The sequence below is a fragment of the Streptomyces sp. NPDC058674 genome (assembly GCF_042716505.1).
In the GTDB taxonomy this organism is placed as follows: Bacteria; Actinomycetota; Actinomycetes; order Streptomycetales; family Streptomycetaceae; genus Streptomyces.
This window is the reverse complement of record NZ_JBHXSC010000042.1, coordinates 1-56,195: the sequence shown is the minus strand read 5'-3', so window position 1 is coordinate 56,195 and position 56,195 is coordinate 1. Positions and strand designations below refer to the sequence as shown.

Sequence of the window (56,195 nt, the reverse complement as noted above, 5' to 3'; positions counted from 1 at the left end):
CTGACCGCACTGTTCGTCCACGGCAGCTGGCTGCACCTGCTGGGGAACATGCTCTTCCTCCACGTCTTCGGCGCGATGGCGGAGGAGCGGATGGGACGAGGGCCGTTCCTCGCCTTCTACGTCTGCTCCGGCTACACGGCCCTCGCGGCCTACGCGGCGGCCAACGCCCACTCCGCGCAGACGCTGATCGGCGCGTCCGGGGCCATCTCGGCGGTGCTGGGCGCCTTCCTCTACCTGCTGCCGTGGGCCCGGGTGACGAGCCTGTTCCCGTTCCTCTTCTTCCTGCCCCTGCGGTTCCCGGCGTGGATCGTGCTGGTGTTCTGGTTCGCCCTCCAGTGGGTGGCGGCGAGCCGGGCGGGCAGCGGCCCCGGGGTCGCCTATCTGGCCCATCTGGTGGGCTTCTCGCTGGGCTTCCTCTACGCGTGGGTGCGGTATCGGGGTGCGACTAGAGTGAGGCGACCAGCGACGGCCACCGAGGGAGACAGCCAGCCGTGATCACCGCGATCGTGCTCATCAAGACCAGCGTGGACCGCATCCCCGAGATCGCCGAGTCCATCGCCGCGCTGGACAGCGTCAGCGAGGTCTACTCCGTCACCGGTACGTACGACCTGATCGCGCTGGTCCGCGTGGCGCGCCACGAGAACCTGGCGGACATCATCCCCGGCCGCATCAGCAAGATCCCGGGCGTCGAGGCGACGGACACGCACGTGGCGTTCCGCACGTACTCCCAGCACGACCTGGAAGCGGCCTTCGCCATCGGCCTCGACGCGTAACGCCTCCGGCGCGGTGCGGCGCCGCTCGGCCGGGCCCGTACCCGGGCGGCGGCGGGCGGGCCGGCCCGGTGGGGAGCGGGGTCCCGCCGGGACGTCTCCTCGGCTCGCGCACGGAGGGAGTGCTTCGACGGCACGGGCCGGTTGCGCGCTCGTCCTGCGGGGACGCCCCGGCACGCCCCCACTCCCCACCGGTCCGGCCGGCGCCGTGTGACCGGAGGGCGGCTGCGGGGTGGGGACACTCCGGAGGGTCCCCGCAGGACGAGCGCGCAACCGGGCTTCACCGTCGAAGCACTCCCTCGGTGCGCGAGCCGAGGAGACCCTCCGGAGGGGCACCGCCCCGCAGCCGCCCTCCCGTCACACCGACCCCCGCCGCCGCCCTCCCGTCACGCCGACCCCCGCCGCCCGGCGCCGGTGCGCTCCCGTGCAGCCGGCCGGTCAGACGGCCGGGACGCAGCGGCCCTCTTCCGTGCGGTACTGCCACTTCGCGCCGTCCGCGACCAGTTCCCCCACCGCCCGCACGAAGCGCTCCACGTGCTCGTCCGGGGTGCCGGCCCCGAAGCTGACCCGGATGGCGTTCAGCGAGCGCTCCCCCGGCGCCGCCTCGGGCGCACCGCACTCGCCCGGCTCCTGCGGCTCGCTGCCCAGCAGCGTGCGGACCAGCGGGTGGGCGCAGAAGAGGCCGTCCCGCACGCCGATCCCGTACTCCGCCGACAGTGCGGCGGCGAAGTGCGAGCTGTTCCAGCCGTCCACCACGAAGGAGATGACGCCGACGCGCGGGGCGTCGTCGCCGAAGAGGGACAGCACGCGGACCGCGGGGACCTCGGCCAGGCCCTCGCGCACCGCGGCGATGAGGCGCCGCTCCCGGGCGACGAGGCTGTCGAAGCCCGCCTCGGTCAGGGCGCGGCAGGCGGAGGCGATGGAGTAGACGCCGATGACGTTCGGGGACCCGGCCTCGTGACGGGCGGCCGTGGTGTGCCACTCGACATCCACGCCGCCGTCCTCCCGGCGAGCCACCTTGCGGGAGGCCCCGCCGCCGGCGAGGTACGGCTCGGCCTCCTGGAGCCAGTCCGCGCGGCCGGCGAGCACGCCCGAGCCGAAGGGGGCGTAGAGCTTGTGGCCGGAGAAGGCGACCCAGTCCACGTCCAGCTCCTGCACGGAGACGGGGTGGTGGGGGGCCAGCTGGGCGGCGTCCAGGACGATCCGCGCACCGTGCGCGTGCGCGGCGGCGGCCAGCTCCTTCACCGGCCACAGCTCACCGGTGACGTTGGAGGCACCGGTGACGCAGACCAGCGCCGGGCCGTGGCCCTCCCCGGTCGGCGCAGTGCGGTCGGCCAGGGCCCGCTCCAGCGTGGCGACGGCCTCGGCGGGGGTGCGGGGCGCGTTGAGGTAGGTGACGCGGGCGTCCACCCACGGGAGCAGCGAGGCGTGGTGCTCGGTCTCGAAGACGAAGACCTGGCAGCCGGCGGGGAGCGCCGCGGCCAGCAGGTTGAGCGAATCGGTGGTGGAGCGGGTGAAGACGACCTGGTCGTCGGCGCGGCAGTCGAGGAACCGGGCCACGGTGGCGCGGCTCTGCTCGAAGAGGTCGGTCGAGAGCTGGGAGAGGTAGCCCGCCCCGCGGTGGACGCTGCCGTAGTACGGGGCGTAGGCGGCCACGTCGTCCCAGACCCGCTGGAGGGCGGGGGCGCTGGCCGCGTAGTCGAGGGCCGCGTAGGTGACCTCGCCGCCGGTGACGAGCGGGACGGTGACGTCCCGGCCGAGGACCGCGAGCGGCTCGGCACAGGCGGGGTCCACGGCGGTGGCGGCGACGGCGGTGGCGGCGTTCAGGGATGCGGACATGGCGGTATCTCCCGGCAGGCAGGGGTGAATGGCTTCGGTGTGCCCGTACGGGGGTGCGGCTCGGCGGCCGACCGGGTACGGGAAGGTCCTCGGAGTGGACGGGGGTACGCGGAGGCGACCCTGTTCCGAGGGTTGAAGAAGGGGCGGATTCGCCCTATCGCATTCGCTTGCTCACGGAAAACGCTCCTCGAGAGACCAGGACCCCTGGTGTCGAGGGATCCGCGCTTGCCGTAGACCTCGCTGCCTACGACCTGGTCATCACCCGGGGCACCCCGCCACGGAAGGAGGGTTGCCGGACAGCAAGCCGGGGCCTAAACGCTGTCACTCGTGACCTGGTCAGCATCCTGCCACATGATCCCCCGCGCGCAAGACCCCGGTCCGCATGGTGGACCGGGGTCTTGGCGCGAAACGACCGGCGGGGTTCAGGCGTTGCTGGCCGCCACCCACCGCTCCAGGGCCGCCAGGGCCGCACCCGAGTCGACGGCCTGCGCCGCGCGGGCGATGCCGGCCCGGAGCTGGTCCTCCAGGCTGTCCTTGCCCGGGTCCAGGGCCACCAGGGCGGCCGCCGAGTTCAACAGGACGGCGTCGCGCACCGGGCCCGTCTCGCCGCCCAGCAGGCGGCGGGCGACGTCCGCGTTGTACGAGGCGTCCGCGCCGCGCAGAGCGGAGACGTCCACCAGCGGGATGCCCACGTCGCGGGGGTCGAAGGGCTGCTCCGCGACCTTGCCGTCCCGGACCCACCAGACGCGCGAGGTCGCGGTGGTGGTCAGCTCGTCGAGGCCGTCGTCGCCGCGGAAGACCAGCGCCGAGGAGCCGCGGTCCGCGAGGACGCCCGCCACGATGGGGGCCACCCGGGGGTCGGCGACGCCGGTCGCCTGGGCGCGGACCCGGGCCGGGTTGGTCAGCGGGCCGAGGAAGTTGAACAGGGTCCGGATGCCCAGCTCCCTGCGGGCTCCGGCCACGTGCCGCAGCGCGGGGTGGAACTTCACGGCGAAGCAGAAGGTGATGCCGGCCTCCTCGGCGACCTCGGCCACGCGGGCCGGGGTCAGGTCGAGGTTGACGCCGAGCTTCTCCAGGACGTCGGAGGCGCCGCTGGCGGAGGAGGCGGCCCTGTTGCCGTGCTTGACGACCTTGGCGCCCGTACCGGCCACGACGATCGCCGACATCGTCGAGATGTTCACCGTCTTGGCCCCGTCGCCGCCGGTGCCGACGATGTCCACCGTCCGGCCCGGCACCTCGATCAGGTTGGCGTGCTCGTACATGGTGCGCACGAGCCCGCTGATCTCCTCGACCGTCTCCCCCTTGGCGCGCATCGCGACGACGAAGCCGGCGATCTGGGCGTCGGTGGCCTCCCCGCGCATGATCCGGTCCATGGCCCAGGCGGTGTCGTCGGCGCCGAGGTCGCGGCCGGTCAGCAGGGCGTCGAGGACGCCCGGCCAGCTACGGGCCGCCACGCTGTCGCCGCCTGCCGGGCTTACAACGTCCATGGTCCGCTCCTGCTGCTGGTGGGCGCCCCCGCTTCCGCCGCCCACGTCGAATGGGAAGGGCTTCAGCCTATCCAGCCCCGGGGACGGCAAAGAGCCCCGTCCAGACACTGGACGGGGCTCTCGCCGTGGTGACACCAGGACTGACCGAAACCGGTCCTTCGAGCTGTGGTGCGGTACTGCGGGGGATCAGTGGTGGCCGTGGCCGCTCTGGATCTCCTTGTACTCCTCCACCGTGGGCTTCGGAATCTGGTTGTCCTCGGCGTAGTACCCCTGGCTGAGCTTGACGCGCAGCTTCTCCAGGGCACCCACCTTGCGCTCGACACCGTTCTCGTCGACCGTCGGGCCGATCTCGGCCGGCTTGTACTGCGTGTGCGAGGTGAGCTTGTGCAGCTGACCCTGCGGGAGCGGCTCGTGGATCTCGACGAACTCACCGTGCGGGAGCCGCTTGATGATGCCGGTCTCGCGACCGTGCAGCACCTTGTCGCGGTCGCGGCGCTGGAGGCCGAGGCAGATCCGCTTGGTGATCACGAAGGCGATGACCGGGCCGACGAAGAAGCCGATCCGCGCGAACCAGGTGATCGAGTTGATCGACAGGTGGAAGTACTGCGCGAACATGTCGTTTCCACCGGCGATCAGCAGGATCACGTACCACGTGAGCCAGGCGACACCGAAGGCCGTACGGGTCGGGACGTTGCGCGGGCGGTCCAGGATGTGGTGCTCGCGCGTGTCCTTGGTGACCCAGGACTCGATGAACGGGTACACCGCGATCGCGGCCAGCACCAGCGGGAAGATCACCAGCGGGATGAACACGCCCAGGACGAGCGTGTGGCCCCACAGGTTGACCTCCCAGCCCGGCATGGCTCGGATCAGGCCCTCGGAGAAGCCCATGTACCAGTCGGGCTGCGCGCCGGTGGACACGTGGTCCGGACGGTACGGGCCGAGCGCCCAGATCGGGTTGATCGACGCGATGCCGGAGATGGCCGCGATCACACCGAAGACCAGGAAGAAGAAGCCTCCGGCCTTCGCCATGTAGACGGGCAGCAGCGGCATGCCGACGACGTTGTTGTTCGTCCTGCCGGGGCCCGCGAACTGGGTGTGCTTGTGGTAGAAGACCAGGATCAGGTGGGCCACCAGCAGGCCCATCATGATGCCGGGCAGCAGCAGGATGTGCACCGAGTAGAAGCGCGCGACGAAGTCGCCGCCCGGGAACTCCCCGCCGAACAGGAACATCGACAGGTACGTGCCGACGACCGGGACGGACAGGATGGCGCCCTGCATGAAGCGGACACCGGTACCCGACAGCAGGTCGTCCGGCAGCGAGTAGCCGGTGAACCCGGTGAACATGCCGAGGACCAGCAGCAGGAAGCCGAAGACCCAGTTCACCTCGCGCGGCTTGCGGAACGCGCCGGTGAAGAACACGCGCATCATGTGCACGAGCATCGCCGCGACGAAGATCAGCGCGGCCCAGTGGTGGATCTGGCGGATCAGCAGGCCGCCGCGGACGTCGAAGCTGATGTCCAGCGTCGAGGCGAAGGCCTCGGACATCAGGACGCCCTGCATCGGCACGTACGAGCCGTGGTACTCGACTTCGTTCATGCTCGGGTGGAAGAACAGCGTCAGGTACACACCCGTGAGGATGATGATGATGAAGCTGTAGAGGCAGATCTCACCCAGCATGAAGGACCAGTGGTCCGGGAAGATCTTGCGCATGTTGGCCTTGGCGAGGCCGTAGATGCCCAGGCGGCCGTCCGCCCAGTCGGCCACGCGCTCGCCGGCCGGCGCTTTGCGCCCCGGCTTGCCCGCCGCGCCCGCGGCTGATGAATTCGTAGTGGCAGTGCTCATCCGCGCTCCCAGAATGCAGGCCCGACGGGCTCTTCGAAGTCGCCGAGCGCTTCGAGGAAGCCTTCGTCATTCACGCCGATCCGCAGCTGCGGAAGCGCGTGACCGGCCGGGCCGAAGATGACTCGGGCGCCGTCGGAGAGGTCGAAGGTGGACTGGTGGCACGGGCAGAGCACGTGGTGCGTCTGCTGCTCGTACAGGCTGATCGGGCAGCCGACGTGGGTGCAGATCTTGGAGTAGGCCACGATCCCGTCGTGGGACCACTCCAGCTCCTGCTTGTCCTTGATGTCGTCCGGCTGGATGCGGACGATCATCAGGGCGGCCTTGGCGATCTGCGTCTGGAAGTCGTGCGCGTGCTCGTCCAGGCCTTCCGGCCGGGCGAACGTCAGCGAACCGACCAGGACGTCCTCGGGACGCAGCGGCTCGTCCGTGTTGTCGTTGATCAGCAGCTTGCCCTTGGCCCAGATGGTCTTGCGCAGCTTGTCCTCGGGCAGGGGCCCCAGGTCGCGCATGATCACGAGGGCGGAGAGCGGCAGCATGGCCAGCGCGCCCAGCATCGTGTTGCGGATCAGGGGGCGGCGACCGATCGCGGACTCGCGCGCGCCGTCGGCGAAGTCCTGCAGGACCTGCGCCTTGACCTCCGGCGGGGCGGCGATCTCGTGGCGCTCGGCGGCGACCTCGACGTCGGACATCAGGGTGCGGGCCCAGTGGACCGCGCCCGCGCCGATGCAGAAGAGCGCCGTGCCCAGCGTCATGCCCAGCGAGAAGTTGAGCGCGCTCACCTTCCCGATGGGGAAGATGTAGACGATCTTGTCCACCGGGAAGATCACGTAGGACGCGATGAAGCCGATCGTGGCCAGCATCGACAGCGTGAACAGCATCGCGACGGTGCGCTCGGAGCGCTTCGCCGCCCGCTCGTCGATGTCCTGGATACGGGGCTTGTGGACCGGAAGGCCCGGGTCGGCGAACGGGTCGTCCGCGACCGCGACGCCACCGTGGTGCGCGTCGCCCTGCTCACTCGGCAGGTGCTTGACTTCGGGAATCTCTTGGCTACTCATGACTTCTTGGCCTTAGCGGTGTGGGCCGCGACCCAGACGGCGACAGCGATCAGCGCACCCAGACCGAAGATCCAGCCGAACAGACCCTCGGAGACGGGGCCGAGGCCACCGAGCTTGAGCCCTCCGGGGTTGGTCGACTTGTCACCGTTCACGTTCTGGAGGTACGCGATGATGTCCTTCTTCTGCTTCTCCGGCATGGTGCTGTCCGGGAAGGAGGGCATGTTCTGCGGGCCGGTGAGCATGGCCTCGTAGATGTGCTTCGGCGAGACGTCCTCGAGGTTCGGGGCGTACTTGCCGTTCGTCAGTGCGCCGCCCTCGCCGGTGAAGTTGTGGCACTGCGCGCAGTTGTTGCGGAACAGCACACCACCGTTGGCGATGTCGGCACCGGCCGGGTCGTACTGCTTCTCGGTCGGCGTGATCGGGCCGGCGCCGAGCGAGGAGATGTACGCGGCCAGCTGGTCGATCTGTGCCTGCGTGTAGATCGCGGGCTTCTTCGGCACCTGGGCGCCGGGCTGCTGGGCGGGCATGCGGCCCGTGCTCACCTGGAAGTCGACTGCCGCGGAGCCGACGCCAACCAGGCTCGGGCCGTCAGAGGAACCCTGACCGCCGGTTCCGTGGCAGCTTGCGCAGCCGACGGCGTAGAGCTTCTTGCCCTCCTCGATGGCGAGGGACTGGGCGGTTTCATCGGCCTGCGCCTTGCCCGCGGGGGCGAAGGCGGCGTACAGCCCCCCGGTGGCCGCCAGCGCGAAGAGTAGAACGACGACCGCCGCCAGCGGATGGCGTCGTCGTGCGGAGAGCTTTTTCACGGATTACCCCGGTGTCAGGATCTTCTGCGTCGGTGTGTCTGGATGGAGTGCCGGGTCGGGCCCGGTGACGTGATCGCTACTTGATCAGGTAGATCGTGGCGAAGAGGCCGATCCAGACGACATCGACGAAGTGCCAGTAGTAGGACACGACGATGGCCGACGTGGCCTGTTCGTGGGTGAACCTCTTGGCCGCGTACGTCCGGCCGAGGACCAGCAGGAAGGCGATGAGGCCGCCCGTCACGTGCAGACCGTGGAAGCCCGTGGTCAGGTAGAAGACCGAGCCGTACGGACCGGACGAGAGGCTCATGCCCTCGTGCTTGACCAGCTCGGTGTACTCGAACACCTGGCCGCCAATGAAGATCGCACCCATGACGAACGTGATGATGAACCACGACCGGAGCTTCTTCACGTCACCGCGCTCGGCTGCGAATACGCCGAGCTGGCAGGTGAGCGAGGAGAGCACCAGGATCGTCGTGTTCGTCGCCGAGAAGGGCAGATTCAAGGCCGAAGCCTGCTCTGTCCAGTACTCGGCACCCGTCACTGATCTCAGGGTGAAGTACATCGCGAAGAGGGCCGCGAAGAACATCAGCTCGGAACTCAACCAGATGATGGTTCCCACGCTGACGAGGTTCGGCCGGTTGACCGTCGGGTGCGCGTGCCCGGTATCTACTGTCGTTGCTGTCGCCACGACCGACATTATGTCGGTCGCTTATCCCGCCCTCACCCCGGGGGGTGCCGTTCGGAGTGTCCGGGGCGTGTGCAGGGCCCGAACGGCCCATCAGATCGCCCCCCGCGCGTCAGTGGCGAGCCTGTCCGAACCGATGTTGACAGCGCATCGGGAGGAGTAGCATCCCGCGCAACATCAACGTCATTCACGGGACACGTGGAGGAACGAAATGCGGGCGACTGCGCGGGTTCTGGTCTACAGCGACGACTCGGGCACCCGGGAGCAGGTGCGGCTGGCGGCCGGGCGCAGGCCCGCCGCCGACCTGCCGCCGGTGGAGTTCCTGGAGTGCGCGACGCTGCCCGCGGTCCTGTCCGCGCTGGACGCGGGCGGGATCGACGTCTGCGTGCTGGACGGCGAGGCGGCCCCGGCCGGGGGCATGGGCGTGTGCCGGCAGATCAAGGACGAGATCTTCCGGTGCCCCCCGGTGCTGCTGCTCATGGGGCGTCCCCAGGACGCCTGGCTGGCCACCTGGAGCCGCGCGGACGCGGCGGTGACCCTTCCGGTGGACCCGGTGGCGTTCGCGGACGCCCTGGCGGCCCTCCTGCGGGCCCGACTGGCCTCGTCCGCCGCCTGACCTCCGCGCCGGTCCGCGCCGTCCCCCGTACGGCTGACGTGCCCGCGGGTGGCGCAGGTGCCGTCCCCGGTCGGGGACGGCACGCGGCGGCGCTCCCCGGACCGGGTCCGGGGGCGGGCCGGGACGCGGTCAGACGGTGGGCCGCAGGCGGGTCTGGTCGATCGTGCTGCGGCCCTCCTGGGTGCCCTTGAGGAGGGCGCTGCCCTGGCGCCAGTCCTTCCAGTCCATGTTCCAGTCGCCGAAGCCGTTGCCGAAGATGTCCATGTCGTCGCCGATGCTGTTGACGACCTGGACGATGTCGCCCTCGTTGATGTTCTCGTAGAACCAGGCGGCGTTACCGGTGCTCATGCCGGTGCAGCCGTGGCTGACGTTCGCGTAGCCGTGGGAGCCGACGGACCACGGCGCGGCGTGGACGTATTCACCGCTCCAGGTGACGCGCGTGGCGTAGTAGACGGGCAGGTTGTAGTACTCGCTGCCGCCGATGCCCACGGTGTCGCCGCGCATCTGGACGAAGTACTGCTTGCCGAGGACCACCTTCACGCCGTTGCGCGTGGAGAAGCCGGGCTTCCCCGTGGTCACCGGAATGGTGTTGATCACTTCTCCGTTGCGCTTGAACGTGAGGTAGTGCGAGGAGGCGTCGGTGGTGACCTCCACCCGGTCGCCGATCTCCAGCTTCAGCGGCTTGGCCGCGGCGCCGTAGACGTGGTCGGAGATCCTGACGCCCTCCAGATTGCTCCGTACGGAGACGGTGGTGTGGGCGGGCCAGTACTCCTTGGGGCGGTAGTGGAGCTTCTTGTCGTCGACCCAGTGCCAGGCCCCCTCGACGCCCGGGGGGGTGTCGACGACGAGCCCCCGTTCGACGACGGCGCGGGCGGCCTTCTCCTTGACGGGTTCGCTCAGCTCGGCCGTGATGGGCTGCCCGACGCCGTACTTGCCCTCGTCCGGGCCGAACTCGACCGAGAGGACGCCTTTGGCCGGGGTGGTCTCGAAGACGGCCGTGCGCAGCCCTGGGGCGCCCTTGGCGTTCTCGGTGCTCACGGTGACCGTGTAGCGGACCCCGGCGGCCATGGGGACGGTGTTGTGCCAGCGGTCGCCCTTCGCCGACAGCTCGCCCGCCAGGCGGCGTCCGTGCGTGTCCACGACCAACACGTCGGTGATGCGCGCCTCACCCCCCTTCGTGGTGACCTCGAGGGGCTTGTCGGGGTCCACGGGGCGGCTGCCGGGGGCCTGGTTGAAGGCGATCTGCTCGCCCGCGTCGTACGGGCGGGCGGACAGCGGGTTGTCGTCGTCGCCCGACCCGCATGCGGTGGCGCCGGCCCCGAGGGACGCGACCAGCAGGGAGCAGCCGATTACCGTCCAAAGACGCGGTGAGTGGTTCATGGGAGCAACGCTATGAAGATATGACAATTACGGCGCGCGGGGTGACTGCAAACGAGGGGCCCGGACCCCTCCGAAGAGGTGTCCGGGCCCCAGGTGCCTCACGACGCCGTCGCGAGGGTGCTGCTACTGGTTCTGGTTCTCACCGCGGTAGTACTCGTACACCCAGCCCCACAGGCCGATCAGGATGACCGGGGCCGAGAAGTACATGAGCCACCAGCCGAAGATGACGCCGCAGAAGGCGAGCGCACCACCGATGGCCAGGGAGAGCGGCTGCCAGCTGTGCGGGGCGAAGAACCCCAGCTCGCCCGCCTCGTCGGCGACGTCGGCCTCCAGGTTGTCCTGGGCCATCTCGTCGACGCGCTTGGCCGTGAAGGCCAGGTAGTAGCCGATCATCACGCTCAGGCCGAAGGCCAGGAAGAGCGCGGTGGTGCCGACGGGCTCCTTCGACCACACGCCGTACACGACGGCCATGATCAGGATGAAGAAGGAGAGCCAGAGGAACATCTTGCCCTGGATCTTCACTTGCCGGCCTCCTTGCCGCCGGTGACTGCCTTGGTGCCGGCGTCGTGGTCCGCGAGGTGGTCGAGGGCCGCGATCTCCGGGTGGTGCAGGTCGAACGCCGGCGACTCGGAACGAATCCGCGGCAGGGTGAGGAAGTTGTGCCGCGGGGGCGGGCAGGACGTCGCCCACTCCAGCGAACGGCCGTAGCCCCAGGGGTCGTCGACCTCGATCTTCTTCCCGTACTTCGCCGTCTTCCAGACGTTGTAGAGGAAGGGCAGCATCGACAGGCCGAGCAGGAACGAGCTGATCGTGGAGATCGTGTTCAGCGCGGTGAAGCCGTCGGCGTCCAGGTAGTCCGCGTAACGGCGCGCCATGCCCTCGACGCCCAGCCAGTGCTGCACCAGGAAGGTGCCGTGGAAGCCGACGAACAGCGTCCAGAAGGTGATCTTGCCGAGCCGCTCGTCCAGCATCTTGCCCGTGAACTTCGGCCACCAGAAGTGGAAGCCGGAGAACATCGCGAAGACCACGGTGCCGAAGATGACGTAGTGGAAGTGCGCGACGACGAAGTACGAGTCGGAGACGTGGAAGTCCATCGGGGGCGAGGCCAGGATGACGCCGGTCAGACCACCGAAGGTGAAGGTGATCAGGAAGCCGACGGCCCAGAGCATCGGGGTCTCGAAGGACAGCGAGCCCTTCCACATGGTGCCGATCCAGTTGAAGAACTTCACACCGGTCGGTACCGCGATCAGGAAGGTCATGAAGGAGAAGAACGGCAGCAGCACACCGCCGGTGACGTACATGTGGTGGGCCCACACCGTCACCGAGAGGCCGGCGATCGAGATGGTCGCGGCGATCAGACCGATGTAGCCGAACATCGGCTTGCGGGAGAAGACCGGGATGACCTCGGAGATGATGCCGAAGAACGGCAGCGCGATGATGTACACCTCTGGGTGTCCGAAGAACCAGAAGAGGTGCTGCCACAACAGGGCGCCGCCGTTGGCCGCGTCGAAGACGTGCGCACCGAACTTGCGGTCCGCCTCCAGCGCGAAGAGCGCGGCGGCGAGCACCGGGAAGGCCAGCAGGACCAGGACACCGGTCAGCAGGACGTTCCAGGTGAAGATCGGCATGCGGAACATCGTCATGCCGGGCGCGCGCATGCAGATGATCGTGGTGATGAAGTTGACCGAGCCGAGGATCGTGCCGAAGCCGGAGAAGGCCAGACCCATGATCCACATGTCGGCGCCGATGCCCGGCGAGCGGACCGCGTCCGACAGCGGGGAGTAGGCGAACCAGCCGAAGTCGGCGGCGCCGTTGGGCGTCGCGAAACCGGCCACCGCGATGGTCGAGCCGAAGAGGTACAGCCAGTACGCGAACATGTTCAGCCGCGGGAACGCCACATCGGGCGCACCGATCTGCAGCGGCATGATCCAGTTCGCGAATCCGGCGAACAGCGGCGTCGCGAACATCAGCAGCATGATCGTGCCGTGCATCGTGAACGCCTGGTTGAACTGTTCGTTCGACATGATCTGCGTGCCCGGTCGGGCCAGCTCGGCGCGCATGAAGAGCGCCATGATCCCGCCGATGATGAAGAACACGAACGACGTGACCAGGTACATCGTGCCGATGGTCTTGTGGTCGGTGGTGGTGAGCCACTTGACGACCACGTTGCCCGGCTGCTTGCGCCGTACCGGCAGCTCGTTCTCGTACGAGTCAGCTGCGGCGGCACCCTGGGATTCGTTGAGGATGCTCACAGTTTATTCGTCTCCGCGTTCCGGGCCGGGTCGGTCTGCTTGATGCCGGCCGGGAGGAAACCGGTCTGCCCCTTCTCCGCCAGCTCCTTCAGGTGCGCCCGGTACTTCTCGGGCGAGACCACCTTGACGTTGAAGAGCATCCGGGAGTGGTCGACGCCGCAGAGCTCGGCACACTTGCCCATGAAGGTGCCTTCTTGGGTCGGGGTGACCTCGAAGACGTTGGTGTGGCCCGGGATGACGTCCTGCTTGAACAGGAAGGGGACCACCCAGAAGGAGTGGATGACGTCGTTCGACGACAGGATGAAGCGGACCTTCTCGCCCTTGGGCAGGACGAGGGTCGGCCCCGGGTTCCCCGTCTGCGGGTTGCGGTCGCCGGGGACGCCCTTCTGGTAGACGCCTTCGGCGCCCGCCGGGAAGTCCTTGGTGAAGCGGTCCGGGATGGAGTCGAGCTCCTTGGGGACCTGCGTCATCGTCTGCGGTTCGGCCTCGTTCGCACCCTCCGCCTTGGGCAGCGCCCTCCGCTTGGGGGTGTTGGCGTCGCCGTCGACGTTCTCGACGTAGTTGAAGCCCCAGCTCCACTGGAAGCCGACCACGTTGATCGTGTGCGCCGGCTTGGGGGAGAGGGCGAGCAGCTTCGACTCGTCACGCGCGGTGAAGTAGAAGAGCACGGAGACGATGATCAGCGGGACCACGGTGTACAGCGCCTCGATGGGCATGTTGTACCGGGTCTGCGCGGGAACTTCGATCTTCGTCCGGGTGCGCCGGTGGAAGATGACGCTCCACAAGATCAGGCCCCACACCAGGATGCCCGTGATGAGCGCGGCCGCCCAGGATCCCTGCCACAGGGAGAGGATGCGCGGAGCCTCCTCGGTCACCGGGGTCGGCATTCCGAGGCGGGGGAAGTCTTTCCATGTATACGAGCAACCAGTGGCGGTCGCCAGGACCACGCCCGCAGTCAGCGCCTGCAGCAGCTTCCGCCGCATCGGGCGCCGCGGCGAGCGGTCGGAGCCGTAGGGACTCACGTAGCGCCTTCCCGAGAGTCTCGGCCCGCGCGGCCGGCCGCGGCCGTGTTCGGGTCGGTCGCCGGCCCTGACGCAGGCAGGGGTTTGGATGTTTATGCGGACCAAACCCTACTGGACGCTATTTGGGGTCGCGCGGGGAGGGTGCCCAACGCGCCGCTACTGACCCCGAAGGGGTGGTTCCGCCGTCCGGGGGACCGCGCGAACGGCCCTGAACGGGCGCCTGCGGACGGCAACTGACGGCCCCTGACCCCGGCTCCGGCGAGGCTCCGGTTAGCGTGGCCGGATGCCGTACTTCGACAGCGCGTCCGCCGCTCCCCTGCACCCCGTGGCCCGGCAGGCGCTGCAGGCCTCCCTCGACGAGGGCTGGGCCGATCCGGCCCGGCTGTACCGGGAGGGCAGGCGCGCCCGGCTGCTCCTGGACGCGGCGCGCGAGGCGGCCGCGGAGGCGGTGGGGTGCCGGGCCGACGAGCTCGTGTTCACTCCTTCGGGAACGCACGCGGTTCACACGGGTGTCGCGGGGGCCCTCGCCGGCCGCCGGCGCGTCGGCGGCCATCTGGTCCTGTCCGCGGTCGAACACAGTTCTGTACTGCACGCGGCGGCGGCGCACGCGGCGGCCGGGGGCACGGTCACGGAGGTCGCGGTCGACCGGCTCGGTGCGGTGACGGCGGCGGGCTACCGCGCGGCCCTGGGCGCGTCGACCGCGCTGGCCTGCCTCCAGACGGCCAACCACGAGGTGGGCACCGTCCAGCCGGTGGCGGAGGTGGCCGAGGTCTGCGCGGAGGCCGGGGTGCCGCTGCTGGTCGACGCCGCGCAGTCGCTGGGCTGGGGCCCGGTGGAGGGCGGCTGGTCCGTACTGGCCGCCAGTGCGCACAAGTGGGGCGGACCGCCCGGGGTCGGCCTGCTCGCGGTCCGCAAGGGGGTCCGCTTCGCCCCCCGACACCCGGCGGACGAGCGGGAGTCGGGCCGCTCCCCCGGCTTCGCGAACCTCCCCGCGATCGTGGCGGCGGCGGCCTCGCTGCGGGCCGTCCGGGCGGAGGCGGAGGCGGAGGCCGCCCGGCTGAGGGTCCTGGTGGACCGGATCCGGCGGCGGGTGGTGCGCCTGGTCCCGGACGTGGAGGTGGTCGGCGACGCGGACCGCCGCCTCCCCCACCTGGTCACCTTCTCCTGCCTGTACGTCGACGGGGAGAGCCTGCTGCACGAGCTGGACCGGGCCGGCTTCTCGGTCTCCTCGGGCTCCTCGTGCACCAGCTCCACGCTGACCCCCAGTCACGTACTGCGGGCGATGGGGGTGCTGTCGGAGGGCAACGTACGGGTGTCCCTGCCGCCGGGAACCACGGCGGAGGAGGTCAACGCCTTCCTGGAGGTGCTGCCGGGCGCGGTCGCGGGCGTACGGGAGAGGCTCGGCGCGGGCGGGGAGGCCCCGGCCGCGCCGGAGGCGGACTCCCTGGAGCTGGACGCGCTCGGCCTGCGGTGCCCGCAGCCGGTGATCGAGCTGGCCCGGGCCGTCGGGCGGGTGCCGGTGGGCGGCACCGTGACCGTGGTCTCCGACGACGAGGTGGCCCGGCTGGACGTCCCGGCCTGGTGCGCGATGCGGGGGCACGCCTACCTGGGCGAGGCCGCCCGCCCCGCGGGCACGGCGTACACGGTCCGCCGCCTCCACTGACCGGGCTCCGCGCCCCGGTCGCGGGCGGGGCTCGGACAGTGCGGCGGCGGCCGCGCACGGCGTCCCGGGGCGGCTACGCGGCCAGGTGGGTGCGGACCTCCGCCGCGGCCTCGTCGCCGTACGCCTTGGTGAAGCGCTCCATGAAGTGGGCCCGGGCCAGGGTGTACTCCTGGGTGCCGAGCGTCTCGATGACCAGCGTCGCCAGCATGCAGCCGACCTGCGCCGCGCGCTCCGGGCCGACGCCCCAGCCGAGCCCGGTCAGGAACCCGGCGCGGAAGGCGTCGCCGACGCCCGTCGGGTCGACCTTCGCGGTCTCCTCGGGGCAGCCGACCACGATCGGGGCCTCGCCGGCCCGCTCGATCCGGACGCCGCTGGAGCCGAGGGTGGTGACCCGGGTGCCGACCTTGGCGAGGATCTCCGCGTCCGTCCAGCCCGACTTCGACTCGATGAGGCCCTTCTCGTACTCGTTCGAGAAGAGGAAGGTCGCGCCCTCCATGAGGGTGCGGATGTTGTCGCCGTCCATCCGGGCGATCTGCTGCGAGAAGTCGGCGGCGAAGGGGATGCCCCGCGTCCGGCACTCCTCGGTGTGGCGCAGCATCGCCTCGGGGTCGTCCGCGCCGATCAGGACCAGGTCCAGGCCGCCCACGCGGTCGGCCACGGCCTTGAGCTCGATCAGGCGGGCCTCGCTCATCGCGCCCGTGTAGAAGGAGCCGATCTGGTTGTGGTCGGCGTCCGTGGTGCAGACGAAGCGCGCGGTGTGCAGCACCTCGGAGATGCGGACGGACTCGGTGTCGACGCCGTGCCGGTCCAGCCAGGCCCGGTACTCGTCGAAGTCGTAGCCGGCCGCGCCCACCAGGACCGGGCGGCTGCCGAGCTGACCCATGCCGAAGCAGATGTTCGGGCCGACACCGCCCCGCCGGACGTCGAGGTTGTCGACGAGGAAGGAGAGGGAGACCGTGTGCAGCTGGTCCGCGACCAGCTGGTCGGCGAATCGGCCGGGGAAGGTCATGAGGTGGTCGGTGGCGATGGAGCCGGTGACTGCGATGCGCACGGCGTGGACGCTCCTGCGGAGGACGGCAAGGGACAGTCAAAACTACCCCGTCGACGGCGGCGGGCCGACCGGCCGAAACTACCCCGTAGTAGCTCTTTCTTCCCGTGAGTGGCCGTGCCTACGGTGCCCACATGACCTACACCGACGGTTTCGGCTACACCGAGTACACCGCCGACGCGCGCGTCGCGGAAGGCCCGCGCCAGGCCGGCTTCACCCGCCTGCTGGGCGACTGCGCCCGGATGGCCCCGCACTGGGCGGTCCCGGCGGGCCCCCGGCCGGCCCGGGTGGCGCCCTCGCAGATCCACGGGATCAGCGTGCCCCCGGCGTCGGCGCGGCTGATCGCCTCGACCGCCGCGTACGGGGACCAGTAGCGGGCCGGGGGAACCGCTTGCGCGTCTGTTCCGTCACACCCGCGTCAGTACGACGGACAGGTGAAGGAGCGATGCGGTGACCGGCGAGCAGTCCGACCAACCCGACACATCACGCGGCGCACGGCGGCGGCCCGCCTGGGCCATCGGCTCGATCGCGGCGGCCGTCCTGCTGGCGGGCGGCGGTACCGCCTACTGGGCGTCCACCGCCCACGGGGACGGTGCGCCGGCCGGCCGTACGGGCGACAGCGCGGCCGCGGCCCCCCGCGAGGCCGGGAGCCCCTCGGGGCCCGGCATCGCCCCCGGTGAGCCCGATCCGGCCGGCGGCGGGGTGGTCTACCGGGCGGACGTGAGACTTCCGGAGGCTCCGGCGACCGCGCCCGCCTTCGCCGCGTCCGGCGAGGTGACGGCGGAGGAGGTGGCCCGGCTCGCCGCCGCCCTCGGCGTCCCCGGCGCTCCGCGGCTGACGGGCGACGTCTGGCTGGCCGGAGAGGCCGCCGACGGCTCGGGGCCCCGGCTCACGGTGACCCGCACGGCGCCCGGGACCTGGAACTTCGACCGCTTCCGGGGCCGGGGGCCGGGCGACGGCACGGGCAGCGGCGTCGGGGACGACTGCGTCCGCGGCAAGGACACCTGCGGCCCGGCCACCCTCCCCCGGGACTCCGGCGGGGCGGGTTCCGACGGGGCCGGCCCCGGCACGGCGGGCTCCGGCGCGCCGGTGTCGGAGGAGGCCGCGAAGGCCGCCGCCGCTCCCGTGCTGGCCGCCGCGGGCCAGGCCGGGGCGAAGTCCGACGCCCGGCTGGTCCAGGGCTCGGTCCGGGTGGTCTCGGCGGACCCGGTGGTCGGCGGGCTGCCCACGCAGGGCTGGTCCACGAAGGTGGGCGTCGGCGCCGACTCCTCGGTGGTGTCGGGCAGCGGCGAGCTGAAGGCTCCCGTCCGGGCCGCGGAGCAGCCGGTGGTGGGCGCCGTCGAGGCGCTGGCCAGGCTGAACGCCCGCTCGGGCGGCTCGGACGGCACCGGTCCCGCCCCGAGCGCCTGCGCGACCACGGTGCCGCTGGAGCCGGACGCCCCGGCGGGGGCGACGGACACCGCGCCCTGCAAGGCGGAGCCGCGGCCGGTGAAGCCGCCGCGGACGGAGACGGTCAAGGGCGCCGTGCTCGGTCTGGTCCCGGGGACGGTGGAGGGCTCACGGGGCCTGGTCCCGGCCTGGCACTTCGAGGTGGCCGGCAGGGACGGCGGCCCCGGCCGCACGGTGACGGAGCCCGCGGACGCCCGGGAGAGCACGCCCGGCCCGAAGGACGGCCGTACCGTGCCCGGGTTCTCGTACGCGGAGGCCGACCGGAAGCTGACGGTGAACTTCTGGGGCAGCCCGTGCAGCACCTACGCCGTGGAGGCGCGGGAGCAGGCCGGCTCGGTCCTGGTGAAGGTCACGGACACCCCGAGCAAGCCGGGCCAGGCCTGCATCATGATCGCGCAGGAGATGTCCCTGACCGCGACGCTCCAGCAGCCGCTGGGCGACCGGAAGGTGCTGGACGCGACGACGGGCAAGCCGCTGCCCCGCCAGTAGGCGGTGCGCGGTACGCGACGAGGGCCCGCCTCCGGTCGATGCGACCGGAGGCGGGCCCTCGTCGTACGGAGGGGTCCAGGCCTAGCTGAACGAGTCGCCGCAGGCGCAGGAGCCGGTGGCGTTGGGGTTGTCGATCGTGAAGCCCTGCTTCTCGATGGTGTCGACGAAGTCGATCGAGGCGCCGTGCAGGTACGGGGAGCTCATCCGGTCGGTGACGACCTTCACTCCGTCGAAGTCCTTGACGACGTCGCCGTCGAGGGAGCGCTCGTCGAAGAAGAGCTGGTAGCGCAGGCCCGAGCAGCCGCCGGGCTGGACGGCGACGCGGAGCGCCAGGTCCTCGCGGCCTTCCTGCCCCAGCAGGGTCCTGACCTTTTCGGCGGCGGCGTCGGACAGGAGGATGCCGTCGCTCACGGTGGTCTTGTCGTCCTGTACGGACATCTGCATTCACTCCCGAAGTGGGCGGCTCCCCGCCTCAGGCAGGGAAACGTCGGACTCTTGCCGTCGGTGGCAACGAGCGGGGTCGCGGATTCATTCCGGACCCGACGCTTGTCTCAGACATTCATGCTCGCACACCACACGCGGAGGGGGGGTGCGTGCGGCCGGCGGCGGGGGCGGGGAAGCGGCCGGGGCGCCCGCGGGGCGCGGCACGGGCTAATTCGTCACATTGACGCTATCGGCATCGTCAAACTGACGTGAAGCGGTTATGATAGATAGCGTCAAATAGACGAGAAGTCGAAGCGATGCCCTCCAGAATTCCCCTTGTCGCAGAACAGAAAGGGTGCGTGTCGTGACCACCGCCCAGCCCTTGGACGTCCAGCCGACGCCCCTTGCCCTGCTGCTGCTCGGCCGCGAGGCCGACCCCAAGAGCGAGCGCGGGGTGGAATGCCCCGGCGACCTGCCCTCGCCGTCGGACCCGAACCTGGTGGAGCGCGCCCGCGCGGCCAAGGAGAAGCTCGGGGACAAGGTCTTCATCCTCGGCCACCACTACCAGCGCGACGAGGTCATCGAGTTCGCCGATGTGACCGGCGACTCCTTCAAGCTGGCGAAGGACGCGGCCGCCCGCCCGGAGGCCGAGTACATCGTCTTCTGCGGCGTGCACTTCATGGCCGAGTCCGCGGACATCCTCACCTCGGACGCCCAGAAGGTCGTCCTGCCCGACCTCGCCGCGGGCTGCTCGATGGCCGACATGGCCACCGCCGAGCAGGTCGCCGAGTGCTGGGACGTGCTGACCGAGGCCGGCGTCGCCGGGACCACGGTCCCGGTCTCGTACATGAACTCCTCCGCCGACATCAAGGCCTTCACCGGCAGGCACGGCGGCACGATCTGCACCTCGTCCAACGCGAAGAAGGCCCTGGAGTGGGCCTTCGCGCAGGGCGAGAAGGTGCTCTTCCTCCCGGACCAGCACCTGGGGCGCAACACCGCCGTCCGCGACATGGGCATGTCCCTGGACGACTGCGTGCTCTACAACCCGCACAAGCCGAACGGCGGCCTGACCGCCGAGCAGCTGCGGAACGCCAAGATGATCCTGTGGCGCGGGCACTGCTCGGTCCACGGCCGCTTCTCGGTCGAGTCGGTCGAGGACGTCCGCGCCCGCATCCCCGGCGTGAACGTCCTGGTCCACCCCGAGTGCAAGCACGAGGTCGTGGCGGCCGCCGACTACGTCGGCTCGACGGAATACATCATCAAGGCCCTGGAGGCGGCCCCGGCAGGCTCCAAGTGGGCCATCGGCACCGAGCTGAACCTGGTCCGGCGCCTGGCGAACCGATTCGCCGCCGAGGACAAGGAGGTCGTCTTCCTCGACAAGACGGTCTGCTTCTGCTCGACCATGAACCGCATCGACCTCCCCCACCTGGTGTGGACCCTGGAGTCCCTGGCCGAGGGGAACCTGGTCAACCGGATACAGGTCGACAAGGAGACGGAGAGCTTCGCGAAGCTCGCCCTGGAGCGGATGCTCGCCCTGCCGTAGCGCGGGGCCCTGCCCGCGAACGCCGGAGGGGCGGCCCCGCACGGGGCCGCCCCTCCGGCGTTCGCCCGGGCGGACGCGGCCCGCCCGCGGCGGCCTACTCGGCGCGCGGCCGGACCAGTCCCGATTCGTACGCGACGACGACCAGTTGGGCCCGGTCGCGGGCGCCGAGCTTGGCCATCGCGCGGTTCACGTGGGTCTTGACGGTCAGCGGGCTGACCTCCAGCCGGCCGGCGATCCCGTCGTTGGAGAGTCCCGCCGCGACCAGGACCAGCACCTCGCGCTCGCGGCCGGTGAGCGCGGCGAGCCGTTCGGCGTGCGCGGCCCCGGCGGCGGGCGCGTCGGAGCGGCCGCCCTGGGCGAGGAAGGTGGCGATGAGGCCCTTGGTGGCCGCCGGGGAGAGCAGTGCCTCGCCGGCGGCGGCGACGCGGATGGCGTTGAGCAGCTCGTCGGGCTCGGCTCCCTTGCCCAGGAAGCCGGAGGCGCCCGCCCGCAGGGCCGAGACCACGTACTCGTCGACCTCGAAGGTCGTCAGCATCACGACGCGCACGGCGGCGAGGTCCGGGTCGGCGCTGATCAGCCGGGTGGCGGCGAGTCCGTCGGTGCCGGGCATCCGGATGTCCATGAGGACGACGTCGGGGAGTTCGCGCCGGGCGAGCTCGAAGGCCTGGGCCCCGTCGCAGGCCTCGCCGACGACCTCCATGTCGGTTTCGGAGTCCACGAGGACCCTGAAGGCGCTGCGCAGCAGCGCCTGGTCGTCTGCGAGCAGCACCCTGATGGGCGCGTCGCCCCGCGTCTGACTCCCCGTCTCGTCCACCCCCCGAGGGTACGGGCACGCACCGGCGCGCCCGGGCCGAGGGGGCGCGGGCCGTCCCCCCGCCGGGCCTCAGCCGAGGGCCACGGCGATCAGGAGGGTGGTGGCGGCGATCTCGGACAGCGCCCCGAAGACGTCCCCGGTGACTCCGCCGAAGCGGCGGACACAGCGGCGCAGGAGCAGCTCGGCGGTCAGCAGGGCGGCGGCCACGGCGGCGGCGGCCTGGACCGCCGCGGGCGGGCCCAGCGGGAGCGCGGCGAGCGCCGCCGCCCCCGCGACCAGGGCGGTCAGGGCCGCCGCCGCGCCGCGCGGGACCACGCCGGCGACCGCCGCGCCCAGGCCCCCGGACCGGGCGGCGGGAATGCCCTCGCGGGAGGCGAGGGTCATGGCGAGGCGGGCGGTGACGGCTGCCAGTACGGCCGCGAGGGCGCCCCGCGCCCAGCTCTCGGCGTACACGTCGGCCAGGGCGGCGACCTGTACGAGCAGGACCAGCAGCAGGGCCACGACGCCGAAGGGGCCGATGTCGGACTGTTTCATGATGCGCAGCGCGGCCTCGGCCGGCTTGGCGCTGCCGAGGCCGTCCGCGGTGTCGGCGAGACCGTCGAGGTGCAGGCCCCGGGTGAGGGCGGCCGGTACGGCGACGGTCACGGCGGCGGCGAGCAGCGGGCCTCCGCCGAGCACCAGCAGGAGCACCCCGGGCACGGCCGCGAGCAGGCCCACGACCAGTCCGGCGAGCGGGGCGCAGGCCATGCCGGAGCGGGCGGCGGGGCGGTCCCAGCGGGTGATGCGGGCCGGGAGCACGGTGAGGGTGCCGAAGGCGAAGCGGACGCCGTCGCGCAGGGAGGCGCGTTCGGAGGGAGGCGTCGGGGGCGGGTCGTCGAACGAATCTGTCATCGGCGCGAACGCTACCCGCTGGCCCCGGGCGGTAAATTACCCCATACCGACAAAATCGGGAGCGGCCGCACGGAGAGCTGGGGCGATGGGTCACTGGTGGTACCGCAACATCGTCGAACCGGGGAAGCTGCCCCTGCTCCTCGCGTTGCTCTCGTTCGTGACGTCCTTCCTCGTCACCCGCGTGATCACCCGGCTGATCCGGGCCGGGCGGGGGCCGTTCAAGAACGTCACCCCGGGCGGGGTCCACATCCACCACGTGGTGCCGGGCGTGATCCTCGTGATCATCGGGGGCTTCGGCGCGATCGGCAGCAGCGGGCACAGCTTCGGCGCGGGGCTCTCGGCCGTGGTCTTCGGGCTGGGGGCGGGCCTGGTGCTGGACGAGTTCGCCCTGATCCTGCACCTCGACGACGTCTACTGGAGCGAGCAGGGCCGCAAGAGCGTGGAGATCGTGGTGCTGACGGCCGCCCTGGTGGCCCTGGTGCTCGGCGGGTTCCTGCCCTTCGGGGTGAACGACCTGACCGCGGACGAGCGGCAGAGCCGCGGTCTGGTGGTCATGAACACGGCCACCAACTTCTTCCTGGCCCTGATCGCGCTGTGGAAGGGGAAGGCCCGCACGGCGTTCTTCGGCACGGTCATCCCGTTCGTGGGGCTCATCGGCGCCGTCCGCCTCGCCCGGCCCGGGTCCCCGTACGCGAAGAGGTTCTACGAGAACCGCCCGCGCGCCCGTGCCAAGGCCCGGCTGCGCGCCTTCCACCACGACCGGCGGTGGGCGGCCCCGCGCCGGAGGTTCGAGAACTTCATCGGCGGCACGCCCGACGAGGAGCGGCCCGCCGTCACGGCGGCGGAGAAGCCGCCCGGCCCATGAGGCGCCACCGCGCCCATACACGTACGGCGGGCCCGCCCCGAAAAAGGGGCGGGCCCGCCGTACGTGCCGGTGGCCGGGGTCAGCCCGGGATCAGGCCGTCGTCGCGCAGCATCTCCCTGACCTCGTCCAGACCCGCGTCCGGACCGGGCAGGATCAGCTCGGACGGCTCAAGCGCCTCGTCGGGAAGCGGGTCGCCCAGCCGTCGGACGGCTTCGAGCAGCGCACCCAGCGTGCGCCGGAAGCCCTCCTGGTCGCCGCTCTCGATCTCCACGAGCAGCTCGTCGTCCAGCCTGTTGAGCTCGGCGAGGTGGCTGTCGGCCACCTCCACCTGGCCCTCCCCCATGATGCGGACAATCATGACGGGCCCCGTCCTACTGCTTGTCGAACCGGTGCTGGGTCTGGGACGGCTGGCCGGTGCCCGGCGCACCGCCCTCGATGGCCGGCGCGGACGGGCCGCCCGCCAGTTCGGCCTTCATGCGCTGGAGCTCCAGCTCCACGTCCGTACCGCCGGAGAGGCGGTCCAGCTCGGCCTGGATGTCGTCCTTGGAGCCGAGGCCGCTCCGGTCGTCGAGCGCACCGGAGGCCAGCAGCTCGTCGATCGCGCCGGCGCGCGCCTGGAGCTGCGCGGTCTTGTCCTCGGCCCGCTGGATGGCCAGGCCGACGTCGCTCATCTCCTCGGAGATGCCCGAGAAGGACTCCGCGATCCGGGTCTGCGCCTGGGCCGCGGTGTAGGTGGCCTTGATGGTCTCCTTCTTCGTCCGGAAGGCGTCGACCTTCGCCTGCAGGCGCTGGGAGGCGAGCGTGAGCTTCTCCTCCTCGCCCTGGAGGGTCTGGTGCTGCACTTCCAGGTCGCTGACCTGCTGCTGGAGGGAGGCGCGGCGGGCCAGGGCCTCGCGGGCCAGGTCCTCGCGGCCGAGGGCGAGGGCCTTGCGGCCCTGGTCCTCCAGCTTGGCCGACTGGCCCTGCAGCTGGTTCAGCTGCAGCTCCAGGCGCTTGCGGGAGGTCGCCACGTCGGCGACGCCGCGGCGCACCTTCTGCAGCAGCTCGAGCTGCTTCTGGTAGGAGTAGTCGAGGGTTTCGCGCGGGTCCTCGGCCCGGTCAAGGGCCTTGTTCGCCTTCGCGCGGAAGATCATCCCCATACGCTTCATGACACCGCTCATGGGCTTCGCGCGCCCCCTTCTGACGGACTTCGCTCCAGGTCACCAACAAGACCCACAGTACGGGCCCTGTCTCCATTACCGCACTGTTCGAGCACGGATGCGCTCCTCCTCCAGGACGACTGCATCCGCGCCGTGTCAGGCGTGAGGAGTAGGTGGTCCCAGGAGAGTGCTCCCCCGCGGGGGCCGTACACAGAGTGAAGACGCACGCCGTTGCCGGATCGTTCCCCACCGGGGTGGGGCCCGTGCCCGCAACCACGTACGCTTGGGTTTTGTGTTTGGTAGCCGCTCCTCCAAGGAAGAGAAGGCCGCCGCCACCGACAAGGTGAGCGCCGACCTCTCGCAGCCCCGTGATCCGCAGGCCCCCAAGGGCCGCCCTACGCCGAAGCGTGCTGTGGCCCAGTCGCAGCGCAAGGCCGTGGTGGCCTCGACCGGCAATCGCAAGGAGGATGCCAAGCGAGCCCGTGAGCGCCGTCGCGTGGAGATGGCCAAGCAGCGCGAGGCGCTGGCCAACGGCGACGAGCGTTACCTCCCCGCCCGCGACAAGGGCCCCGTCCGCCGGTTCGTCCGCGACTACGTGGACTCCCGCTTCTCGGTCGCCGAGATGTTCCTGCCGCTGGCCGTCGTCATCCTGGTGCTGAGCATGGTGCGGGTCGCCCAGCTCCAGAGCATCGCGCTGGTGTTGTGGATGGGCGTGATCGCCCTGATCATCGTCGACTCCGCCGGTCTGGTGTTCCGCCTCCGCAAGGCGCTCATCGCGCGCTTCCCGGACGAGCCCCGTCGCGGCGCCATCGCGTACGGCCTCATGCGCACCCTCCAGATGCGCCGGCTGCGCCTGCCCAAGCCGCAGGTCAAGCGCGGGGAACGGCCCTGAGTCCAGCGACCCCCGGGGCAGCCGTGCCGGGAGGGGGCTTCTCGGCAGGCGCCCGGACCTGGCTGGAGGGCCTGGGCGGACTGCGCAACGCCGTCCGCCAGGAGCTCGTGGGCCGGCAGGTCGAGGAGCAGATCGCGCAGCGCTTCCCCGTGGGGCAGCGGCTGCGCGTGCTCGACGTGGGCATGGGCCAGGGCACCCAGGCGCTGCGGCTGGCGCGTGCCGGCCACAAGGTGACGGGGCTGGAGCAGGACCCCGGCATGCTCGCGGTCGCCCGCGAGGCACTGGAGGCGGAGCCCTCCGGGATTCGCGACCGGGTCCGCCTCATGGAGGGCGACGGCCGCGAGACCGGCGCCCACTTCGTGCCGGGCAGCTTCGACGTGGTGCTGTGCCACGGGGTGCTGATGTACGTGGCCGAGTCGGACGCCATGCTCGCCGGGCTGGCCCGGATGCTGGCCCCCGGGGGTCTGCTGTCCCTGCTGGTGCGCAATGGCGACGCGCTCGCCATGCGGCCCGGCCTGGCCGGCGACTGGGCGGGCACGCTGGCCGCCTTCGACGGCGTCGACTACACGAACCGGCTGGGACTGGACGTGCGCGCCGACCGGCTGGCCGGGCTGACGGCCACCCTCTCCGGCATCGGAGCCCCGCTCCAGGCCTGGTACGGGGTGCGCGTCTTCACCGACGGGACCGAGGCCGGCGAGAACCTCCCGCCCGACGAGGAGCTGGAGCTGCTGCTGGCCGCGGAGGACCGGGCCGGGCGGACCGACCCGTACCGGGGGGTCGCCGCCCTGCTGCACCTGTGCGGCGTACGCGGCTGATCCGCGGCCCCGCCGCTCCGGGGCGGTGGCGGCCCGGTTCCGGCCGGACCGCCGCCCGCCCCGGAGGCGGTCAGGCGTCGAGCGCCGCGCGCAGGCTCATCGTGTAGAGCTCGGTCCCGCTGTCGTCGGACAGCTTCACCTGCTCGGTGCCGCCCTCCAGCAGGTCCTTCCAGTACTCGCCGATCCAGGACTCCGCGTCGCCCTGCGTGGTGAACTCCTCCGGCACCACCGACGGGCTCGCCTCGCTGCCGTCGGCCGTCTCGAACCGCCACGTCCACGCCATGTCCGCCTCCGTTGCTCGTCCGCTGCTCGCACGCTTCTCGTCTTGAGTGTGCCCGCAGAGTAACCGGGCGCGCACCACTCTCGTGGACGCGGGAGGATCATCCTGTGGAACTCACTCTGCTCGGCACCGGCACACCCGAGGGGCTGCCCCGCCCCGGCTGTCCCTGCGCTGCCTGCGCGCTCTCCGTCGGCACCCGGTCCCGTGCGGCCACGGCCGTCCTGGTGGACGGTGCGCTGCTGCTCGACCTGACCCCGGGGGCGGTGCTGGCCGGTGCCCGGGCCGGCCATTCGCTGGCGGGCGTACGGCAGGTCCTGCTGACCCACCCGCACGACGGCCCGGCGGTGGAGCTGCCGGCCGGGCTGCCGGCGGCGGGCCGGGTGCCGGACGGGCGGGAGCTGGCGGTGATCTCCGGGCACCGGGTGCGGGCGGTGCCGATGGACGCGCCGGGCACCGGGTACGAGGTGACGGGCCCGGACGGCGCCAGGATGCTGTACCTCCCGCCCGGCGGGGCCCCCGCCGGCTGGGAGCCGTCCCGGACGGAGTCCGGGGGCGGCGCGGCCGGGCGGCGCCCGTACGACACGGTGCTCGCGGACGTGCTCGGCCGGCCCGAGGCCCTGGCCCGGCTGCGGGCGGGCGGTGCGGTCGGCCCGGCCACGGACGTGATCGCCGTCCACCTCGACCACGACACCCCGCCGGGCCGGGAGCTGGAGCGCCGGCTCGCGGCCGCCGGGGCCAGGGCGGTGCCGGACGGGACGACCGTGACCGTCGGGGACTACCGCGCGGTGCCGGACCTCCCGCGCCGGACGCTGGTGCTGGGCGGCGCCCGCTCGGGCAAGTCCTTCGAGGCGGAGCGGCGGTTGCAGTCCTTCCCCGGGGTGGTCTACGTGGCCACCGGCGGCGCCCGGGACGGGGACGCGGAGTGGGCGCAGCGCGTCGGGCTGCACCGGGAGCGGCGGCCGGCGACCTGGCGGACGGTGGAGACCTGCGAGCTGGTCCCGCTGCTGGGGTCAGGGGGGCCGCCGCTGCTCATCGACTGCCTGGCGCTGTGGCTGACCGATGCGATGGACCGGGCCGGGGCCTGGGACGACGAGGTCTGGGCCGCGCGCGGCCGGCAGCATGTGCAGGCCCGCACGGCCGAGTTGGCGGCGGCCGTCCGCGCGACCCGGCGGTCCGTGGTGCTGGTCAGCAACGAGGTGGGCTCGGGAGTCGTCCCCGCGACGGCCTCGGGGCGCCGCTTCCGCGACGAACTGGGCCGCCTCAACACCGCGGTCGCCGCCGAGTGCGAGCACGTCCTCCTGGTGGTCGCCGGGCAGGCGCTGGCGCTCAAGGACTGAGCCGGCCGGCGGGACCTGACCGATACGCACCACGCCCCCGGGGGGCGGGCCTCACCGGCTGTACTCTCTGGCAGATGAGCACGCTGAATCTCGACGACTTCTCCGATCTGATCGAGCGCCCCGACGGGGGCGTCCGTCGTGATGCCGAGGAACGCCGTGAACGGCTGGCCGTGCCGCCCGGCGCGCTGGGCCGGCTCGACGAACTCGCCGAGTGGCTCGCCGCCGCCCAGGGGCAGGTCCCGGTCAGGCCGGTCGAGCACCCCCGGGTCGTGCTCTTCGCCGCCGACCACGGGATCGCCTCCCGGGGCGTCTCCGCGCGGCCCGCGGCCTCCGCCCACGAGCTGGTGCGGGCCGTGCTCGACGGGTCCAGCCCGGTCGCCGTCCTGGCCGGCCGGTTCGGGGCGGGCGTACGGATCGTGGACGCCGGGCTCGACTGCGACCCCGGGCTGCTCCCCGACGAGGTGGTCAAGCACCGGGTGCGGCGCGGCAGCGGCCGGATCGACGTGGAGGACGCGCTCACCGTCGAGGAAGCCCGGGACGCGCTGCGGCTCGGCATGCGGATCGCCGACGAGGAAGCGGACGCGGGGACGGACCTGATCGTCCTCGGGGACCTGAGCGTCGGCGGCACCACCGTCGCCGCCACCCTGGTCGCCGCGCTGTGCGGCACCGACGCCTCCGTGGTCACCGGCCGCGGCGGCTCGCCCATCGACGACCTCGCCTGGATGCGCAAGTGCGCGGCGGTCCGCGACGCGTTGCGCCGGGCCCGCCCGGTCCTGGGCGACCAGGTCGCCCTGCTCGCGGCGGTCGGCGGCGCCGACGTGGCCGCCATCACCGGCTTCCTGCTCCAGTGCGCGGTGCGCCGTACGCCGGTCATCCTCGACGGGGTCGTCTCGGCGGCCTGCGGACTGGTGGCGCAGCGGGCCGCGTTCCGGGCGCCGGACTGGTGGCTCGCCGGTCAGGCGAGCGGTGAGCCCGGCCAGGCCAAGGCGCTGGACCGGATGGCACTCAACCCCGTGCTCGACCACGGCGTCACCGTGGGAGAGGGCACCGGGGCACTGCTGGCCCTCCCCCTGGTCCAGGCGGCCGCCGCGCTCGCGGCGGAACTCCCGGCGGGGGCACCCCCGGACGAGGTCCGGGGGAGGGCGGCGCAGGAGCCGACGCAGTGAACAGCCGGGGCCCGCGGTCCTGACCGGGCCGTGGTCCTGACCGGGCCGTGGTCCTGATCGGGCCGTGGTCCCCGGACCGGCCCACCCGCGGACAGCGGCGCCCCATATGATCGACTTTTATGGGAGAGGTCCGTTCGAGCAGCGTAGACACCGGCCGCGGCGCCGCACAGGCCCCCGGCCCGGCATCCGGAAGGAAAGAGACCGGCGGTGGACCCGCCGGCAAGGGGGCGGGGGGCGGCCGGGAGACCGGCCGGGGGAGCACCCGTTCACGACGCGGCGCGGCGTTCGCCGTCTGGTACCTGCGCGCCGTGACCTTCGTGAACTTCCTCAGCGCGGTGTGGCTTTCGCTCGGACAGGACCTGCGCCGGCACAACAGCGAGGACTTCTACACTCCGTACCTGCTCACGGCCGGCTTCGCCTCCGGCCTGTTCTCCCTGCTGCTGGCCGTCACCATGGGCCGGCGCAAGCGCGCCGCGTGGATCCTGAACCTGGCGGTGTCCGGGGCACTGCTGCTGGCCTTCGCCACCGCGGCCTTCGCCCCCTGCGCCGGCTGGGGCGCCGACCTCTGCTACCCGGAGTTCCGGGACCACGCCCAGAACTGGGTGTCCCTCGGCCTGACCGCCGCCTTCGTCGCCGCCCTGCTGCTGGGCCGCCGCGAGTTCTACGCCCGCGGCGACCGCTCCAACCCGGCGCTGGCCACCGCCGTCGCCGCCGTCGGCCTGCTGGTCACCTCGCTGGTCGCGGCGCTGCTCGTCGGCGCCGCCAACACCCATCCCGACAGCGCCGAGGCGACCTTCCTGGCCCGTTGGCGGTACGGCGCGATGCGGCTGGTCACCCTGGCCCCGGACGACCTGGCCTCCCGTACGATCACGACGCCCGGCTGGGTGGACGTCACCGTCAACGTGATGTCGATGCTGCTGCTCCTCGCCGTGCTGTTCGCCGCCTTCCGCTCCCGGAGGGCCGTCGACCCGCTCTCCGAGGAGGACGAGCAGCGGCTGCGGGCGCTCCTCGCCAAGCAGGGCGACCGCGATTCGCTCGGCTACTTCGCGCTGCGCCGCGAGAAGTCCGTCATCTGGTCCCCCACCGGCAAGGCCGCCGTCACCTACCGCGTCGTCGGCGGTGTCTCGCTGGCCTCCGGCGACCCGATCGGCGATCCGGAGGCGTGGCCCGGCGCCATCGAGCCCTGGCTGGCCGAGGCCCGCGAGCACGGCTGGGTGCCCGCCGTGATGGGCGCGAGCGAGGAGGCCGGGCAGATCTACGCGCGGCACGGGCTCGACGCGCTGGAGCTGGGCGACGAGGCGATCGTGGAGACCGCCGAGTTCACCCTGGAGGGCCGCGCCATGCGGACCGTCCGGCAGGCGTACAACCGCGTCAAGCGGGCCGGGTACACGGTCCGCGTCCGGCGTCACGCCGACATCCCCGGTGACGAGATGGACGAGCTGCTGCGCCGTGCCGACGACTGGCGCGACGGGGCGACCGAGCGGGGCTTCTCGATGGCGCTGGGCCGGCTGGGCGATCCCGGTGACGGCCAGTGCGTGATGCTGGAGTGCACCGACGGCAACGGCGACCTGCGGGCGGTGCTGTCCTTCGTGCCGTGGGGGGCCAAGGGGCTGTCGCTGGACCTGATGCGCCGTGACCGGGACTCCGAGAACGGCCTGATGGAGTTCATGGTCATCGAACTGCTGGAGCGGTCGAAGGAGATCGGGGTCTCCCAGGTCTCGCTGAACTTCGCGATGTTCCGCTCCGTCTTCGAACGCGGGTCCAGGCTCGGCGCCGGTCCGGTGCTGCGGATGTGGCACTCGCTGCTGAGCTTCTTCTCCCGCTGGTGGCAGATCGAGTCCCTGTACCGGGCCAACGCCAAGTACCGGCCGATCTGGGAACCGCGGTTCATGCTCTTCGAGAAGAGTTCGGACCTGTTGCGGATCGGTGTCGCGGCCGGCCGGGCCGAAGGCTTCCTGGAGGCTCCCGGCCTGCCGAAGTGGCTGCACCGCAGACACCTGGAGACCCGCCGTTGACAGCGCGGACCTGCTGCGCACCCCGCTGTCGCCGTTCGTGAGCGGGTTCCCGCGCGCACCGGGCCGGGGCCGCGGGCGCGGCCCGGCAGGCCGTACCGTGTCGGGGTGACGACACACCTCGGGCCGCTGGGTCTCACCCGGCGCTGGACGCGGGCCCATCCGCTCGCCACCGACGCCGTGCTCGCGCTCGGCGCGTTCGTCGCGATGGTCGTGGGGTCCTTCGCCGATCCGCACGGTCCCCACGGGCCCACCTTCGGGACGCGCACGCCCGAGCCGTTCTCCCTGCTGCTGATGCTGCTCGGCGCGGCCGCCCTCGTGCTGCGGCGCCGCAGGCCCCGCACCGTACTTGCCGTCTCCTGCGGGCTCGCCCTGCTGGAGCTGACCACCGGGGAACCGCGGGCCCCCGTCGTCATGTGCGCGGTGATCGCGCTGTACACGGTGGCGGCACGCACCGACCGGCCCACGACCTGGCGGATCGGGCTGCTCACCATGGCGGGGCTGACGGGCGTGGCCATGCTGGCCGGGCCGCTGCCCTGGTACGCGCAGGAGAACCTCGGCATCTTCGCGTGGACGGGGATGGCCGCCGCCGCCGGGGACGCGGTCCGCAGCCGGCGGGCCTTCATCGACGCCATCCGGGAGCGGGCCGAGCGCGCCGAGCGCACCCGCGAGGAGGAGGCCCGGCGGCGGGTCGCCGAGGAGCGGCTGCGGATCGCCCGGGACCTGCACGACGTGGTGGCCCACCACATCGCCCTCGTCAACGTGCAGGCAGGGGTGGCCGCACACGTCATGGACAAGCGCCCCGACCAGGCCAAGGAGGCCTTGGCCCACGTACGGGACGCCAGCCGCTCGGCGCTCAACGAACTGCGGGCCACCGTGGGACTGCTGCGCCAGTCCGGCGACCCGGAGGCGCCCACGGAGCCCGCCCCGGGGCTGGCCGTCCTGGACGAGCTGGTGGACACCTTCCGGCACGCGGGCCTGCCGGTGGAGGTGGCCGTCCAGGTGGAGGGCCCGACCGGCGGCCCGCTGCCCGCGGCCGTGGACCTGGCGGCGTACCGGGTCATCCAGGAGGCCCTGACCAACGTGCGCAAGCACGCAGGGCCGGGGGCCCGCGCCGAGGTCAGCGTGGTGCGGGTCGGGCCGTCGGTGGAGGTGACGGTGCTGGACGACGGGGGCTCCTCGGCCGACCCGTCCCCGGAGCCGTCCGATCCGGGCGGCGGCCACGGGCTGCTGGGCATGCGCGAGCGGACCGGCGCGCTGGGCGGATCGTGCTTCACCGGCCCCCGCTACGGCGGCGGCTACCGGGTCCACGCGATCCTGCCGCTCTGAGGACGGGTGCGGGCAGGGGCACGGTTCAGCAGGGCTTGCGCCAGGCCCCCAGCTCGGGCTTCTTCTCCATGGAGCTGAGCTTCAGCCGGCGCGCGCGGTCGCAGAAGCGGTGTGCCGGCAGTTCGTACTCCACGTGGAAGACGGCCTTGCCGGCCTCCACGAAGGGGGTCAGCCGGTCGCACTCGTCGTACTGCGCGCACTGCTCGTTGACGGCGAAGTCGAAGTCGCCGACGAGCTCGGGGATCTGGTCGAGGTCGTTCTTCAGGCCGACGGCCAGTCCCCGGTCGTGGGCGAGCTTCGCGATGAGCCGGTTGTACGCCAGCTGGTGCGCGGCGGTGAGCGGGAAGCCCGAGGCGTTGCGGTAGGCGTCCATGTTGTCCGGCTCCACCGCGTCGAATCCCTTGTCGCGGCACATGTCGAACCTCTTGGCCATCAGCGGTTCCAGGTCGGCCGTCCGCCGGATGTCCAGCCAGCGCTCGCCCTCCCAGCCGTTGCCCCGGCCGAGCAGGTCCTCGGGGAAGGCGTCCGCGTCGGGGCGGAACTCCTCCCACGCGCCGGTGGACAGGTAGCAGATGGTCCTGCGGCCCGCCTTCCTCAGCGCGGCGACCTGTTCCGGGGTGGTGGTGAACCCGTCGACGTCGTAGACCGGCACGTCCACCGAGGTGTCGAGGCGTCCGGTGAGCTGCCACTGCCAGCCGGTCCCCGGCCGGGGCTGCCACCGCTCCCCCGGCGCCTGGCCGGGCCACGGCTCCGGCCCGGCGCCGTCCTCGTCGTCCGGTGTGGCCGTGCACGCGGCGAGCAGCAGGAGCGGGACGAGCAGCAGCAGGCCGGCGCGGGACCGCACCCGCGCGGGGAAACGGTTCATCCCGCCGCCTCCAGGGCGTACGGGAGGGTGCCCCACGGGTGTGCGCCGCTCCCCGGGACCGCGCAGTGCACGCCGGCGCCCCGCTCCTCGGCCAGTTCGGCGGCGGGCGCGCCCGGCGGGACGGCGTAGACGAGGTGGCAGAACCGCTGGGCGGGGTGGTCGGCGGTCCACGGCGGCACGGCGACGGCGTCGCGGTAGGCGTCCCAGGGTCCCTCGAAGGTGACGAGGAGGTCGGCGAGTTCGGCGTACCCGGGGTGCGGGTGGACCCCGTGGTTCAGCACGAGGGTGCGGGCGCCCGCGGCCCGTGCGGCGACGGAGAGCCGCGCGTAGTGCCCGAGCAGTTCCGGGTGGGCGGCGGCCTGGTCGAGGAAGGCGCCGTCGGTGCCGTACCAGTCGCGGTGGCGCAGCAGGTCCTGCACCACCTCGGCGTGCGGACGCCGCCCGTAGTCGGTGTCGGCGTACCCCAGGACGGGCACCCCGGCCTCGCGGAGCCGCTCCGCGACGAGGGCGAACCGCTCGTCGGGGGCGTCCCCCGGCCCGCTGTCGGGATTGAGCACCACGGAGTGCAGCCGGCCCGCGGAGCGGATGACCCGCTCCCAGGCCTCGGGGCGGTCGGCGGGGTGCTCGTAGAGCGGCACCAGCAGCATGGGGTCCTTCTTCTCGTACGGGGGACGGGAGGGTGGCAAGGGTCAGCGGTGGGCCGTGGCACGGCCCAGGAGCAGGCAGACCAGGACGGCCAGGGCGGCGGCCGCCGCGCCCGCCACCGCCAGTTGCACCAGCCGCGGCTGGCCGATTCCGGCCAGCAGGGCCAGGCTCTGGGCGACGGCGGCCGAGGCGCAGACCACCGCGGCGGGCCGGACCGCGCCGAAGGACTGGAGGAGCAGCCCGGTCCACATCACGGCGCCGAGCAGGAGCAGGGTGGCCACCCGGACGCCGGTCAGCCCCGGGGCGTCCGGCCAGAGCAGGGTCCCGGTCACGCCCAGGACCAGCACCACCGCCAGGTAGGCGGCCAGGCACCGGGCGAGGGTGGTGAGCATCCGGCGCCGGAACGCCCGGGGCGAGCGGGCCGCGCGCAGGCCGGCGAGGCTGCCGCTGCGGAACCGGTGCAGGAGCCATTCGGCGGGGCCCATGCTGAGCGTGAGGGCCACGGCCGAGGGGGCGGCGACGGCCTCGGCGGGGCCGCCCGCGAGCACCTCGCCGAGGGCCGCGTACAGCACGAGCAGGCCGGTGCCGAGGCCGAAGACCCCGTACGGGACGGAGTCGCCGAGCCGCGGCCCGCGCGGGGTGGACTGCTCCTCGGCGCCGCGCAGCATCCGCCACCGCACCGGGCCGTCGCCCGGCCGGCGCGCCGCCCGTCCCCGCACGCGCGCCGCGGCGCCCCGCACGCCCGCCGCCACCGGCAGTTCCCGTACGGCCAGTGCGCAGGCGGCGGCCAGCGACACGGCGAGCAGGGTCGTCCGCACCGGGACGGGCAGGTCCACGAAGAGCGCGAGGACGGCGCCGGCGGCCATCGGGCCGAGCGCGGCGAGCAGTGCCCGTTCGCGGCCCAGGACGAGCAGGACCGTGGCGGCGCCGACGTAGAGGGCCTGGCCCGCGGCGAAGGCGTACGAGAACGGCGGCCCGCCGGGCACCGCGAGCGCGGCGGCGGTGCCCAGCAGGGACCCGGCGGGGGCCCCGACGAGCAGGGTCCGCCCGGCGGCGGCCCGGTCGCCGAGGCCGAGCCAGGAGTACGCCCGGTGGGAGAGGGTCTGGTCCCAGACCCAGCCGATGAGGGCTCCCGCGAGCAGGGTCAGCGTCCCGGCGGGCAGGCCGAGGCGGTCCTTGGGGCCTTCGAGCAGCGGAGCGCCCAGGACGTAGGCCAGGCCGGGCAGCGCGAAGATGACCCCGCGCAGCAGGCAGGCGGTGAGGGAGACCTTCCAGGGGTCGGGGACGCCCTCGGGCTCGGGGAAGGAGCGGGGCACCCGGGCGTAGAGCTCCTCGGCGAGCGCGAAGGAGTCCCGGCGGCCGTAGGTGAGCCGGATGTACTCGTCGGTCATCCCGTCGGATTCGAGGACGGCCGCGATCTCGTCGGGGTGCACCGCGGCGGCGATGAACGCGCCGAGCCGCTCGGCGAGTTCCCCCAGCGGGTCGGCGGCCGGGACCCCGCGGCGGGGCCGCGGGACGGCCGGCAGCGTGTCGACCGCGCCGGTGGCCGCGGCGTCGGGGCCGACGGGCACCCGGCCGCCGTCCGGGCCGGGGGGCTTGAGCCACAGGGATCCGCTCACCGCAGGCTCCCTTCCCCGGACTCCGCCTGGGGGTGCCCCATGGCCGCGAGTTCCCGGTACCAGGGGTCGGCGAGGCGCTGGGTCCAGACGTCGCCCTCGTGGACGGGCAGGACGGGCTGGCCGGCGAGTTCCCGGTAGATGTGCCGGAAGCCGTCGACGGACTGGTGGAGGGTGAACTTCTCGACCACCCGCTTGCGGGACATCCGGCCCAGCTCGGCGCGGCGTTCGTCGTCGCGGAGCAGGGCGAGGGTGGCGCGGGCCATGGTCTCCGGTTCGCGGGGCGGGACGACGAGTCCGGTGTCGCCGACGGCCTCGCGGACCCCGCCGACGTCGGTGGAGACGGTGGTGCGGCCGCAGGACATGGCCTCGATGATGCTGAAGGGGAACCCCTCGCTGATGGAGGAGAGCATGACGACGGAGCCGGCCGCGTAGGCGCGGGCGACCTGCTCGATGCGTCCCTCGTAGCTGATCCCGTCGCCCACCCCCAGTTCGGCGGCGAGGTCCTCCAGCCGCAGCCGGTAGGCCTCGCAGCCGGCCGGGACCGGGCCGAAGAGGCGCAGCCGCAGGGCGGGCAGCTCCTCGCGCATGAAGGCGTAGGCCCGGATGAGGGTTTCGAGGTCCTTGATCGGGTCGATGCGGCCGCACCAGCTGAGGGTGGGCACCTCGGGCTCGGGGCCGGCCTCGGGGAAGGCGTGCGGGTCGACGCCGTTGTAGACGGTGCGGATGCGCTCGGAGTCGGCGCCCCCGCGCTCCTCCCAGCGGCGGTTGTACTGGTTGCACGGGGTGATCAGGTCGGCCTGCCGGTAGCCCTCGGTGTTCAGCTCGCGGTAGAAGCCGAGCATGAGCGCCTTGACGGGCCAGCGCTGTTGCGCGGTGCGGTAGCCCAGGTAGCGCTCGCGCAGGTAGATGCCGTGCTCGGTGAGGAGGAAGGGCACCCGGTCGAGGTGTTTGGCGGCGAGCGCGGGGAGGGTGGCGAGGCCGCTGCTGACGGCGTGCGCGACGCTGTCGGGCGGGATGCGTACGGTGAGCGGGCGCAGCGCGTGTTCCAGCAGGTCGGTGGCGGTGAGCGCGTCGTGGACGGTGGGCGCGGCCCCGGCGGTGCCGAGGCCGGGGCGGGTCCAGACGGCCATCAGGAGGCGGAGCACGGATTCGGAGCGCAGCGTCGGGGCGAGCCTCCCGGCGCGGGCGAGGAGGGCCAGTTCGCGCAGGGCGGTGGAGAATCCCCCGCGGGCCGGGTCGAGCAGGGAGAGCAGGAAGGTCTCGTAGACCTCGGTGAAGCGGCGGTGGGCCTTGCCGCGCAGGGCCGACCGGCTGCCGCGGCGGCCCCGCGGCGGGGGCTGGCCCCAGAGCGGGACGGCGGTGTGGCGGTAGACGTTGCGCGGGAGTTCCCAGGTGACCGGCTCGCGTCCGGAGCCGGTCAGGGCTATGACGTTGAAGTCGACCTCCGGCATGCCGCGTACCAGCTGGTCGCACCAGGTGCTGACGCCCCCGTGGACGTGCGGATAGGTGCCTTCGGTGAGCATGGTGACATGGCGCCCATGGCTCATGCGGTGTGTCCCCCCAGGACGGAAAAGGGGCCGGCGCCCGTGGGTTGGGAGCGCCGGCGCTAGGTGGTACGGGTGACGGCTTGCGGGATGCTGGTTCCGCTACCTCAGCTGGGCAGCCGGAGCGTGACGGCGCTCTGGAGCAGCTCGGGCGAGGTCCAGGTGGAGCGGCTGCCGGCGTAGGCGGTGCCGAAGTCGGCGGTGCCGAGCAGCAGCTGCTTCCGGGTGCCGTTCGGGGCGGTGACCGGGGCCGCCACACCGGACGGCGCCTTGACGGTGACGTCCTTGCCGATGCGGTAGGCGGTGACCTGGTTGTCGGCGAGCGCCTTGTCCCAGGCGGCGCGCCGGCTGAGCTCGACGCCGGTGTCCTTCATGCTCTGGTTCACGATCGGCGCGCTGGGCGCGTAGAGCGAGCGGTAGGTGTCGAGGACCTGGTTGACCACCGGGTAGAGGGTGCGGTCCTCGGCGAGGTTCGACTGGTGGACGTAGTGCGGGCGCGGGTCGTTGGCCAGCACGTGGCGCAGCGCGGTGCGCGCCTCCTGCGGGACGATGTAGTCGAGGTACCCGGTGTCGGGGTCGACCGGGGCCGGCAGGCAGGTGGAGGTCGCGGGGTTGTCCTCGCAGACGCCGCTGCCGCCCTGCGCGCGGCTGGTGTAGATCCAGTTGTACTCGTCGGCCATCTCGGCGTTGGTGCCGGTGTTGTAGTACACGTTCATCGGGTGGCGCGGGACGGTCAGCGCGGCGCCGACGGCGCGCTGCGCGGGCTCGCGGGAGTTGTCGCTGCCGGCCCACTTGACGCCGTTGTCGGCGAGGGCTCCGGCCAGGTTGGGGTTGTCCTGGGGCTGCTGCGAGCCGGTCTTGAGGCCGGAGTGCTCGCCGGTGACCAGCTCGGTGCGGTCGGTGGTGATGCCCTTGGCGGCCGCCCAGTTGTTGTTGTCGCGGATCTGCGCGGAGATCTCGGCGCGGCTCATGTACCGGACGGCGCCCTGGGCGTCCTTGACGCAGGTCCAGGGGGAGGTCGTCGTGTCCTGCACGCAGCCGAGGAACGGGTGGGTGTAGGTGTGGTTCATCCAGCGGTACTCGGCCCGGTCGGCGACGAGCTGGGCGGTCATCGCGTCGACGCCGCCGTGCTCCGCCTTCCACTCCTCTCCGGCGCCGGCGTTGAAGAGCAGGTCGAGCTTGAAGTTCTTCGACGTCTGCCACTGCGCCGCGTACTGCGCGTCGGCGGCCGTCATCCGGATGGTGCTCTCCTGGCCCTCGCCGCCGGGGCAGGCGTAGTCGCCGGGCGTGCAGTTGAGCTCCTTGCTCCAGCGGGCGTCGGGGGCGAAGACGTCGTCGACGTGGACCGCGAAGTAGTTGCGGCTCTGACCGATGTGGACGCCCTGGGTGAGCCACTCGACGATGCCGCGGGCCAGCAGCCGGAACTGCTGCTGGAACTGGTTGTAGCCGAAGGTGACGACCAGTTCGCTGCGCCCGTCGTGGGTGTACTCGCCGACGAGCGAGGCCCGTCCGGAGCCGACGGGGGCGTCGAGGTAGCTGGTGTAGCCGGCCCGCGGCCTGCCCATGAACCCGTAGCTCTCGGGGACGAGGGGCGAGTTGTCCTCGAAGGCGACCTGGCCGCCGAGGTAGCCGAAGGGTCCGGTCCTGCCGGCCGCGGTGACCTCGGCCCGGGTGCCGTCGAGCTGGCCGGCGTAGCCGCCGTTGTCGGTGTACTCCAGGCCGACGCCCGGGTGGGACCAGGTGTACGCGTCGACCTGGCGGATTCCGTACGTCGTCTCGTACGCGGTGAGCGCCGCCATCTCGGCCGAGCCCTCCCCGAAGGGGTTCTCGTTCGGCAGGACCACCCCCTGGAACCTGGCGCGCGGACGGCCGTCGACCGTGTCGCTCAGGTAGGCCGCGTTGATGACGGGGCGGCCGCTGCTGCCCAGCTGTACACGGGTGTACGGGACTCCGGTGTCGCGGAGTTCCGCGGTGATGGCCTCGACGGAGGTGCCGCCGTCGTCGACGACCAGCACCCTCAGGTCGATGCGCGGTGTCACGGCCGCCTGCGCGGTCGCGGCGGGTACTCCGACGGACACCAGGGCTGCCGCGGCCATGACGGCGGCGACCCTGTTCATCCGGTTCTTGCTGACCATGTCGGCCTTTCCCCCCGCAGGCGTCCCTCGACGACGGCCCTGGGCGGACGGCCGGGCCGGGGAGGCACTGTGGAAATCATGCAAAGGAACCCCGCGTCCCCTTGCGAGAGTGGACCGAGTCTCTCGGACCTCGTCAGGTCTACGAGGCAAACCTGGAGCAGAGTCCACAGATGGGTGAACCTGTCGGCCTGTTGATCGAACAACTTGCCAAACCTTCGAGTGGCGTACGGGCGAGTCCAGGCGCGTACGCTCATTTCCGGCGGCAGCCGGGCCCGAATACGATCGCTGCGGATGGCCGTCCACCCACTCGGCCCACACACATACGGAAGCGAGACCTCACCACCGTGACTGCTCTGACTCTCAGCACTGCCGGCGCGGCGACGCTGCGCGCCGACGCCCTCGTCGTCGGCGTGGCGAAGGGCCCCAAGGGCCTGCTCGCCGCCGCGGGCGCCGAGGCCGTGGACAACGCGTACGCCGGAAAGCTCGCCTCCGTCCTCGAGGCGCTCGGCGCCTCGGGCGCCGAAGGGGAGGTCACCAAGCTCCCGGCCCCGGACGGCTTCAAGGTCCCGGTCGTGCTGGCGGTCGGACTCGGCGGCCTCCCGGACGAGGACGAGTCGTACGACGAGGAGGTGCTGCGCCGCGCCGCCGGCGCCGCCGCCCGCGCCCTGCACGGAACCAAGAAGGCCGCCTTCGCGCTCCCCCTCGACGACGCCTCCGCCGTCACCGCGGTCGCCGAGGGCGCGCTGCTCGGCGCGTACGCCTTCACGGCCTACCAGGGCGGCGAGAAGAAGGGCGCCAAGAACGGCGGCCCGAAGCAGCCGCTCGCCGAGATCGCCCTGCTGGGCGCCAAGCCGCGCGACAAGGAGCACAAGGCCGCGGCCGACCGCGCCTCCGTCGTCGCGGCCGAGGTCAACGTCGCCCGCGACCTCGTCAACACCCCGCCGAACGACCTCACCCCCGAGGCCTTCGCGGCGGTCGCCTCCGCGGCAGCGCGGGAGCACGGCATCAAGGTCCAGGTCCTGGACGAGAAGGCCCTGCTCAAGGGCGGGTACGGCGGCATCATGGGCGTCGGCAAGGGCTCGGAGAACCCGCCGCGCCTGGTGAAGCTCACCTACACCCACGCCAAGGCGGAGAAGACCCTGGCCTTCGTCGGCAAGGGCATCACCTACGACTCCGGCGGCATCTCCCTGAAGCCGGCCGGCCACAACGAGACGATGAAGTGCGACATGGCCGGGGCGGCCGCCGTCTTCGCCGCCGTCGTCGCGGCCGCCAGGCTGGGCCTCCAGGTCAACGTGACGGGCTGGCTCGCGCTCGCCGAGAACATGCCGTCCGGCTCCGCCACCAAGCCCGGTGACGTGCTGCGCATGTACAGCGGCAAGACCGTCGAGGTCCTCAACACCGACGCCGAGGGCCGCCTCGTCCTGGGCGACGCGCTGACCAAGGCCTCCGAGGACGCCCCGGACGCGATCGTCGACGTGGCGACCCTGACCGGCGCCATGGTGCTGGCGCTGGGCGACCGGACCTTCGGGATCATGGCCAACGACGACGCCTTCCGCACCTCGATCCACGAGATCGCGGAGGAGGTCGGCGAGGCCTCCTGGCCGATGCCGCTCCCCGCCGACCTGCGCAAGTCCATGGACTCCCCCACCGCCGACATCGCCAACATGGGCGTCCGGATGGGCGGCGGCCTGGTGGCCGGCCTCTTCCTCCAGGAGTTCGTCGGCGAGGGCATCACCTGGGCCCACCTCGACATCGCGGGCCCGGCCTTCCACGAGGGCGCCCCGCACGGCTACACCCCCAAGGGCGGCACCGGCTCCGCCGTCCGCACCCTGGTACGGCTGGCCGAGCGCACCGCCACGGGCGACCTCGGCTGAGCCGCCGCGCGCGCGGCACGCGTGTGAGCTGGAGCACCCCCCGGTGACGCGCGACGCACCCCGGGTCCCGACCGAACGCCTGGTCGAGGCCCGGGGTGCGTGCGTATCCGTTCAGCCCACAACGAAATCCGCAGGTTCCTACGCAGCGGTAACCGTCGCTTCGGGCGGAACGACCGGTCACATGGTGGGCCCGGCGTCCCGCGTTCCCCCGACAAATGCGAAGATGGGTTCTCGGCAGGACAGGGCCCCCACCACAGGGCCGAAGAAACCAGCGGCCGATTACCAGCCGCCGCCCGGTCGCAGACGACCGGTGCCCGGCGCACATGCATGGAGGACGTGACGTGGCGAACGACGCCAGCACCGTTTTCGACCTAGTGATCCTCGGCGGTGGCAGTGGCGGTTACGCCGCGGCACTCCGCGCATCCCAGCTGGGTCTCGACGTTGCGCTGATCGAGAAGAACAAGCTCGGCGGCACCTGCCTGCACAACGGCTGTATCCCCACGAAGGCTCTGCTGCACGCCGGTGAGATCGCGGACCAGGCGCGCGAAGCCGCCCAGTTCGGTGTCAAGGCCTCCTTCGAGGGCATCGACATCGCGGGCGTGCACAAGTACAAGGACGAGGTCATCTCGGGCCTGTACAAGGGCCTGCAGGGCCTGGTCGCCTCTCGCAAGGTGACCTACATCGAGGGAGAGGGCCGCCTCTCCTCCCCGACTTCCGTCGACGTGAACGGCCAGCGTGTCCAGGGCCGCCACGTCCTGCTGGCGACCGGCTCCGTGCCGAAGTCGCTGCCGGGCCTGAACATCGACGGCAACCGCATCATCTCCTCGGACCACGCGCTGGTCCTCGACCGCGTCCCCGAGTCCGCGATCGTCCTGGGCGGCGGCGTCATCGGCGTCGAGTTCGCCTCGGCGTGGAAGTCCTTCGGCACCGACGTCACCGTCGTCGAGGGCCTCAAGCACCTCGTGCCGGTCGAGGACGAGAACAGCTCCAAGCTGCTGGAGCGCGCGTTCCGCAAGCGCGGGATCAAGTTCAACCTCGGCACCTTCTTCGACAAGGCCGAGTACACGGAGAACGGCGTCCGCGTGACGCTGGCCGACGGCAAGACCTTCGAGGCCGAGGTCCTCCTGGTCGCCATCGGCCGCGGCCCGGTCTCCCAGGGCCTGGGCTACGAGGAGCAGGGCGTCGCGATGGACCGCGGCTACGTCCTGGTCGACGAGTACATGCAGACCAACGTGCCGACGATCTCGGCGGTCGGCGACCTCGTCCCGACCCTCCAGCTCGCGCACGTCGGCTTCGCCGAGGGCATCCTGGTGGCGGAGCGCCTGGCCGGTCTCAAGACCGTCCCGATCGACTACGACGGCGTGCCCCGCGTGACGTACTGCCACCCCGAGGTCGCCTCCGTCGGCATCACCGAGGCCAAGGCCAAGGAGATCTACGGCGCGGACAAGGTCGTGGCCCTGAAGTACAACCTCGCGGGCAACGGCAAGAGCAAGATCCTCAAGACCGCGGGCGAGATCAAGCTCGTCCAGGTCAAGGACGGTGCCGTGGTCGGCGTCCACATGGTCGGTGACCGGATGGGCGAGCAGGTCGGCGAGGCCCAGCTGATCTACAACTGGGAAGCCCTGCCGGCCGAGGTCGCGCAGCTCATCCACGCGCACCCGACCCAGAACGAAGCGATGGGCGAGGCCCACCTGGCCCTGGCCGGCAAGCCGCTTCACTCCCACGACTAATTCGTCACGGGCGCGACGACCACTTCCGCACATTCGTTAGGAGCAACTGAAACCATGTCGGTTTCCGTAACCCTTCCGGCGCTCGGTGAGAGCGTCACCGAGGGCACCGTCACCCGCTGGCTGAAGGCCGAGGGCGAGCGCGTCGAGGCCGACGAGCCGCTGCTCGAGGTCTCGACCGACAAGGTCGACACCGAGATCCCGTCGCCCGTCGCCGGCATCCTGGCCTCCATCAAGGTCGCCGAGGACGAGACCGTCGAGGTCGGCGCCGAGCTCGCCGTCATCGACGACGGCTCGGGCGACGCGGCTCCGGCCGCCGCCCCGGCCGCCGCCGAGGCCCCTGCCGAGGCCCCTGCCGCCGAGGCGCCCGCCGCCGAGGCCCCCCAGGCCGCACCGTCCACCGAGGTCCCGGCCGGTTCCGAGGCTCCGGCCCCGACCGCCGACGCGGCCGCCGGCGGTTCCGCCGGGAGCGCCTCCGGCACGGACGTGGTGCTTCCCGCCCTGGGCGAGTCCGTCACCGAGGGCACCGTCACCCGCTGGCTGAAGCAGGTCGGCGAGTCGGTCGAGGCCGACGAGCCGCTGCTCGAGGTGTCGACCGACAAGGTCGACACCGAGATCCCCGCGCCGGTCTCCGGCACGCTGCTGGAGATCGTCGTCGGCGAGGACGAGACCGCCGAGGTCGGCGCCCGTCTGGCCGTCATCGGCGCCGCGGGCGCGGCTCCGGCCGAGGCCCCGGCCGCTGCCGCCCCGGCTCCGGCCGAGGCCCCGGCCGCTGCCGCCCCGGCTCCGGCTCCGGCGGCTCCGGCTCCCGCGCCGGCCCCGGCCCCCGTGGCCGCCCCGGCTCCGGCCGCCCCGGCCCCGGTCGAGGCTGCCGCTCCGGCCGCAGCTCCGGCTCCGGCTCCGGCCGCCCCCGCGCCGGTCGCGGGCCCGTCCGCCCCCGCCGCACCGGCCTCCGCCGGTGACGAGGGCGCGTACGTGACCCCGCTGGTGCGCAAGCTCGCCACGGAGTCCGGCGTCGACCTGTCCGCGGTCTCGGGCACCGGTGTCGGTGGCCGTATCCGCAAGCAGGACGTCCTGGCGGCCGCCGAGGCCGCCAAGGCCGCCGCCGCTCCGGCTCCGGCCGCCGCCGCCCCGGCCGCGAAGGCCCCGGCCGCCGCGGTCTCCGAGCTGCGCGGTCAGACCGTCAAGATGACCCGCATGCGCAAGGTCATCGGCGACAACATGATGAAGGCCCTGCACTCGCAGGCGCAGCTCAGCTCCGTGGTCGAGGTGGACATCACCAAGATCATGAAGCTGCGCGAGAAGGCCAAGGCCGGCTTCCTCGCCCGTGAGGGCGTCAAGCTGTCCCCGATGCCGTTCTTCGTCAAGGCCGCGGCCCAGGCGCTGAAGGCCCACGCGGTCGTCAACGCCCGGATCAACGAGGACGAGGGCACCATCACCTACTTCGACTCGGAGAACATCGGCATCGCCGTGGACTCCGAGAAGGGCCTGATGACCCCGGTCATCAAGGGTGCGGGCGACCTCAACCTGGCGGGCATCTCCAAGGCCACCGCCGACCTGGCCGCCAAGGTCCGCGGCAACAAGATCACGCCGGACGAGCTGTCGGGCGCGACCTTCACCATCAGCAACACCGGCTCGCGGGGCGCGCTGTTCGACACGGTCATCGTGCCGCCGAACCAGGTCGCCATCCTGGGCATCGGTGCCACGGTGAAGCGCCCGGTCGTCATCGAGACCGCCGAGGGCACCAACATCGGCATCCGCGACATGACGTACCTGACCCTGTCCTACGACCACCGCCTGGTGGACGGCGCGGACGCGGCCCGGTACCTCTCGGCCGTGAAGGCGATCCTCGAGGCCGGCGAGTTCGAGGTCGAGCTCGGCCTGTAGGCGGTCGGCTTGTAACCAGCCTCACGTCGGCGCCCCCGTCCGGAATGCTTCCGGACGGGGGCGCCGCCGTATTGTCTACGCATCAGGCCCTGCGCGACCCTGCCAGCCACCAGGAGATGAAGCCCCGATGATCACCCCACCCGTCGTGCACTCGCTGCGCGAGCAGATCCGCGAGCACATCGTGGAGGGGATCGTCAGCGGGCGCTGGAAGCCCGGCGAGCGGATCGTCGAGCGGCGGATCGCGGTGGAGCTGGAGGTCAGCCAGACGCCCGTGCGCGAGGCGCTGCGCGAGCTGGAGACGCTGCGGCTGATCGAGTCGGCGCCCAACAAGGGCGTGCGCGTACGGAACCTCTCCGCGGCCGACCTGGAGGAGATCTACCCCGTCCGGGCCGGTCTGGAGCAGATCGCGGCCGAGCTGGCCGCGCCCCGGCTGGCGGCCGACTGCTCGGCCCTGGAGCCGCACGTGGCGGCCCTGTGGGAGGCGGACCGCACCGAGGACGGCACGGCGCAGGTGCGGCACACCGTGGGCTTCCACCGGGAGCTGGTGCGGGCCGCCGGGAACAGCGTGCTGCTGCACACCTGGGAGAGCCTGGGCATCGAGGTGTTCACGGCCCTGTCCATCCGCTGGCTGGGAACCGTCCAGAAGTCCTATGCCGAGGAGCACGCGGCCCTCGTCGAGGCGTTCCGGAGCCAGGATCCGGAGATCGGCCTGCTCGTGAAGCGGCATGTGCTGGGGTGCGCGCCGCGCGCTTGACCCGGCCGATCGCGGTCCGGATTGCCCCCATTTGACCGGCACTGCGTGCCTGATTTCCTGGCACGCGGTGCCGACTTTTGCCGGATGGACTTTTCTTCGTCACTTTCATTTGATCGATCATCGATCAGCGATTTACAGTCATCGCGGACCTCAACCAGGTTCATCGACCCTGTCCTGCCCGTCAGGGATTTCTTCACCACCTCTCCTTTGTCCGGAAGGCGGCGCACACCGATGTCCGACCCCGTAGGAAAGCTTCCGAGCGAGCTCGACCAGCTCCCGGACCGCGACACCGAGGAGACCGCCGAATGGGCGGCCTCGCTCGACGCCGTCGCCAAGGCCGCCGGTACGCGCCGCGCCGAATACCTGCTCCGCCGCACGCTCCAGCACGCCGAGGCCGCCGGCCTCGCGCTGCCGAAGCTGCTGGAGACGGACTACGTCAACACCATCCCCACCGCCGCGGAGCCCGAGTTCCCCGGCGACGAGGAGATGGAAGCCAGGATCACCGCGTGGAACCGCTGGAACGCGGCCGCCATGGTGACCCGCGGCTCCAAGTACGGCGTCGGCGGCCACATCGCCACCTTCGCCTCCGCCGCCTGGCTGTACGAGACCGGCTTCCAGCACTTCTTCCGCGGGAAGGAGGCCGACGGATCGGGCGACCAGCTCTACATCCAGGGCCACGCCTCCCCCGGCATCTACGCCCGCGCCTTCCTCGACGGCCGCGTCTCCGAGCAGCAGCTCGACAACTTCCGCCAGGAGTCCGGCGGCAACGGCCTGCCGTCCTACCCGCACCCGCGGCGCCTGCCGTGGCTGTGGGAGTTCCCGACGGTGTCCATGGGCCTCGGCCCGCTCTCCGCGATCTACCAGGCGCGCTTCAACCGCTACCTGCAGAACCGGAGCATCAAGGACACCGCCAACTCGCACGTCTGGGCCTTCCTGGGCGACGGCGAGATGGACGAGCCCGAGTCGACCGCCGCCCTGGCCCTCGCCTCCCGCGAGCAGCTCGACAACCTGACCTTCGTCATCAACTGCAACCTGCAGCGGCTCGACGGCCCGGTCCGCGCCAACTTCCGCGTGGTCCAGGAGCTGGAGGCCCAGTTCCGCGGCGCCGGCTGGAACGTCATCAAGTCGCTGTGGGGCTCCGCCTGGGACGAGCTCTTCCAGCTCGACACCACCGGCGCCCTGGTACGCCGCCTGCGCGAGGTACCGGACGCGCAGTTCCAGACGTACGCGACCCGCGACGTGGCGTACATCCGTGACCACTTCTTCGGTGCCAACGCCGAGCTCGTGCAGCTGGCGGGCGTCCTGTCCGACGCGAAGATCGCCGAGTGCTTCCACAGCTCCCGCGGCGGCCACGAGCCCCGCAAGGTCTACGCCGCCTACAAGGCCGCGCTGGAGCACAAGGGCGCGCCGACGGTCATCCTCGCGCAGACCGTCAAGGGCTACACGCTGGGCGCCGGGTTCGAGTCGAAGAACGCGAACCACCAGATGAAGAAGCTGACGGTCGACGAGTTCAAGGACATGCGCGACCTCCTGGGCCTCCCGATCCCGGACAGCGCCTTCGCCGACGGCCAGGTCCCGTACGGCCACCCGGGCGCGGACAGCCCCGAGGTGCAGTACCTGAACGAGCGCCGCGCGGCGCTCGGCGGCCCGGCCCCGGCCCGCAAGGTCAGGCACGTGGCGCTGCCCGCTCCGGCGGACCGCTCCTTCGCCCCGCTGCTCAAGGGCTCCGGCAAGCAGGAGATGGCCACCACCATGGCCTTCGTCCGGCTCGTGAAGGACCTGATGCGGGACAAGGAGACCGGCAGGCGCTGGGTGCCGATCGTCCCCGACGAGGCCCGTACCTTCGGTATGGAGTCGCTCTTCCCGTCGGCCGGCATCTACTCGCCGCTGGGGCAGACGTACGAGCCGGTCGACCGCGACCAGCTCATGTACTACAAGGAAGCCAAGGACGGCCAGATCCTCAACGAGGGGATCACCGAGGCCGGCGCGATGGCCGACTTCATCGCCGCCTGCACGTCGTACGCCACGCACGGCGAGCCGATGATCCCCTTCTACATCTTCTACTCGATGTTCGGCTGGCAGCGCACCGCCGACCAGATGTGGCAGCTCGCCGACCAGCTCGGCAAGGGCTTCATCGTCGGCGCCACCGCCGGCCGCACCACGCTGACCGGTGAGGGCCTCCAGCACGCGGACGGCCACTCGCACCTGATCGCGTCCACGAACCCGGCGTCGCTGAACTACGACCCGGCCTTCGCGTACGAGATCGCGGTGATCGTCAAGGACGGTCTGCGCCGGATGTACGGCGAGAAGCCGGAAGCCGTCTTCTACTACCTGACGGTCTACAACGAGCCGAAGGTGCAGCCCGCGATGCCCGAGGGCGTCGAGGAGGGCATCCTCAAGGGCCTGTACCGCTTCAACACCTCGGCCGACCTGGCAGAGGCGGCCCCGGCCGCCGACGCCCCGAAGGTCCAGCTGATGGCCTCCGGTACGGCGATCCACTGGGTGCTGGACGCGCAGCGGCTCCTCGCGGCCGACTGGAACGTGGCGGCCGACGTCTGGTCCGCCACCTCGTGGGGCGAGCTGCGGCGCGACGCGCTGGAGTGCGACGAGGCGCTGCTGCGCGGCGAGCTGCGCACCCCGTACGTCACCCGCGCGCTGGAGGGCGTCACCAGCCCGGTGCTGGCCGTCTCCGACTGGATGCGCCAGGTCCCGGACCAGATCAGCCAGTGGGTGGAGCAGGACTGGACCTCGCTCGGCACCGACGGCTTCGGCCTCTCCGACACCCGTGAGGGCGCCCGCCGCCACTTCGGCGTCGACGCCCAGTCGATCGTGGTGGCCGCGCTGGCCCAGCTCGCCCGCCGCGGCGAGGTGCCGGCGTCCGCCGTCAAGGAGGCCCGGGAGCGCTACGGCCTGTGAGGCCGCGCGCGACTGACGCGCAGTGATGCGAAAGGCCGGTGTACGCCCTCCCGGGGGGTGGACACCGGCCTTTCGCATCATGCGAGGTGGCGGCGCGGGGGTGGAGCCGTGATGCTGGAGCGGTGATGGACGAGACGGAGTTCTGGGAGATCGTCGACCGTACCCGCGAGGCCGCCGACGGCGACCCCGAGGAGCACGCCGAGCTGCTCGTGGAGCGGCTGGCACTGCTCGATCCGGACTCCGTCCTGGACTTCGCCCGGCACTTCGAGTCGCGTTACAACCGGGCCTACACCTGGGACCTGTGGGGCGCGGCCTGGGTGCTGCTCGACGGAGCGAGCGACGACGCCTTCGACTACTTCCGCTGCTGGCTCATCGGGCAGGGGCGTGAGGTCTTCGAGGGAGGGGTCCACGACCCGGACCAGCTGGCGGAGCTGCTGGGTGAATTCGACGAGGAGATCGACGGGGACGGCGAGGAGCTGGGGTACGCGGCCGACGAGGCGTACGAGCAGCTGACCGGCTCGGTCGCGCCCGAGCTGGGCGTCCCGCTGCAGCCGGCGGAGCCGGGGGGCGCTCCGCTGGACTTCGAGGACGAAGCCGTGCTCGCGGAGCGGTTCCCCCGGCTCTGGGACCGCTTCAGGGCCTGAGGGGCGCCCGCGTCAGCAGTGCGTGCCGCCGTCGATGCGGATCTCCGTACCGGTGATGAAGGCGCCGTCGTCGGAGCCCAGCATGGCGACGACGCCGGCCACGGTCTGCGGCCCGGCGAAGCCCTGGCCGAGGGCGGGGGCCAGCTTGGTGAAGAGGGACCAGTCGGTGTCCTCGGGGAGGCCGGGGCCGTCGCCGGTGGTCATGCCGCTCTCGATCGATCCGGGGGCGACGGAGACGAAGCGCAGGCCCTGCTTGCTGTACTCGGCGGCCAGGGCGTGGGTCATGGACTGGATGCCGCCCTTGCTGGCGGCGTAGGCGGACATGTAGGGGTGCGCGAAGGACGCCGAGGTGGAGCTGAAGTTCACCACGACCGGCCGGTCGCCCGCGAGCAGCGCCGGGAGCGATGCGCGGATCATCAGGAAGGTGCCGGTCAGGTTGACCCCGATGACCTTGTTCCACAGGTCGAGGGTGGTGAGGTGGGTGTGCGCGGAGCGCAGGATGCCGGCGGCGTTGACGAGTACGTCGATCCCGCCGAGGGCGCGCACCGCGGCGGCGACGCCCTCCTCGACCGCGTTCTCGTCGGATATGTCGAGGACGGCGGTGGTGAGGCGGTCCCGGTGGCCGTCGGCGGCGGCCTGCTCGGCGGTGGCCGCGAGCCCGGCGTCGACGACGTCCACCGTGTGGACGCGGCCGCCCTCGGCGAGGATGCGGTGGACGGTGGCGCGGCCGATGCCGGAGCCGCCGCCGGTGATGAGGACGCGACGTCCTTCGTAACGGTTCATGGGGGCGAGCGTACCGAGGGTGCGACACGTTTTGCCAGAGTGTCAGGGAATGCAGCTGTCGCGCCGTCCGGGAGGTACGCTTCCCCCGTGAGATCCCCCCGTCCGTACGCCCCCCAGGCCGGCCCCGGAGGCCAGTCGCTGACCGAGCGCCGCAAGGCCGCGACCCAGCTCGACATCGCCCGCGCGGCCTGCGAACTCTTCGCCGAACACGGACCCGACGGCACCACCGCCGAGGACATCGCCCGCCGCGCGGGCGTGGCACTGCGTACGTTCTACCGCTACTTCCGCAACAAGCAGGAGGCCGTGGCGCCGCTGCTCGCGGGCGGCGGCGACGCCTGGCGTGCGCTGCTCGCCGAGGAGGAGCCCGGCGCTCCGCTCGCGCAGGCCCTGGAGCGGGCCGTGACGCGCTCGCTGAGCGACCCCCGGGCCGTCGGGGAGGGCCTGGAGGTCACGCGCGGGCTGCTGCGGGCAGCGGCGGACGACCAGGCCCTGCGGGCCGTGTGGTACCGGGTGAACCAGGACTCCGAGGAGCAGCTGGTCCCCGTGCTCTCCCGGCTGGCCGGGCCGGAGGCCGACCCCCTGGCCGTCCGCCTGCTCGCGGCGGCGGCAACGGACGCGATCCGCATCTCACTGGAGGTGTGGTCGGCCGCGGACGCCCCGGTCTCGGGCGCCGGATCCCCGGCCGAACTCGCGGTCCGCTGCCTGCGCGACCTCACGGGCGCGATGCCGCTGCTGCGCTGAGGGCGTCAGCGGTCACCGCCGCTCCCGCCGTTCCAGTTGCCGCCTCCGTTGCCGCCGCCGCCACCGTTCCAGTCGCCGCCGCCGTTGCCCCCGCCACCGTTCCAGTCGCCGCCGCCGTCGCCCCCGCCGCCGCCATTCCAGTTGCCGCCGTCGCCCCCGCCGCCGCCACCGTTCCAGTCGCCGCCGCCGTTCCAGTCGCCGCCGCCGTTGCCGCCGCCGCCACCGTTCCAGTCGCCGCCGCCGTTGTTCCAGTCGCCGCGGTCGTTGTTCCAGTTGCCGTGGTCGCGCCAGCCGGAGTCGTGCCGGCCGGAGTTCCAGTTCGCGTCGTCGCGCCAGTTGGAGTCGTTCCAGTTGCTGTCGCGCCAGTTGTCGTTGTACCCGCCGACCCCGCCCTGGTCCCAGCACCAGCTGGGCCGGTCGCGCCAGTCGTGGTTGCAGCAGACGTCCCACCGGGCGTCCGAGCGGTTCGAGGGGTACCGGTAGCAGTCGTAGCCGCCGTCCCCACCGCTGCCACCTCCGCCTCCACCGGTGACGGTCGAAGCCGAGGCGCTGGCGACGGGCAGCACACCCATCGCGATTCCCGCGGCCCCTGCCATGGCTGCCGCAACGATCCTACGGCGCATTGTCATGCACCTCCGCACATGTCTCGCTTATGGGGCGTTTAGGTCATTTCAACCCTCGCCCTGCCCCGCCGCCCTGTCAAAGGGAACGACCCCCGGCGCTGCCCGCGGAGACCTCCGGGAAGGGCTCCCACCAGGCACGATCCGTTCGCGAACCGATGTCGGGAACGGCGAAGGCCGCCACCCCCGAGCGGGGTGGCGGCCTTCACGCGGAATCGCGCGGCTTAGAGGTCGAAGTACATCTCGAACTCGTGCGGGTGCGGACGCAGGGCGATCGGGGCGATCTCGTGCGTGCGCTTGTAGTCGATCCAGGTCTCGATCAGGTCCGGGGTGAAGACGCCGCCGGCCAGGAGGTACTCGTGGTCCGCCTCCAGGGCCTTGAGGACGTCCTCGAGGCTCGTCGGGACCTGCGGGACGCTCGCGTGCTCGTCGGGCGAGAGCTCGTAGAGGTCCTTGTCGATCGGCTCCATCGGCTCAATCTTGTTCTTGACGCCGTCGAGGCCCGCGAGCAGCAGCGCCGCGAAGGCGAGGTACGGGTTGGACGACGGGTCCGGGGCGCGGAACTCGACGCGCTTGGCCTTCGGGTTCGAGCCCGTGATCGGGATGCGCATCGCGGCGGAGCGGTTGCGCTGCGAGTACACCATGTTGACCGGCGCCTCGAAGCCCGGCACCAGGCGGTGGTAGGAGTTCACCGTCGGGTTGGTGAACGCCAGCAGCGACGGCGCATGCTTGAGGATGCCGCCGATGTAGTAGCGCGCGGTGTCCGACAGGCCCGCGTAGCCGGCCTCGTCGTAGAACAGCGGGTCGCCGTTGGCCCACAGCGACTGGTGCACGTGCATGCCCGAGCCGTTGTCACCGAAGATCGGCTTCGGCATGAAGGTCGCGGTCTTGCCGTTGCGCCAGGCGACGTTCTTCACGATGTACTTGAAGAGCATCAGGTCGTCGGCCGCGGCGAGCAGCGTGTTGAACTTGTAGTTGATCTCGGCCTGGCCGCCGGTGCCGACCTCGTGGTGCTGGCGCTCGACCTGGAGGCCCTGGGCGTCCAGCTCGAGGGAGATCTCGGCGCGCAGGTCGGCGAAGTGGTCGACCGGGGCGACGGGGAAGTAGCCGCCCTTGTAGCGGACCTTGTAGCCGCGGTTGTTCTCCTCGGAACCGGTGTTCCAGGCGCCGGCCTCGGAGTCGATGTGGTAGAAGCTCTCGTTCGCGCTGGTCGCGAAGCGCACGCTGTCGAACACGTAGAACTCGGCCTCGGGGCCGAAGTACGCGGTGTCGGCGATGCCGGTGGAGGCGAGGTACGCCTCGGCCTTCTTCGCGACGTTGCGCGGGTCACGGCTGTAGGCCTCGCCCGTGATCGGGTCGTGGATGAAGAAGTTGATGTTGAGCGTCTTGTCCTTGCGGAACGGGTCCAGACGGGCGGTGCTGATGTCGGCACGCAGCGCCATGTCGGACTCGTGGATCGCCTGGAAGCCGCGGATCGAGGAGCCGTCGAAGGCCAGCTCCTCGTTCGGGTCGAACGCCCGCCCCGGAATGGTGAAGTGCTGCATCACACCAGGCAGGTCACAGAAGCGGACGTCGACGAACTTGACGTCGTTCTCCTCGATGTACTGCTTCACTTCGTCGGCGTTCTGGAACATCCAACTCCTCCTACTCCCGGCCCCGGGGCAGGGACGGGTTTTATAGCTCGTGGTGCGCCAGTGCGGTGTCGCACGCTGACCCGACCATAAGCAGACGGGATTTCTCAAGCATGACCCATTTGTTTCGCACAAGTTAACCAGGGTCCCGCGGAAGCGCCGTGGAGCCGCACGGGTACCGTGTTCGGGTGGACAACAGGCAAGCACTCGGATCGTGGCTCTCCGGCCCCCGCGCCGCCGCCGAGGACATGGGCGTCGACTTCGGTTACCCGGGGCAGCAGCTCGGTCTCCCACGGGAGGGACCCGGCTCCGTGGCCCGCTTCGGGCGCCGGCTGGCCGCCGTGGCGCTGGACTGGATCGGCTGCCAACTCATCGCGTACGGGCTGATCACCGGCGGTGACCTGGCCGCGGCGGGCAACTGGACCCTGGGGCTCTTCGTGGCCCTGACCGTCCTGACGGTCGGCACGGTGGGCTTCACCCCCGGCAAGCGGATTCTGGGTCTGCGGGTGGTCGCGGAGGACGGCGGCCGCCTCGGCTTCGGCCGGGTCGTCCTGCGCACGCTGCTGCTCGCCCTGGTCGTCCCGGCGGTCATCTGGGACCGCGACGGCCGCGGCCTGCACGACCGGCTGGCCCGCGCCGTCCAGGTCCGCATCTAGCGGGCCCGGCGGGCCCGGACCGGAAGCCCGGTGCAGGGCGCGCCCGGGACCCGTGCCCCCCGACACCCCGCACCACACCCGCACACACCGCACATGCGGACGCCCCCGGACCGGTCGGTTCGGGGGCGTCCGCATGTCGTATACGAAAATCGGGTGAGCGGGTCAGCGCATCTTTCCGCCGCGCGGCATCTTCATGCCCTTGGGCATCGGGCCCTTCGGCAGCGGCATGTTGCTCATGAGGTCTCCCATGGCCCGCAGCTTGTCGTTGACCTGGGTGATCTGGGGGCCCGCCAGCACGCGCGGGAGCTTGAGCAGGGTGGTGCGCACCTTCTTGAGCGGCACCTCGCCCTCGCCCGTCCCGACGATGAAGGCGTGGACCGGCACGTCCGGCATGATCCGGGCCAGCTTCTTCTTCTCGTTCGCGAGGAGCGGCTTCACCCGGTTCGGGTTGCCCTCGGCGATCAGCACGACGCCGGCCTTGCCCACGGCGCGGTGGACGATGTCCTGCTGCCGGGTCATCGCGACGGCCGGGGTGGTGGTCCAGCCCCGTCCCACGTTGTCCAGTACGGCCGCGGCCGCACCCGGCTGTCCCTCCATCTGCCCGAAGGCAGCCCGCTCGGCCCGTCGTCCGAAGACGATCGCCATTGCGAGGAACGCCACCAGGAAGCCCAGGATGCCCAGGTAGACCGGGTGGCCGATCAGGAAGCCGATCGCAAGAAAGACACCGAAGGTGACGATTCCCACGCCCGCGACGATCAGACCGACCTTCGGGTCGGCCTTGCGCGTCATCTTGTACGTCAGGGCGATCTGCTTCAGTCGCCCGGGGTTCGCAGCAGTCTCTGCGTTTGACTTCCTCGCCATAAGGCGAGTTTACGTGGCCTGCGGGGTACGGGTAGCCGCGGCCTCAAGTACGTGTTCGGTTTCGACCCGGTCCTTGGCCCGGCGGCGGTCCTCCAGCACGGCCGTCCAGGCGTTGCGGCGGGCACCGCTCATGAGCAGCGACTCGAAGCCCCGGAAGGCGTCGGTGAAGGAGGGAATGGCGATGGCGCGTACGGGCGCGGCCTGCATGATGTCGATCCCTTTCACGGAACTCACGTCGGCAGAGCGGTTGCGGTGCGTGGACCCAGCGTCACTCACCGGTGTTACCAGGGCATGACCGTGCAGTCAAATGTGATGGACCCGTTGCAGAACGCGGACGCGGCCCGCCGGGTTCCTCATGAGAGGAGCCTAGGGGCCGCGTCCATGCGGCGTTACTCATTGGTAAGACTTTGTGCGGGAATTCACACACTCCGTACGGAGGTGCGCGTCACACGCTCGCGCGCTTCTCCATCGCCTGCTGGTAGAGGCGCCCGGCCCGGTACGAGGACCGGACCAGCGGGCCCGACATCACGCCGGAGAAACCGATCTCCTCGGCCTCCTTCGCCAGCTCCACGAACTCGGCCGGCTTCACCCAGCGCTCGACGGGGTGGTGGCGCGGCGAGGGCCGCAGGTACTGGGTGATGGTGATGAGCTCGCAGCCGGCCTCGTGCAGGTCCTTGAGGGCCTGCGTGACCTCTTCGCGCTCCTCGCCCATGCCGAGGATCAGGTTCGACTTGGTCACCAGGCCGTACGCGCGGGCCCGGGTGATCACGTCGAGCGAGCGCTCGTACCGGAAGCCGGGGCGGATCCGCTTGAAGATCCGCGGGACCGTCTCGACGTTGTGCGCGAAGACCTCGGGGCGGGAGGCGAAGACCTCCTCCAGCAGCTCCGGCACGGCGTTGAAGTCCGGGGCCAGCAGCTCGACCTTGGTGTGGCCGCTCTCGCGGCCGGCCGTCTGCTCGTGGATCTGGCGCACGGTCTCCGCGTACAGCCAGGCACCGCCGTCGGCCAGGTCGTCGCGCGCCACGCCGGTGATGGTGGCGTAGTTCAGGTCCATCGTGACCACGGACTCGCCGACACGGCGCGGCTCGTCACGGTCCAGCGCCTCGGGCTTGCCCGTGTCGATCTGGCAGAAGTCACAGCGCCGGGTGCACTGGTCGCCGCCGATGAGGAAGGTGGCCTCGCGGTCCTCCCAGCATTCGTAGATGTTCGGACAGCCGGCTTCCTGGCACACCGTGTGCAGTCCTTCGCCCTTCACCAGGGCCTGCATCTTGGTGTACTCGGGGCCCATCTTCGCCCGGGTCTTGATCCACTCGGGCTTGCGCTCGATGGGCGTCTGGGCGTTACGGACCTCCAGGCGCAGCATCTTGCGTCCGTCGGGTGCGACTGCGGACACGACCGGCTCCCTGTGACTTCGATTCTTCGGCGTCCACCAGGGTACGCCCGTAATTTCGTACGCTCTTCACTCCGCCAACCTGGGGGCCGCCGGACGCATTCCCCCGCTGTCAGCCGACGGCGGGCTCGATCTCCCGCGGCCGCAGCTCCGCCTGCTCCAGGACCTCCTTCAGGTGCCGCTCCACGACCGGCAGCACCTCGGCGATGGTGATCTCACGGCCCAGCTCGTACGAGAGCGAGGTCACACCGGCGTCCCGGATGCCGCAGGGCACGATCCGGTCGAACCAGGTGTTGTCGGGGTTCACGTTGATCGCGAAGCCGTGCATCGTGACGCCCTTGGCGACGCGGATGCCGATGGCGGCGAGCTTGCGGTCCTCCCGGCGCTGACCGGCGTTGGACGGGGCGTACTCGGGGCCGTTCAGCCGGGCGTCGAACTCGTCGTCGTGCAGGCGGGGGTCGAAGTCGAGGGAGAGCCCGCCGAGCTGCGGGCGGTCCTCCACCGGGTCGCCGAGCACCCACACGCCGGAGCGGCCCTCGATGCGGGTGGTCTCCAGCCCGAAGTCGGCGGCGGTGCGGATCAGGGCGTCCTCCAGGCGGCGGACGTGCGCGACCACGTCCACCGGACGGGGCAGCTTCATGATCGGGTAGCCGACCAGCTGGCCCGGGCCGTGCCAGGTGATCTTGCCGCCGCGGTCCACGTCCACGACGGGGGTGCCGTCCAGCGGGCGCTCGCTGGGGTCGGTGCGCCGGCCGGCGGTGTAGACCGGCAGGTGCTCCAGCAGCAGGCAGGTGTCCTCGACCTCGTCCGCGAAGCGGGCCGCGTGCACGCGGCGCTGCTCTTCCCAGGCCTCGGTGTACTCGACGGATTCCGGCCCGAAGCCCAGATGGACAAACCGAAGCTCAGTCACCGCAGCGCCTCCTCGTTGAACCTGCTGTGTGCACGCGTGGCACCAGCCAAGGGTACGGCGGCCCGTACGGGGCTCCTCAGGGCC

At 71.8% G+C, this 56,195-nt stretch carries 51 protein-coding genes and 1 riboswitch (1 of these 52 running past the window's edge); of the genes, 22 read left to right on the top strand and 29 right to left on the bottom strand.

The annotated features are described in order from the left end of the window. Both ACFWU6_RS21595 and ACFWU6_RS21590 read left to right on the top strand, forming a co-directional pair. Positions 1-495 carry the 3' portion of a rhomboid family intramembrane serine protease gene (locus tag ACFWU6_RS21595; RefSeq protein ID WP_383982493.1) on the top strand. 228 nt of this gene lie to the left of the window's left edge, so 495 of the gene's 723 nt are visible here — the last part of the coding sequence; the start codon falls outside the window, past its left edge; it ends in the stop codon at positions 493-495. Next, entirely contained in the window at positions 492-773 is a 282-nt protein-coding gene (locus ACFWU6_RS21590) for an Lrp/AsnC family transcriptional regulator (protein WP_008738815.1), read from the top strand. Before ACFWU6_RS21595 ends, ACFWU6_RS21590 begins: the two co-directional genes overlap by 4 nt. Before the next feature lie 435 nt (positions 774-1,208). On the opposite strand, the gene ACFWU6_RS21585 is transcribed toward ACFWU6_RS21590, so the two are convergent. From ACFWU6_RS21585 to ACFWU6_RS21560, 6 genes are all read right to left on the bottom strand, one after another. Beyond that, positions 1,209-2,609: an aminotransferase class V-fold PLP-dependent enzyme gene (locus ACFWU6_RS21585; protein ID WP_383982490.1), complete on the bottom strand. Its 1,401-nt coding sequence runs from the start codon at positions 2,607-2,609 to the stop codon at positions 1,209-1,211. A gap of 216 nt (positions 2,610-2,825) precedes the next feature. Beyond that, positions 2,826-2,942, bottom strand: a riboswitch (SAM riboswitch). A gap of 89 nt (positions 2,943-3,031) precedes the next feature. Then, a complete protein-coding gene (gene trpD, locus ACFWU6_RS21580; RefSeq protein WP_383982488.1) occupies positions 3,032-4,096 on the bottom strand; it encodes an anthranilate phosphoribosyltransferase in 1,065 nt (354 codons plus the stop codon). A gap of 186 nt (positions 4,097-4,282) precedes the next feature. Further along, positions 4,283-5,938, bottom strand: coding sequence for a cytochrome bc complex cytochrome b subunit (locus ACFWU6_RS21575; protein WP_383809704.1), 1,656 nt, complete (start codon positions 5,936-5,938; stop codon positions 4,283-4,285). Beyond that, entirely contained in the window at positions 5,935-6,993 is a 1,059-nt protein-coding gene (locus tag ACFWU6_RS21570) for a Rieske 2Fe-2S domain-containing protein (RefSeq protein ID WP_383809707.1), read from the bottom strand. Before ACFWU6_RS21570 ends, ACFWU6_RS21575 begins: the two co-directional genes overlap by 4 nt. Next, the gene (locus ACFWU6_RS21565; RefSeq protein ID WP_383809710.1) at positions 6,990-7,799 is read right to left on the bottom strand and encodes a c-type cytochrome; all 810 of its coding nucleotides are present in this window, start codon (positions 7,797-7,799) and stop codon (positions 6,990-6,992) included. Before ACFWU6_RS21565 ends, ACFWU6_RS21570 begins: the two co-directional genes overlap by 4 nt. Before the next feature lie 76 nt (positions 7,800-7,875). Continuing rightward, entirely contained in the window at positions 7,876-8,496 is a 621-nt protein-coding gene (locus tag ACFWU6_RS21560; protein WP_281204606.1) for a heme-copper oxidase subunit III, read from the bottom strand. Between the two features lie 199 nt (positions 8,497-8,695). Here ACFWU6_RS21560 and ACFWU6_RS21555 point away from each other — a divergent pair, with 199 nt between their 5' ends. After that, entirely contained in the window at positions 8,696-9,100 is a 405-nt protein-coding gene (locus ACFWU6_RS21555) for a hypothetical protein (RefSeq protein ID WP_383809714.1), read from the top strand. 129 nt (positions 9,101-9,229) lie between these two features. On the opposite strand, the gene ACFWU6_RS21550 is transcribed toward ACFWU6_RS21555, so the two are convergent. The 4 genes from ACFWU6_RS21550 to coxB all read right to left on the bottom strand — a co-directional run bounded on the left by ACFWU6_RS21550 (position 9,230) and on the right by coxB (position 13,754). Next, complete coding sequence (locus tag ACFWU6_RS21550; RefSeq protein WP_383809717.1) at positions 9,230-10,480, bottom strand: Ig-like domain-containing protein; 1,251 nt, start codon at positions 10,478-10,480, stop codon at positions 9,230-9,232. A 123-nt stretch (positions 10,481-10,603) separates the two neighbouring features. Further along, a complete protein-coding gene (locus ACFWU6_RS21545; RefSeq protein WP_267720843.1) occupies positions 10,604-11,002 on the bottom strand; it encodes a cytochrome c oxidase subunit 4 in 399 nt (132 codons plus the stop codon). Next, a complete protein-coding gene (gene ctaD, locus ACFWU6_RS21540; protein ID WP_383809720.1) occupies positions 10,999-12,732 on the bottom strand; it encodes a cytochrome c oxidase subunit I in 1,734 nt (577 codons plus the stop codon). The genes ACFWU6_RS21545 and ctaD overlap by 4 nt, the downstream gene beginning before the upstream one ends. Next, positions 12,729-13,754 (bottom strand): cytochrome c oxidase subunit II, encoded by a 1,026-nt coding sequence (coxB, locus tag ACFWU6_RS21535; RefSeq protein ID WP_383809723.1) that lies wholly within the window; start codon positions 13,752-13,754, stop codon positions 12,729-12,731. The genes ctaD and coxB overlap by 4 nt, the downstream gene beginning before the upstream one ends. A gap of 283 nt (positions 13,755-14,037) precedes the next feature. Here coxB and ACFWU6_RS21530 point away from each other — a divergent pair, with 283 nt between their 5' ends. Beyond that, positions 14,038-15,417 carry a cysteine desulfurase/sulfurtransferase TusA family protein gene (locus ACFWU6_RS21530; protein ID WP_383982485.1) on the top strand — a complete coding sequence of 460 codons (1,380 nt, stop codon included), beginning with the start codon at positions 14,038-14,040 and terminating at the stop codon, positions 15,415-15,417. 73 nt (positions 15,418-15,490) lie between these two features. Here ACFWU6_RS21530 and ACFWU6_RS21525 read toward each other — a convergent pair whose 3' ends face one another. Beyond that, positions 15,491-16,468, bottom strand: coding sequence for a carbohydrate kinase family protein (locus ACFWU6_RS21525; RefSeq protein ID WP_383809728.1), 978 nt, complete (start codon positions 16,466-16,468; stop codon positions 15,491-15,493). A 131-nt stretch (positions 16,469-16,599) separates the two neighbouring features. On the opposite strand from ACFWU6_RS21525, the gene ACFWU6_RS21520 reads away from it, so the two are divergent. Together ACFWU6_RS21520 and ACFWU6_RS21515 are read left to right on the top strand one after the other, a co-directional pair. Next, positions 16,600-16,839, top strand: a complete 240-nt coding sequence (locus tag ACFWU6_RS21520; RefSeq protein WP_383809730.1) for a hypothetical protein — start codon at positions 16,600-16,602, stop codon at positions 16,837-16,839. A 76-nt stretch (positions 16,840-16,915) separates the two neighbouring features. After that, positions 16,916-18,403, top strand: a complete 1,488-nt coding sequence (locus ACFWU6_RS21515) for a hypothetical protein (RefSeq protein WP_383809733.1) — start codon at positions 16,916-16,918, stop codon at positions 18,401-18,403. 81 nt (positions 18,404-18,484) lie between these two features. Here ACFWU6_RS21515 and ACFWU6_RS21510 read toward each other — a convergent pair whose 3' ends face one another. Then, entirely contained in the window at positions 18,485-18,841 is a 357-nt protein-coding gene (locus tag ACFWU6_RS21510; RefSeq protein ID WP_267720836.1) for an iron-sulfur cluster assembly accessory protein, read from the bottom strand. Positions 18,842-19,181: 340 nt separating this feature from the next. Here ACFWU6_RS21510 and nadA point away from each other — a divergent pair, with 340 nt between their 5' ends. Continuing rightward, positions 19,182-20,369 (top strand): quinolinate synthase NadA, encoded by a 1,188-nt coding sequence (gene nadA, locus ACFWU6_RS21505; RefSeq protein WP_383813274.1) that lies wholly within the window; start codon positions 19,182-19,184, stop codon positions 20,367-20,369. A 94-nt stretch (positions 20,370-20,463) separates the two neighbouring features. On the opposite strand, the gene ACFWU6_RS21500 is transcribed toward nadA, so the two are convergent. Further along, on the bottom strand, positions 20,464-21,183 hold the full coding sequence (locus ACFWU6_RS21500) for a response regulator (protein ID WP_383811037.1): 720 nt from the start codon (positions 21,181-21,183) through the stop codon (positions 20,464-20,466). A gap of 69 nt (positions 21,184-21,252) precedes the next feature. Next, positions 21,253-22,074 (bottom strand): adenosylcobinamide-GDP ribazoletransferase, encoded by an 822-nt coding sequence (gene cobS / locus ACFWU6_RS21495; RefSeq protein ID WP_383811040.1) that lies wholly within the window; start codon positions 22,072-22,074, stop codon positions 21,253-21,255. 85 nt (positions 22,075-22,159) lie between these two features. Here cobS and ACFWU6_RS21490 point away from each other — a divergent pair, with 85 nt between their 5' ends. Further along, positions 22,160-22,939 (top strand): hypothetical protein, encoded by a 780-nt coding sequence (locus tag ACFWU6_RS21490; RefSeq protein ID WP_383982482.1) that lies wholly within the window; start codon positions 22,160-22,162, stop codon positions 22,937-22,939. Positions 22,940-23,018: 79 nt separating this feature from the next. Here the strand turns inward: ACFWU6_RS21490 and ACFWU6_RS21485 are convergent, their stop codons facing one another. After that, positions 23,019-23,297 carry a hypothetical protein gene (locus ACFWU6_RS21485; protein WP_383811043.1) on the bottom strand — a complete coding sequence of 93 codons (279 nt, stop codon included), beginning with the start codon at positions 23,295-23,297 and terminating at the stop codon, positions 23,019-23,021. Positions 23,298-23,310: 13 nt separating this feature from the next. Further along, positions 23,311-24,099 carry a PspA/IM30 family protein gene (locus ACFWU6_RS21480; RefSeq protein ID WP_383982479.1) on the bottom strand — a complete coding sequence of 263 codons (789 nt, stop codon included), beginning with the start codon at positions 24,097-24,099 and terminating at the stop codon, positions 23,311-23,313. A 262-nt stretch (positions 24,100-24,361) separates the two neighbouring features. Here ACFWU6_RS21480 and ACFWU6_RS21475 point away from each other — a divergent pair, with 262 nt between their 5' ends. Both ACFWU6_RS21475 and ACFWU6_RS21470 read left to right on the top strand, forming a co-directional pair. Then, positions 24,362-24,970, top strand: coding sequence for a DUF3043 domain-containing protein (locus ACFWU6_RS21475; RefSeq protein ID WP_383811048.1), 609 nt, complete (start codon positions 24,362-24,364; stop codon positions 24,968-24,970). A gap of 107 nt (positions 24,971-25,077) precedes the next feature. Continuing rightward, a complete protein-coding gene (locus tag ACFWU6_RS21470; RefSeq protein ID WP_383811077.1) occupies positions 25,078-25,785 on the top strand; it encodes a class I SAM-dependent methyltransferase in 708 nt (235 codons plus the stop codon). Positions 25,786-25,855: 70 nt separating this feature from the next. Here ACFWU6_RS21470 and ACFWU6_RS21465 read toward each other — a convergent pair whose 3' ends face one another. After that, the gene (locus ACFWU6_RS21465) at positions 25,856-26,068 is read right to left on the bottom strand and encodes a hypothetical protein (protein WP_267720825.1); all 213 of its coding nucleotides are present in this window, start codon (positions 26,066-26,068) and stop codon (positions 25,856-25,858) included. Positions 26,069-26,172: 104 nt separating this feature from the next. Between ACFWU6_RS21465 and ACFWU6_RS21460 the strand changes: the two genes are divergently transcribed. From ACFWU6_RS21460 to ACFWU6_RS21445, 4 genes are all read left to right on the top strand, one after another. Beyond that, on the top strand, positions 26,173-27,402 hold the full coding sequence (locus ACFWU6_RS21460) for a bifunctional adenosylcobinamide kinase/adenosylcobinamide-phosphate guanylyltransferase (RefSeq protein WP_383811051.1): 1,230 nt from the start codon (positions 26,173-26,175) through the stop codon (positions 27,400-27,402). A 74-nt stretch (positions 27,403-27,476) separates the two neighbouring features. Then, positions 27,477-28,568, top strand: coding sequence for a nicotinate-nucleotide--dimethylbenzimidazole phosphoribosyltransferase (gene cobT / locus ACFWU6_RS21455; protein WP_383811054.1), 1,092 nt, complete (start codon positions 27,477-27,479; stop codon positions 28,566-28,568). A gap of 119 nt (positions 28,569-28,687) precedes the next feature. After that, on the top strand, positions 28,688-30,583 hold the full coding sequence (locus ACFWU6_RS21450) for a phosphatidylglycerol lysyltransferase domain-containing protein (protein WP_383811057.1): 1,896 nt from the start codon (positions 28,688-28,690) through the stop codon (positions 30,581-30,583). Positions 30,584-30,688: 105 nt separating this feature from the next. Beyond that, a complete protein-coding gene (locus tag ACFWU6_RS21445) occupies positions 30,689-31,909 on the top strand; it encodes a sensor histidine kinase (RefSeq protein ID WP_383811059.1) in 1,221 nt (406 codons plus the stop codon). Between the two features lie 25 nt (positions 31,910-31,934). Here ACFWU6_RS21445 and ACFWU6_RS21440 read toward each other — a convergent pair whose 3' ends face one another. From ACFWU6_RS21440 to ACFWU6_RS21420, 5 genes are all read right to left on the bottom strand, one after another. Next, a complete protein-coding gene (locus ACFWU6_RS21440; protein WP_383811062.1) occupies positions 31,935-32,774 on the bottom strand; it encodes an endo alpha-1,4 polygalactosaminidase in 840 nt (279 codons plus the stop codon). Further along, positions 32,771-33,421, bottom strand: coding sequence for a spherulation-specific family 4 protein (locus ACFWU6_RS21435; protein WP_383811080.1), 651 nt, complete (start codon positions 33,419-33,421; stop codon positions 32,771-32,773). Before ACFWU6_RS21435 ends, ACFWU6_RS21440 begins: the two co-directional genes overlap by 4 nt. 42 nt (positions 33,422-33,463) lie before the next feature. Next, entirely contained in the window at positions 33,464-35,038 is a 1,575-nt protein-coding gene (locus ACFWU6_RS21430; RefSeq protein WP_383811065.1) for a hypothetical protein, read from the bottom strand. Further along, on the bottom strand, positions 35,035-36,585 hold the full coding sequence (gene pelF / locus ACFWU6_RS21425) for a GT4 family glycosyltransferase PelF (protein ID WP_383811066.1): 1,551 nt from the start codon (positions 36,583-36,585) through the stop codon (positions 35,035-35,037). The genes ACFWU6_RS21430 and pelF overlap by 4 nt, the downstream gene beginning before the upstream one ends. 104 nt (positions 36,586-36,689) lie before the next feature. Then, the gene (locus ACFWU6_RS21420) at positions 36,690-38,717 is read right to left on the bottom strand and encodes a hypothetical protein (protein ID WP_383982476.1); all 2,028 of its coding nucleotides are present in this window, start codon (positions 38,715-38,717) and stop codon (positions 36,690-36,692) included. A gap of 344 nt (positions 38,718-39,061) precedes the next feature. Between ACFWU6_RS21420 and ACFWU6_RS21415 the strand changes: the two genes are divergently transcribed. The 6 genes from ACFWU6_RS21415 (at position 39,062) to ACFWU6_RS21390 (ending at position 48,519) form a co-directional block, all read left to right on the top strand. Further along, positions 39,062-40,591 carry a leucyl aminopeptidase gene (locus tag ACFWU6_RS21415; protein WP_383811070.1) on the top strand — a complete coding sequence of 510 codons (1,530 nt, stop codon included), beginning with the start codon at positions 39,062-39,064 and terminating at the stop codon, positions 40,589-40,591. Between the two features lie 341 nt (positions 40,592-40,932). Continuing rightward, a complete protein-coding gene (gene lpdA / locus ACFWU6_RS21410) occupies positions 40,933-42,321 on the top strand; it encodes a dihydrolipoyl dehydrogenase (protein ID WP_069920005.1) in 1,389 nt (462 codons plus the stop codon). A 54-nt stretch (positions 42,322-42,375) separates the two neighbouring features. Then, positions 42,376-44,205: a 2-oxoglutarate dehydrogenase, E2 component, dihydrolipoamide succinyltransferase gene (sucB, locus tag ACFWU6_RS21405; protein WP_383982473.1), complete on the top strand. Its 1,830-nt coding sequence runs from the start codon at positions 42,376-42,378 to the stop codon at positions 44,203-44,205. 130 nt (positions 44,206-44,335) lie between these two features. Beyond that, positions 44,336-44,959, top strand: a complete 624-nt coding sequence (locus tag ACFWU6_RS21400; protein WP_266792139.1) for a GntR family transcriptional regulator — start codon at positions 44,336-44,338, stop codon at positions 44,957-44,959. 231 nt (positions 44,960-45,190) lie between these two features. Continuing rightward, the gene (aceE, locus tag ACFWU6_RS21395) at positions 45,191-47,875 is read left to right on the top strand and encodes a pyruvate dehydrogenase (acetyl-transferring), homodimeric type (RefSeq protein WP_383982470.1); all 2,685 of its coding nucleotides are present in this window, start codon (positions 45,191-45,193) and stop codon (positions 47,873-47,875) included. Positions 47,876-48,000: 125 nt separating this feature from the next. Then, positions 48,001-48,519: a DUF4240 domain-containing protein gene (locus ACFWU6_RS21390; RefSeq protein ID WP_383813103.1), complete on the top strand. Its 519-nt coding sequence runs from the start codon at positions 48,001-48,003 to the stop codon at positions 48,517-48,519. A gap of 12 nt (positions 48,520-48,531) precedes the next feature. Here ACFWU6_RS21390 and ACFWU6_RS21385 read toward each other — a convergent pair whose 3' ends face one another. Further along, on the bottom strand, positions 48,532-49,302 hold the full coding sequence (locus ACFWU6_RS21385; RefSeq protein WP_383813105.1) for an SDR family NAD(P)-dependent oxidoreductase: 771 nt from the start codon (positions 49,300-49,302) through the stop codon (positions 48,532-48,534). Positions 49,303-49,389: 87 nt separating this feature from the next. Here ACFWU6_RS21385 and ACFWU6_RS21380 point away from each other — a divergent pair, with 87 nt between their 5' ends. Continuing rightward, positions 49,390-50,043 carry a TetR/AcrR family transcriptional regulator gene (locus ACFWU6_RS21380; RefSeq protein WP_383813106.1) on the top strand — a complete coding sequence of 218 codons (654 nt, stop codon included), beginning with the start codon at positions 49,390-49,392 and terminating at the stop codon, positions 50,041-50,043. Between the two features lie 5 nt (positions 50,044-50,048). On the opposite strand, the gene ACFWU6_RS21375 is transcribed toward ACFWU6_RS21380, so the two are convergent. Next, the gene (locus tag ACFWU6_RS21375; protein ID WP_383982467.1) at positions 50,049-50,639 is read right to left on the bottom strand and encodes a hypothetical protein; all 591 of its coding nucleotides are present in this window, start codon (positions 50,637-50,639) and stop codon (positions 50,049-50,051) included. A gap of 248 nt (positions 50,640-50,887) precedes the next feature. Next, positions 50,888-52,297, bottom strand: a complete 1,410-nt coding sequence (gene glnA / locus ACFWU6_RS21370) for a type I glutamate--ammonia ligase (RefSeq protein ID WP_383805675.1) — start codon at positions 52,295-52,297, stop codon at positions 50,888-50,890. Positions 52,298-52,482: 185 nt separating this feature from the next. Between glnA and ACFWU6_RS21365 the strand changes: the two genes are divergently transcribed. Continuing rightward, positions 52,483-52,950 (top strand): RDD family protein, encoded by a 468-nt coding sequence (locus ACFWU6_RS21365; RefSeq protein ID WP_383982464.1) that lies wholly within the window; start codon positions 52,483-52,485, stop codon positions 52,948-52,950. A 162-nt stretch (positions 52,951-53,112) separates the two neighbouring features. Here ACFWU6_RS21365 and ACFWU6_RS21360 read toward each other — a convergent pair whose 3' ends face one another. From ACFWU6_RS21360 to lipB, 4 genes are all read right to left on the bottom strand, one after another. Further along, complete coding sequence (locus ACFWU6_RS21360) at positions 53,113-53,811, bottom strand: DUF4191 domain-containing protein (protein ID WP_383805678.1); 699 nt, start codon at positions 53,809-53,811, stop codon at positions 53,113-53,115. A 9-nt stretch (positions 53,812-53,820) separates the two neighbouring features. Continuing rightward, complete coding sequence (locus ACFWU6_RS21355; protein WP_054225563.1) at positions 53,821-54,018, bottom strand: hypothetical protein; 198 nt, start codon at positions 54,016-54,018, stop codon at positions 53,821-53,823. Positions 54,019-54,256: 238 nt separating this feature from the next. Beyond that, positions 54,257-55,204, bottom strand: coding sequence for a lipoyl synthase (gene lipA / locus ACFWU6_RS21350; protein ID WP_383805680.1), 948 nt, complete (start codon positions 55,202-55,204; stop codon positions 54,257-54,259). Between the two features lie 109 nt (positions 55,205-55,313). After that, entirely contained in the window at positions 55,314-56,111 is a 798-nt protein-coding gene (gene lipB / locus ACFWU6_RS21345) for a lipoyl(octanoyl) transferase LipB (RefSeq protein WP_383805682.1), read from the bottom strand. Positions 56,112-56,195: the final 84 nt, after the last annotated feature.

Bases quoted from the DNA above. Each gene is read 5' to 3' on its own strand.
- ACFWU6_RS21385 (WP_383813105.1), bottom strand. From the start codon at position 49,302: ATGAACCGTTACGAAGGACGTCGCGTCCTCATCACCGGCGGCGGCTCC.
- trpD (WP_383982488.1), bottom strand. From the start codon at position 4,096: ATGGACGTTGTAAGCCCGGCAGGCGGCGACAGCGTGGCGGCCCGTAGC.
- ACFWU6_RS21520 (WP_383809730.1), top strand. From the start codon at position 16,600: ATGACCTACACCGACGGTTTCGGCTACACCGAGTACACCGCCGACGCG.
- ACFWU6_RS21575 (WP_383809704.1), bottom strand. From the start codon at position 5,938: ATGAGCACTGCCACTACGAATTCATCAGCCGCGGGCGCGGCGGGCAAG.
- ACFWU6_RS21550 (WP_383809717.1), bottom strand. From the start codon at position 10,480: ATGAACCACTCACCGCGTCTTTGGACGGTAATCGGCTGCTCCCTGCTG.
- ACFWU6_RS21490 (WP_383982482.1), top strand. From the start codon at position 22,160: ATGGGTCACTGGTGGTACCGCAACATCGTCGAACCGGGGAAGCTGCCC.
- ACFWU6_RS21510 (WP_267720836.1), bottom strand. From the start codon at position 18,841: ATGTCCGTACAGGACGACAAGACCACCGTGAGCGACGGCATCCTCCTG.
- ACFWU6_RS21585 (WP_383982490.1), bottom strand. From the start codon at position 2,609: ATGTCCGCATCCCTGAACGCCGCCACCGCCGTCGCCGCCACCGCCGTG.
- ACFWU6_RS21435 (WP_383811080.1), bottom strand. From the start codon at position 33,421: ATGCTGCTGGTGCCGCTCTACGAGCACCCCGCCGACCGCCCCGAGGCC.
- pelF (WP_383811066.1), bottom strand. From the start codon at position 36,585: ATGAGCCATGGGCGCCATGTCACCATGCTCACCGAAGGCACCTATCCG.
- ACFWU6_RS21485 (WP_383811043.1), bottom strand. From the start codon at position 23,297: ATGATTGTCCGCATCATGGGGGAGGGCCAGGTGGAGGTGGCCGACAGC.
- glnA (WP_383805675.1), bottom strand. From the start codon at position 52,297: ATGTTCCAGAACGCCGACGAAGTGAAGCAGTACATCGAGGAGAACGAC.
- ACFWU6_RS21450 (WP_383811057.1), top strand. From the start codon at position 28,688: ATGGGAGAGGTCCGTTCGAGCAGCGTAGACACCGGCCGCGGCGCCGCA.
- ACFWU6_RS21360 (WP_383805678.1), bottom strand. From the start codon at position 53,811: ATGGCGAGGAAGTCAAACGCAGAGACTGCTGCGAACCCCGGGCGACTG.
- ACFWU6_RS21530 (WP_383982485.1), top strand. From the start codon at position 14,038: ATGCCGTACTTCGACAGCGCGTCCGCCGCTCCCCTGCACCCCGTGGCC.
- ACFWU6_RS21570 (WP_383809707.1), bottom strand. From the start codon at position 6,993: ATGAGTAGCCAAGAGATTCCCGAAGTCAAGCACCTGCCGAGTGAGCAG.
- ACFWU6_RS21390 (WP_383813103.1), top strand. From the start codon at position 48,001: ATGGACGAGACGGAGTTCTGGGAGATCGTCGACCGTACCCGCGAGGCC.
- ACFWU6_RS21465 (WP_267720825.1), bottom strand. From the start codon at position 26,068: ATGGCGTGGACGTGGCGGTTCGAGACGGCCGACGGCAGCGAGGCGAGC.
- ACFWU6_RS21555 (WP_383809714.1), top strand. From the start codon at position 8,696: ATGCGGGCGACTGCGCGGGTTCTGGTCTACAGCGACGACTCGGGCACC.
- cobT (WP_383811054.1), top strand. From the start codon at position 27,477: ATGAGCACGCTGAATCTCGACGACTTCTCCGATCTGATCGAGCGCCCC.
- ACFWU6_RS21355 (WP_054225563.1), bottom strand. From the start codon at position 54,018: ATGCAGGCCGCGCCCGTACGCGCCATCGCCATTCCCTCCTTCACCGAC.
- ACFWU6_RS21560 (WP_281204606.1), bottom strand. From the start codon at position 8,496: ATGTCGGTCGTGGCGACAGCAACGACAGTAGATACCGGGCACGCGCAC.
- aceE (WP_383982470.1), top strand. From the start codon at position 45,191: ATGTCCGACCCCGTAGGAAAGCTTCCGAGCGAGCTCGACCAGCTCCCG.
- ACFWU6_RS21420 (WP_383982476.1), bottom strand. From the start codon at position 38,717: ATGGTCAGCAAGAACCGGATGAACAGGGTCGCCGCCGTCATGGCCGCG.
- sucB (WP_383982473.1), top strand. From the start codon at position 42,376: ATGTCGGTTTCCGTAACCCTTCCGGCGCTCGGTGAGAGCGTCACCGAG.
- ACFWU6_RS21440 (WP_383811062.1), bottom strand. From the start codon at position 32,774: ATGAACCGTTTCCCCGCGCGGGTGCGGTCCCGCGCCGGCCTGCTGCTG.
- cobS (WP_383811040.1), bottom strand. From the start codon at position 22,074: ATGACAGATTCGTTCGACGACCCGCCCCCGACGCCTCCCTCCGAACGC.
- ACFWU6_RS21480 (WP_383982479.1), bottom strand. From the start codon at position 24,099: ATGAGCGGTGTCATGAAGCGTATGGGGATGATCTTCCGCGCGAAGGCG.
- ACFWU6_RS21375 (WP_383982467.1), bottom strand. From the start codon at position 50,639: ATGGCAGGGGCCGCGGGAATCGCGATGGGTGTGCTGCCCGTCGCCAGC.